This window comes from Leucobacter aridicollis, assembly GCF_024399335.1.
Classification (GTDB): Bacteria; Actinomycetota; Actinomycetes; order Actinomycetales; family Microbacteriaceae; genus Leucobacter; species Leucobacter aridicollis_A.
Genome location: NZ_CP075339.1, coordinates 1,314,887 through 1,372,557 on the forward strand (window position 1 = coordinate 1,314,887; position 57,671 = coordinate 1,372,557).

Here is a 57,671-nt window from a genome sequence, read left to right on the forward strand (position 1 = left end):
CTGGCGCGGCTGCAGATACGCGCGCCGCGCTCGGGCTTCCGGCCGATGCCGGAGCGGCCTGCGCCGAACGCTAGGCGCCTACTGGGTCCCTGGCGGGAACACTGGTTTTTAGGGCTCGCGGGCACTGCGATGGGGTGCGATGCTCTGAGATACCAACTGTTCGCCCGCATTTGAGTCTCTGTGGGTGTGTTCGGTGGCCGCAACGGGCGTAGAATATCCCTCCTATGCCAACTTCAGACGACGCTTCAGAATTCACCGAACCTCACGACCCCGCAGAGCGTGCATTCGGTCCACGCGAGCGCCTTGCAATCTGGCTTCTCCTCGGATCGGCGTTCGTCGTGATCCTCAACGAGACGATCATGGGCGTTGCGCTCCCAGAACTCATGCATACCCTCGGCATCTCCGCGTCAGAAGGACAGTGGCTGACGACCGCGTTCTTGCTCACCATGAGTGTCGTGATCCCGATCACGGGCATGCTTATTCAGCGAGTACCAACGCGGGCGCTCTTTATTGCCGCAATGTCGCTCTTCAGCGTCGGCACACTCGTCGCCGCGCTCGCGCCCGGCCTCGCGATGCTTCTTGTCGGCCGCGTCGTCCAGGCCTGTGGCACGGCGATCATGATGCCGCTGCTGATGACCACGGTCGTGACGCTCGTTCCCGCAGGCCAGCGCGGGCGAATCATGGGCCGAATCTCCATTGTGATGTCTGTCGCGCCAGCGCTCGGCCCGACAGTTTCGGGCATGATCCTCGAGGTGCTGAGCTGGCGTTGGCTCTTCCTCATCGTGCTTCCAATTGCTGTCGTCGCGCTCGTGTTGGGCGGGGCGAGGATGCCAAACGTTGGCGTGCGAAAGCGCACCACGATTGACGTGCTCTCCGTAGCGTTGTCGGTGCTGGGCTTTGGTGGGCTCGTATTCGGGCTGAGCGAGATCGGCAGTGCTGCGAACGGAAACGCGCTTGTTCCGCCAGCGATCCCAGCAGGGGTCGGTGCGGTCGCGCTCGCGCTCTTCATCTGGCGCCAGCTCGCACTGCAGCGCGCTGACAGGGCGCTACTCGACCTGCGGACCTTCAAGAGCCGCCCGTACGCGCTCTCCGTGATCCTGATCGCCTGTGCGGCGATGGCGCTGTTCGGTTCGCTCATCCTCGTGCCGATCTACGCGCAGAATGTGCTGGGACTTACGCCGCTGCAGACAGGCTTGCTCTTGCTGCCAGGCGGCCTACTCATGGGCCTGCTTGGCCCGGTCGTCGGGCGAATCATTGACGCCAAGGGCATCAGGCCGATGCTCATCCCAGGCACGATCATCACGGCCCTCGCACTGCTCAGCATGGGACTGTTCACTGAAACAACGACAGTCTGGCAAGTACTTGCAACCCACCTCGTGCTCAGCGTCGGACTCGCTGGAGTGTTTACGCCGCTGTTCTCTGTCTCGCTCGGATCGCTACCAGTCGAGCTCGCCTCCCACGGTAGTGCGATGCTCTCGACGGTGCAGCAGGTCGCCGGTGCTGCAGGCACGGCGCTCTTCGTCACCGTGATGACCCTCATCTCGGTGTCCTGGGCAGGGGGCGATCCGGCCGCGGTTGACGCTGAGGCGCTCGCTCACGGCACGCGTGTCGCGTTCATCATCGGCGGTGTCATCGCCTCGCTCGGCGCGATTGTGGCCCTGTTCGTGCGTGAGGCAGAAGCGGAGCAGCGGTCGGTCTAGGCGACGTCGTGGGGCTGCGTCCGGCTGCGCTTGGCCCGAGTATCGCGGGCCGAGCGCAGCTACGCCGTCCGGCCGCCAGGCTTCCTGCTCGAAGGGCGGGGAGGACACCTGGAGCTAGGCGCCAGACAGGTCGACCTCATGACCACGAACGGTGGCTCGGCAATGGTCGCACACAAGCACGCCACGGAACTCGTCGCCACACGTTTTGTGAGTGCGCTTCAATACCGCGTCGTCTGCTGGGCTGCGCCACCGCTCGGACCAGTCAACTACCACAGCAAGCACGGGGAACAGGTCGCTACCCTTTCGTGTGAGACGGTACTCCGACCAGTCCGGCCTATCCGTCAGCTGTACCTGTTCGAGGATCTCGCGGTCGCAAAGTGCTGCAAGCCGCTCGCTCAGCACAATCGGTGGTGGCCCGAGGAACGCCTCGAAGTCGCGGAACCTGCGCACGCCTGCGAACGCTGCGGCAACGATGACCGCTGACCACCGATTGCCAAAGACAGTCATTGTGTCGGGGTAGAACGCTGACGACTCGGTCCGCCCTCCGCGAGTGGCGCGCCGACGAGTCTGTGCGCCTGGAGTTGACCGGGCCCAGCCTCCGGCGGGGCCCCATGACAGGGAAACGTTCTCGGGGCAGGCTTCTTCGCCGCATGAACGGCAGCAGTAGATAGGTGACATTTCCTTGCCGCACGTCAAGTGGCGGATCGGGGGAGTCGCATAGCTGTGTGAAGTCACCCACCTGCGCTCCCACGTCCAGATTGCGAGTAGAAGCTGCCAAATCGAGGAACCCTTGGGGGTGAGAAGGTACTCCGACCGCGCTGGCCGGGCTTGATAGATGTGGCGCTCGAGGAGGCCCTCGTCGACGAGCCGTTCAAGCCTTCCACTGAGCACCGCGTGAGATATTGGCATGCGATCGCGAAAATCTGAATATCGCGTCGCGCCTGAGAGCGCCACACGGAGCAGAAGCAAAGTCCATTCGTCGCCGAGCAGACCGAAAGTGACACCCAGGCTGTTTGGCTCGAGCGTTCCCGATTTCGAAGCACTACTGCTGGCCGTGTGGGTCATGGCTTTAGGTTACCGCCAGGGGTGCGGCGCGTACTAGAGGGATGGACCTGCGCGGTGATTGACGCAAACCCTTGCCTCACTCTGTTAACTGCAGTAACCTCTCGTTCAAGGGTTCGCGGACATCGGCGTCTTCGCGCCCCGTACGAGCGCTACCGGACCGGCAAGGAGGCCACCGATGAACACACTCGCAGGCGGACTGCATGAACAATCACGCGTCGACGATTTTGTATCGAGAGGATGGTGGACAAGCGAAACGATTGACGGACTCTTCTGGCGGCAGGTCGAAGAACGCTCGGCGGAACTCGCCGTTGTCGACCCGCTCAATCGGGTGTCCCTCGACGGTGAGGCGCCGCGTCGGCTCACCTGGGGCGAGGTCGGTGCCGAGGTTGCCTGGCTCGCGGCGCGGTTTCTCGAACATGGAGTGCAGTCGGGTGATGTGATCGGCATGCAGCTTCCGAACAGTATCGAACAGCTTGAGGTCTATCTCGCCGCGTGGACCATCGGCGCAATCGTCTCGCCCCTCGCGATGCAGTACCGGGAATTTGAGATCACTAACGCCGCCAACGACGCGGCGTTTGATGCATACGTGTGTGGGGACAGTTTTGGGGACCGGCGTATGGCCGAGGAGATCTCTCAACTGCGTGAAGGCGTACCGTCTCTACGTGTTGTGTTCAGTATCGGTCGCGCTGAAGTTCCGGCGATCCCCGGAGTCATACGTCTCGCTCCGCAGCCGGCGGATGCGGACGAAGCGGTAGCAATCGAGGGTTTCCGAGCATCGCGCCCGAACGATCCGAATGAGTGCGTGACGATCTGTTGGACCTCGGGTACCGAAGGGCAGCCCAAGGGGGTGATGCGTGCGCACTACGACTGGTTGAGCTTTAGCTGGGCCGTGATCGACGCCCTGAAAGCGGCTGGCTCCCGCGATCAGGGAGGTGCCGGCGAGCTGCAGGAGCTCGGTGCTGACGACGTGCTCTTGAACCCGTTTCCGCTGATCAATATGGCGGGGGTCTGTGGATTCCTGTTGCCGTGGCTGAGGACCGGCTGCGTGCTCGTGCAGCACCACCCTTTTGACGGGCCCACGTTCTTCGCGCAGGTCGCCACTGAGCGAGTGACCTGCACGATTCTGCCACCTGCGTTGCTCTGGATGCTGCTGAACAACGATGAGCTCCTCGCCAAAGTTGATCTATCGAGCCTCACCCGCATCGGGTCAGGGTCTGCGCCACTGCAGCCGGCGATGGTGCGTGGGTGGCAGGAACGGTTTGGATTGCGAGTTATCAACTTCTTCGGCTCGAACGAGGGAGTGTCGTTGCTGTCGAGTGGTGAGGATTTTCCCGACCCCGACGAGCGGGCGAACTACTTCCCGAGGTACGGTGCCGAGGGCACAACGTGGGCGTCGCGCGTGTCAACGTGGGTGCACCACAAGCTTGTCGACCTCGAGACCGGGCAAGTAATCACTGAGAGCGGGCGCCCAGGTGAGCTGCACATCAGCGGCCCGCAGCTCTTCGGGCGCTATGTGAAGGCTGACAGCCTCGCGAACCCCTTTGATGAGGAGGGGTACCTGAAGACCGGCGATGTCTTTGAAATTGCGGGCGAGCGAAACCAGTTTCTGCGATACGTGGATCGAGCGAAAGACCTCATTATTCGCGGCGGCATGAACATCGCTCCGGCTTCCCTTGAACAGCTGATCACCGAGCATCCGGCAGTTCTTGAGGTTGCTGTCGTCGGTGACCCCGACGAGATGCTTGGTGAGCGCGTGGCTGCGATTGTCGTGCTCCGACCGGGAGCCGAGCTCTCACTCGACGAACTGGTCGAGTTTCTTCGTGCGCGCAAGATTGCGTCGTTCAAGCTCCCCGAGCGACTTGCGGTAATCGATGCGCTCCCGCGCAACCCAGTAGGAAAGGTGTTGAAGCGAGAGCTTCGACTTGCGGCCGTATAGCGGAGGCGTGAGCGATAGGAGGTGACTGTGGTTCGGGATGCTCTGATCTTCGACGCGGTGCGAACCCCGCGTGGACGTGTGCGTCGCGAGGGTGGAACGCTCTCGGACGTTCCTTCCTATGAGCTGCTTGCCGGCCTGCTCACAGAGCTGTCGCGCCGAGGGCTACCCGCCGAGCTTGTCGACGACGTCATTGTCGGTGTCAGCACCCCCGTGGGGGAACAGGGGGCTGACCTTGCGCGTGTCGCAATCTCAGCGGCTGACTGGCCTGACTCAGTCAGTGGCGGGGTGGTGTCTCGAATGTGCTGTTCGGGCCTTGACGCGATTGCGTCTGGCGCTGCGCAGGTGTTGAGCGGAGGCGGTGAGCTTGTTGTGGCTGGCGGAGCCGAATCGATGTCGCGAACGCCGATGTTTGCCGACAACCCGGCGTTTGCGCTCGACGAGAATCTCGCAGACGCGACCGGATTTGTGACGATTGGTGTGGCCGCCGATTTTATGGCCGCGCGATTCGGTATTTCACGCGCTGAACTCGACGATTGGGCCGTCCGCTCGCACGCGCTGTCGCTCACCGCGAGCGTCCCAGCATCGGTTGTCGCCGTCGAGCGCGATGGCGAGACCTTGCTTGGGCGCGACGAAGGTGCGCGACCCGGACTGAGCGCGGCGGCACTAGCTGAGCTTCCCGCGCTCTGTGAATCAGACCCGACCTGGGAACGCGCCCTCTCGCGGTTCGCGTTTGAAGGTCTCGAAAGCGCACCCGCCGGTCGCCACACGGTTGCGACGGCGCCGCAGCTCGCTGACGCGGCCTCTGCAGTGCTGCTCGGAACCGCTGCGGGGGGCCATGCCGCAGGGTTGAAACCGCGGGGGCGGATCGTCTCTTGGGCGCATGCTGCGGTGCGTTCGCCGGGCCTGTGGGCCGGTGAACACGCAGCCAGGAAAGCTCTCGCCCGCGCAGAACTGGGCGTCGGTGACATTGCAGTGGCCGAACTCAACGAGTCGTTCGCAGTTACTCCAGTGTTGCTGGGGCGTCAGCTCGGCATAGCCCCCGACCTCGTCAACGCGTATGGTGGGGCGCTAGCGCTTGGTCACCCCCTTGGGGCGAGCGGTGGGATCCTGCTCGCGACGGCGATTGAGCGGCTCGGAGCGGTCGGGGGTGGCTACGGACTCCTCGTGATCCCAGCCGCGCTTGGTCTCGCGACCGCGGTTGTCGTGGAGGCGTTCGGGTAGCGCACGGAGTGGGGCGGCACATTGAGGCATATGTATGCAGTAGTCGAAAGCTCTGTTAATTGAAGTTATTGAGTCCTGATTTGAAAGGAGCGTCGAATGCCAGGGAACAACGTGTGGGTACTTGGCGGGTACCAGAGCGACTTTGCCCGAAACCTGAGTCGCGAGGGTCGCGGCCTTGCCGAGCTCACCGCGGAGGTGATCGACGGAGCGCTCGAAGGCGCCAAAGTTGACGCTGAAGAAGTCGGCGTAGTGCACGTCGGCAACGCGTTCGGGGAGCTTTTCGCCGACCAAGCGCAGCTCGGCGCAATGCCAGCGACAGTGCGAGAGTCACTCTGGGGTGTGCCGGCATCGCGCCACGAGGCTGCGTGTGCCTCGGGAAGCGTCGCCGCGCTCGCCGCGATTGCTGACCTTCGTGCGGGAAACTATGACGTCGCCCTCGTTGTGGGGGTGGAAGTCGAGAAAACAGTCTTAGGTGCGCAAGGCGCCGCGTTCATGGGAACCGCGGCATGGACGGGGCATGAGGGCGAAAAAGCCACATTCATGTGGCCATTTATGTTCGCGGCTGTGGCTGACGAATACGATCGGAGGTTCGGGCTCGACGACGCACACCTGCGCGCCCTCTCGCAGCTCAACCTTGGCAATGCAAAACGCAACCCACTTGCGCAAACACGCGGCTGGGACGTGCCAGACCTTCTAGCTCACGGTACCGACGACGAGCTCAATCCACCAGTCGAAGGGCGTCTGCGGCGCTACGACTGCAGTCAGATGACAGACGGCGGAGCCGGAGTCGTGCTCGTGAGCGACGCCTACTTGCGCGATCACCCAAGGGCGCGGCCCCTCGCGCGGATCGCCGGCTGGGGCCACCGCACGGCTGGGCTCGGACTGAAGCAAAAGTTCGAGAAGAGCGCGGGGGAGCACTATGTGTTTCCGCATCTCAAACGCGCCGTTGACGAGGCGTTTGGCCGGGCCGGTGTCGACCTCACGATGTTGCACGGCCTCGAAACCCATGACTGTTTTTCAGCAAGCGAATACGTCGCAATTGATCACATTGGACTCACCGCCCCCGGTGAGTCCTGGCGCGCGATTGAGGATGGCTCGATTGAGCTCGGCGGGCGGTTTCCAATCAACCCAAGCGGCGGTCTCATCGGCGGGGGACATCCCGTTGGAGCAACGGGAATTCGGATGCTATTCGATGCCGGAAAACAAGTGGCAGGTGCCGCTGGCGAGACGCAAGTAGAGGGAGCCGAGCGCTTCGCGACTCTGAATTTTGGCGGCTCAACATCGACAACCGTTTCGTTCGTTGTCGAAGCTGCTCCCGGCCGCTAGATCAACTGCTTGTACACCCCAGGTCAAGAAAGAGGAAACACCATGGACGTTGAAATTGTTGGACGACTGCTCTCGACGCTTCCGGAGGAGGATGACCACCCCTACCGAACCGGCCCGTGGCGGCCGCAAACAACCGAGTGGAAAACAGACGACTTGGAGGTCGTCTCAGGTGAGATTCCACACGACCTCGACGGGGTGTACCTGCGCAACACTGAGAACCCTGTCCACCCGTCGCTGAAGAACTATCACCCGTTCGATGGTGACGGCATGATCCACGTTGTCGGGTTTAGAGACGGCACGGCGTTCTATCGCAACCGTATGATCCGTACCGACGGCTACCTCGCAGAGCAGGAGGCGGGACAGGCGCTCTGGGCTGGGATCGCCGAGAACCCGAAGCTCGCGTTGCGTGAGGACGGCTGGGGTGCCCGCGGCAGGATGAAGGACGCGTCGAGTACTGACGTCGTGGTCCATCGTGGGATGGCGCTCACAAGCTTCTACCAGTGCGGTGACATGTACAGGCTCGACCCGTTCTCGGCGGAAACCCGCGGCAAAGAAGACTTCAACGGCGCCTTCCCGTTCAAGTGGGGAGTCTCCGCGCACCCCAAGGTCGATGACAGGACAGGGGAGATGCTGTTCTTCAACTACAGCAAGGAAGCGCCCTACATGCACTACGGCGTGGTGGATCAGCAGAATGACCTCGTGCACTACGTTGACGTGCCGCTGCCGGGAGCGAGGCTGCCGCACGACATGGCGTTTACCGAGAACTACGCGATCCTGAACGATTTTCCGCTGTTCTGGGACGAGGAGGCGCTCAAGCACGGTCACCATGCGGCCCGGTTTCACCGGGACATGCCGAGCCGATTTGGCGTCATCCCGCGGCGCGGACAAACGAGCGACATCCGGTGGTTTGAGGCCGAGGCAACCTACGTGCTGCACTTTGTCAATGCCTACGAAGAAGGCGATGAGATTGTCATTGACGGGTTCTTTCAGGGGGACCCAGAACCGAAGGACACGGGTCAGGGGAGCAAGTGGGAACGCGCATTTAGGTTCCTCGCCCTTGATCGGATGCAGGCGCGGCTCCACCGTTGGCGACTCAACCTCGTCACTGGCAAGGTGCGTGAGCAGCAGCTGAGTGACACGATCACTGAGTTTGGCATGATGAACGGAGACTTCCAGACCGATGACTATCGTTACGCCTATGCGGCGACAGGGAAGCCAGGGTGGTTTCTGTTCGACGGTCTCGTGCGGCACGACCTCAAGACCGGCAGCGAGGAGAGATACAGCTTTGGAGATGGTGTCTTTGGGAGCGAGACTGCTGTCGCTCCGAAGGTGGGTGGCACAGCCGAAGATGACGCATATCTTGTCACGATTATCAGTGACATGGCTGCGGACGCCTCGTACTGCGTCGTGTTCGATGCTGCTCGCGTGAGCGATGGGCCGGTGTGCAAGCTCAAATTGCCCGAGCGAGTCTCGAGCGGCACCCACTCGACCTGGGCTGCCGGTGCGGAACTGCGCCGCTGGCGAGAGGACGATAACGCTGCGTCTGCGGTCGGTCTGTAGCCTTCGGTCTACCTGCCATCGCACGGAAGGGCGCTGCGGGGTGAAGGGGGCCTTCTCGTGGGCCGGCCCCCTTCCGGCTACCGCGACTGTGCGCCTGCGGTTCTCGCGAACAGGCGTTCGGACGCGGCTCGGTACTCGGCGCTCAGCGTTTCGACAACAGCGGCAGTGGGTGTGACAGCGTCAATGATCTCAATGCCCTGACCCGCTGCCCAGATGTCACGCCACCTCCCCTGGACGTTGCCTGCCGCGTTGTAGTTTGGTGCGTGACCAGCTGGGTGAGCGTTGGAAATGTCGATTCCGTTGGCTTCAAGGCTCGGCCGCAACCACGAGGCGTTCGCACCAGTGATGGCTGCCGTCACGACGAGATCGTCGGCCCCGTGCTCGACGACCATCTCCTTGTATGCGCGAGGTGCCATGCTCTCTTCGGTGGCGAGAAACCGCGTGCCAACATAGACAAGGTCCGCTCCGGCAGCGATCGCGCCGGCGACGCCCCAGCCGTCGCCGATACCTCCGCCAATGATCACTAGGCCGCTGAAGAATTCACGGACGCCCGAGACAAAAGCAAAAGGTGAGAGGTGGCCGGTGTGGCCGCCCGCCCCTGCGCTCACACAGGCCAGTCCGTCGGCGCCGGCAGCGACTGCCTTGCGTGCGAGGGCGATGCTGACGACGTCAGCGACGACTATCCCGCCGTAGGCGTGGACCGCCGCGATGACTGGGGCGGGCGAGCCAAGGGCGGTAATCACGATCGGGGGCTTGTGCTTCGCGAGGATTTCGATGTCAGCTGAGAGGCGCTCGTTGCTGCTGTGGGTAATGAGGTTCAGCGCCCACGGGGCGGGGGACTCGCCCTGGGCCCGCGCCTCGTCAAGACGGGTGCGAATCTCCGTCAACCACTGGTCGAGTTGCCCTGGGGTTCTGCAGTTGGGGGCTGGGAACGCTCCGATCGCTCCCGCCCGGCAAGTCGCGACGACGAGGTCGGGGCCCGAGATGAGAAACATCGGAGCCGCGATCACGGGTGTCACGAGCTTCTGCACGACGTCCCGGTGGAATGAGTCTCTGTTGAACATGCGCCTCCTTGCGCTCATTGCTTCAGTTCACAGAGTAAGCCTATCGCGTTGACGGCTCTGTCGACAGTGGTCACGAAGCGCTTGGGCGAGGCGGCTCGTCAGTGACGAGCGGGGCCCGGCTCGCCAGCCGCGACGAGCCCAGCAATGAGAGCCCTGAGGCCAAACTCGAAGGTCTCGACTGTCACAGTTGTTTGAAGCTCTGCGGCGTGCGCGCTCGCACTCTCTTCAGCGCTCGTGAGGTTTGGAGCAAGCTCGGGGTTGTTGACCGGGCGGAGGTTGTCGGCCGGCGCCAATGAGTCGAGCGCTGAGCCAATGACGAACGATTCGATCGCAACGATGGCGGGCACAATCCGCTTCTCGGGGTAGCTGTCGCGGCGCATTGCTGCGGCGATTCGCTCATAATCAATGATTGATTCTGGCTCATCGTCGACGGGCATAGTCGCAAGAGCGGCGATGATTCCCGGGTGCGCCCCGAAGGTGTCACGGTATGCCCGAGCCCAGTCTGCGATCGCGACGTGCCAGGGGCGCGATTCAAAGCCATGGTCGCCGACGCGGCGGGTGAGTTGACCGCGCATGCCAGCGATGAGCTCGTCCTTGCCCGCGAAGTAGTGGTGCAGGGCCGACGGGCGGACCTCGAGATTTCGGGCAAGTGCAGCGAGAGTGAAGTCGCCACCTTTCACGTCCGCGAGTTCAAAAGCGGCGGCGAGAATTCGCTCTCGCGAGAGGATCGCCTGGCGCGGTCGGCCCGCTGGCCTGTGGGCTTCTGGCGCCGTTGTCATTGCACATCCTTCTTCTGCGGGGTTGCAGACCTTATTGAATCTGCGTAAATTAAAGTTGCTCCGCGTCTCATTCGAGGATACGGGGTCACACGAACCGAGGGGGACCACCGTGGGAGAAGCGACTGCCGACCTGATTATTGCGGGTGCGCGCGTGCACTCACTTGTGGCCGGCGACGCCGATCTCTCGCCTCGCTCAATCGCGATCGCTGGCGGTCGCATCATCGCGGTGGGGAAGCCCGATGAGATCGCCGAGGCCTTCAGCGGGCCGAACACTCAGATCGATGACGCGAGCGGATCTACAATCACTCCCGGCCTGATCGATGCGCACCTGCACCCGATCCAAGGCGTGGAGCTGTGCCAGGGGGTTGACCTCGGAAGCGTGCGCGATCTGCGCGACCTCCGAAACGCGCTCGGTGCTGAGGCAGCGAGGGTGCGCGCGGGCTCCGCTGGGGGGTGGGTCCGCGCGTGGAACCTCGATTACGCCGTGTTTGACGGCGCACCGCTCGACTCCCGCTTCCTTGACGACGCCGTCGGCGACCTGCCGGCGATGGTGTTCTTCTTTGACTTCCATACTGCCGTCGCGAGCGCAGAGGCGCTGCGGCTTGCGGGAATCACGGGCGCCAGGGAATTCGACGACACTTCCGTGATCGTCGTCGACTCGTCGGGCGTGCCAACCGGAGAGCTCCGAGAGGACAGCGCCTACCAGCCGATCCTCGAGATTGCCCCAAAGCCGACCCGCGACGAGACACTCGAAGCGGCCCGCGCGACATTCGCGAAGATGCGGCGCTCGGGCCTTACCGGCGGCACCATCATGGACGGCAACTCCGAGACGCTCGACCTGCTCCAGGCTCTCGACACCACTGGCATGGGGCTTCCAGTTCGCATCGTGAGCGCAATGGACATCAAGCCGAGCTACTCGGCGGAGACACGAGCTGCAATCAAGGCGCAGGTCGACCGGGGCGGGAACCGGTGGCGCGGCGGCGTCATCAAACTCTACGCCGACGGTGTCATTGACACGGGGGCTGGCTGGCTCTACGAGGCCGACGCCGATGGGGCAGGGCTCACCGGGTTTTGGCCGAATCAGGCAGACTTCGCCGCGACAGTGAAAGAGTTTGCGGAAGCTGGGTTCCAGATCGCGACGCACGCAATCGGCGACCGTGCTGTCGGCGAGACGATCACCGCGTACGAGGCCGCCGGGCCCATCGCCCGTACCGGAGTGCCGCACCGCATCGAGCACCTCGAGACGCTCACCCCTGACGACGTCGAGCGCCTGGCGGCGAACGGCATCACTGCGTCGATGCAGCTTCCACACATGCAATGGCGCATCGCCGACGGCAGTGACGAGTGGGCGAGACGGCTCGGACCCGAGCGCGCAGCCCGCGGCTGGGCAGCTGGCTCCGTCACGCGAGCGGGCGCGCCACTCGCCCTTGGCTCCGACTGGCCGATCGCAGACCTCGATGCGCGCATCGGCCTCGCCTGGGCTATGCTTCGGCGTGCCCCCGGCGACACGGACGGGTTCGTCTACGAGCCTGAAGAACGACTTTCCGCCGCCCAAGCGCTACACGGATACACCCGCGGTGCAGCGCTCGCGCAGGGCGACGACGACCTCGGCATCATCCGTGCCGGTGCTCGTGCAGACCTCGCCGTGTGGTCTGCGGATCCCCTCGGGGTGTCAGGCGACGATCTCGCCACACTCCCCGTCCGGGCAACATACCTTGACGGGCTACGCACGTCGCACGTCGAATAGTCTCACCCCACACCACCCAACCGAGCGGCACCGTCGCTCCCTCGAAAGGCCACCGTGGTCCAAAACACTGCTCTGGCGCTGCTGCCAGTCCTTACCGTCCTTGTCGTGTCGGTGCTCACCAAGCGAGCACTGCTCGGCCTCTTCTCGGGCGCCATCGTTGGCGCAATCCTCATCGGTGGATGGGGGTTCTTCGACTCGCTCGTCGGGCTCGTTGGCTCCTCCCTGTCGAACGAGACCGTGCACTGGCTCGTGCTGGTCGTCGTATTGTTCGGCATCCTCATCGCCTACTTCAACGTGTCGGGGGCCGTCAGCGACTTCGCCAAGTGGACGGAGCGGTTCGTAAACTCACGCCGCAAGTCGCTGCTGCTCACCTGGCTGCTCACGATCGCGCTGTTCATCGACGACTACCTGAACGCGCTCACTGTGGGCACCTCGATGAAGCGTGTCACCGACCGCTACAACGTGCCACGCACCATGCTCGGCTCTGTCGTGAAGCTCACGTCAGCCCCGATCGCGATTGTCATCCCGTTCTCAACCTGGGCGATCTTCTTCTCGGCGCTGCTTGAGCAGGATGGCGTGACCGTGAACGGTTCGGGCTTCGGCGCATACATCGCTGGTCTGCCGTATGTCTTCTTCGGCTGGATCGCGCTGATCGTCGGCCTGCTTCTCGCCCTCGGCGTGCTGCCCCTGGTTGGGCCGCTGAAGCGTGAGCAGGCGCGCGTCGATCTGACGGGCGACACGCTTCCCGAGGGGCTGACCCCCGAGGAGCGCGCCTTCGAACTCGCTGAAGACGGCTCCGAGGGCAAGCGCCCGCTGCCGTTCAACTTCCTCATTCCGATTATCACCCTCGTTGTCGTGACGATCCTCACCGAGGTCGACATCGTGAAGGGCGCCGCAGCTGCCGTCGTCGTCGCAATCATCCTCTATCTCGTGCAGCGCCGGATGACATTCAAGGACGTCGTTGAGCAGGCGTTCGAGGGCATCATGAGCATGGCGTACGTCATGGTGCTGTTCGTGCTCGCCTTCATGGTGCAGCAGATCAACATGGATCTCCAGCTCGCTGACTGGGTCATTGGCGCGACCGAGCCAATCATGAACGGCGCCCTGCTGCCCGCGATCGTGTTCCTCGTCTGTGGCCTCTACGCGTACGCGACAGGCGCGTTCTGGGACCTCGCCGCTGTCATCACACCCGTCGTGCTGCCACTTGCAATCGCTGTTGGTGTCGACCCGGTGCTCGCAGGCGCAGCGGTCTTCTCGGGTGCCGCACTCGGCTCCACGACATGCCTGTACGGCGACGGCATGATCCTCGCGTCGAAGTCGGTTGGCGTGAAGCCTTTGAACTTGATGCTCTCGATCCTGCCGTACGCAGGGTTTGCCGCAGCGCTGTCGTTCATCGCCTACCTCATCGCAGGGTACGTCTCCTTCGGCGGCTAAACGCGCGCCTCGCCAGCGTGGACAGAGTGCCCCGGCCGCCCAGGCGGCCGGGGCACTCTGTCGCCTGGCGCCAAATTTCGGGCATTGATAGGTTGGAAGGAGACCCCAGTCATCCACCATCGGAGGCCCCGCATGCCCGCGCCCGCACTCTCGTCGTCGACTCTCGCGCAACATCTGAATGCCCGCGCCCAGCGACGCCGGTTCGGGGTGGCAGTCGCCGCAGTCGCGGTCGCAGTCGGGCTGCTGACGGGGTGCACATCGCCTTCGTCTGCCCCTGAGCCCAGCGATCCGGCCGGTGTTGTTGCGATCCCCGACACCGCCGCGGCCGGCCAGATCGAGTGGGCGCTCGGGCTGTTGAACGCCGACACCGACATCACCGTCGATCAGCTTGAAGGCCGGTTCACGAAGGAGTTCCTCGCTCAAATGCCGGCAGAAGACCTCGCGGCCCAGCTGAACGAGGGCGTACGGCCGCTTAAGCCGTTCAAGACGACTGACTACGCCGACGTGAGCGAGGTCGTCGGCGCGGCGCGCATCACTGCGGCGAACGCGGAATCGTTCTCGCTCGAGGTGCGGGTCGAACCAGATGGCACGATCTCCGAGATGCTGATCCGCCCCGCAGGCAAGTAGTGGCAGGTAAGTAGCGGTCGCTAGGCGCCTGGCGGCGGAACCAACCGGTACAGCACCTCGGGCCGGCCGCGCTTGCCATACCGGTGGGACAGATCGATCGATCCAATGTCAACAAGGTAATCGAGGTAGCGTCTCGCAGTCGCCGACGACACTGCGCACGCTGCGGCGAGTTCGGCGGACGTGAGTGGAATTATCGGATCCAACGCATCGATGATCTCGGTCAGCGTGACGTGCGAGATCCCCTTGGGCAGGCGTGCGCCAGGCGCCTGGGAGGTCAGCCCGGCCCGCTCGGCCCGCCCGGCCTGACCGGCGCCGCCCTGCACAGCGTCGACCTGCCCACCCGCGATGCGCTGCGCTCCCTGGTGTTCCCGCCGCGCCTGGACGCTGCCGGTAGACAGCAGTCTGTCGATCTCGCCCTGCGCGAGCGGAAGCTCCCGGGCGTCGTGAGGGCGCGCTTGGCCTCGCGCGAGGTCGCTGCGGTAGACCCGTAACCTGCCGAGAAGCGCCGATTCTGTGAACGGCTTGACGAGGTAGCCGACAACCTGGCCTGCGAGAGCCTGGCGCACCGTGACGCGATCCTGGGAGGCGCTGATGACAAGCACGTCGGGCGACGCTGGTCCGAGCGTGCGCACACGGTTCAGTACTTCCACCCCGCTAATGTCTGGGAGCCGCATGTCGAGCAGCACCAGATCGACCTCGCCGTGCACGATCTGCTCGACCGCGGCCAGCCCGGTGCCGACAGCGGCGACGACGGCAAAGCCCGGAGCGTTCGCGATGAAGCGGCTGTGCAGTTGCCGCGCGCCAGTGTCGTCGTCGACGATGAGCACCCGGGTGTCTGGCCCGGTGCGGGGAGTGGTCATCTCGCCTCCATGGTGAACCTGAACCGGGCGCCGCCAGAGGCAGACCGACTGACCTCGACAGTCCCGCCGCGGCCGGCGACCGTGCGTCGCACGAGGTCGAGGCCGATGCCACGGCCGGTGCCCGTGCGATCCGACTTTGTCGAGACACCACGTGTGAAGAGCCGCTCGATGTCGGCGGCCGGGATCCCGTCACCGTCATCAGAGATGTCGCCGTGAAAGACCCCGTCGACCTCGGTCAGCGCGCAGAGCACGACCGTCGCGTGTGCCTCTCCGGCATTCCTGCAAAGATTGGCGACAACGAGGACCACCTCCTCATCAACCTCGCTCGTGACCGCGAATTCGGCTTCCAGCCTGGCCCCGTGCGCTCCAAGCTCGGCGCGCAGCGCATCCACTGTCGCTCGGAGAAGTGGTTGGGTGCTCAGACTCGCGCCGTGGGCCGTCGTGGTGACGGGGGAGACCCCCTCGATGTAATGCAGCGCCTCGCTTGTGTCGCCGTGAGTGACGAGCCCGTGGATGACGTGCAGCCTGGTCACGAACTCGTGCGACTGTTCCTGCAGCGCGGCAGCGGTGCGCCGCAGCCCCTCGTGCTCACGCGCCTCCGCATCCAACCGGCGGAAGCGGCGCTCGAGCAGTGCTGCCACCGTCGAGCTCAGTAGCGTTCCCACCACGAGCGCGCCGAGCGCCCATGGGAGGAGCCGTCGGAGCGCTTCCGACGCGTCGTCGGCGATGCGGCTCTCAAGGATGCCGACCGAGAGCGCTCCGATGATCTCTCCGTCAGTGGCTCGAACGGGCACCTTCGCGCGCAGCGTGCGCCCAATAGTGCCCGTCTCCGTGCCAAGAAACGTCTCGCCGGCGAGCACCGACGAGTTGTCTGTCGAGACGCGCTTGCCGCGCTCGGCCGGGGTCGGGTGGGTGACGCGGATGCCGCGCTCATCAGAGATAACGACATAGTCGACGCCGGCGGCCCGCTCGATCACGTCGGCGAGCGGCTGGAGCTCGGCGGCGGCCGCGGAGACATCCGAGTGGACGAGCGCGAGCGCCGAGCGCACCTGGGTGAGCTCGGCGAGGCTCGACGCCACACTCGACACGCGTTCGCCGGTGGTCTCGCGGATACCGCGCTCTTGCACGGTGTAGGCGATGCCGGTAGTGAGCACGACGACCGCGACCACAATCACTGTCGGAGCGAACAGCATGACAAGCCGCGCCCCACGGGCAGTGAACTTCTTCGCCACCGTCGCTACCTCCTTGTCGACGCTTCAGTTTAGACCGGTCGTGCATCCCGGGGTCCGGCGCACTGTGAGCATCAAAGGTGTCAAATGCGTCCGGCCTGCCAGCAGCGAGGCCGACGTGGCACTGTTGGTGCCGAGTACGGCGCACCGGCGCCCTCACAAAGGAGTGAAAACCCGTGGAAGAACCTTCCAGCGCGGCAGAGCCGCGCGAAGACACACGGCGGGCGAGGCCCGCCACGAGGCTTATCGGTGGCGTGATCGCCGCGGCCGCGATCGGCGTCGCCGCCTTCGGTTCCATCAGCGCGGCGTCTGCTGGGCAAGATATTACGTCGTCGCTCACGATCGTGGCCCCCGCGGCCGCCGGTGGCGGCTGGGACACTGTCGCCCGCGAGATGCAGCAAGCGCAGCGTGCGAACGGCCTCACCGCGAACGTGCAGGTCGTGAATATGCCAGGCGCGGGCGGAACGATCGCGCTCGGAAACATGACTCGGTTCGAGGGTCGGGCGAACACGGTACTCGTCGGGGGTACCGGGCTGCTCGCGGCAACGATCCAGTACGACTCGACCGCGACGCTTAATGACGTCACACCGCTTGCGGTGCTGTTCGACGAGTACGACGTCATTGTCGTGCCCGCTGACTCGCCTTACGAAACGCTCGACGAACTCGTCGCCGCGTGGCAGGAAGACCCTGGGGCGGTGCCCTGGACCGGCGGCGGATCCTTCGATCAGCTCGTGGTGACCGACCTCGCCCTTGCGGCGGGTATCGATCCCGTCGACACCACGTACATTTCCTCGGACGGCGGCGGCGAGGCTGTTGCGGCGCTGCTCAACGGGACGGCTCAGGCTGCCGCCGGAGGGTACCCGGACAACATCGACCAGATCGAGTCCGGCCGTCTGCGGGCGCTCGCGCTCATCGCGGAGGAGCCCGTTACTGGCATCGACATTCCGACGGCGCGCGCGCAGGGGTACGATGTCACGCTCGCCAACTGGCGCATGCTTGCGGCGCCCGCCGCGATTACCGACGAGGAGACGGCGCAGCTCACCGAGCTCATCGAGGATTCGGTCGCCACCCCGGAGTGGTTGGCCGCGGTCGAGCGCTATCACTGGAGCGAACACTTCATGGTTGGCCCCGACGTCTCGGCATTCCTCGAAAACGAACGCGGGCGCATCACGCGACTCTACGAGGAGATGGGGCAATGAGTTACTCACACAATCCGACGGCGATGTCCGCCGTCATCGGCGAAGAGATTTCGCTGACGGCGGGGAAGGATCGAGGCCGGGCGCTGCTCGTGCAGCTCATCATGCCGGCTGTGCTGCTCGCGTTCGCAGGGTACCTCGCGGTCGGCATGATCACCATGCGGGTGCCCGAAGGTACCGCGTTCCCAGGCCCGAGGTTCTTTCCAGCGCTCATCGCCGGTGGGCTCACACTCTTCGCGGTCCTGCTCGCGGTCGCTGCGCTACGTGAGCATCAGCGCGCGGCGACGCAGGCGGATGCTGGAGATCCCGCGATTCTCACCGGTGAAGGCGCCGATGTCGAGGAAGGCGACGCCGAGGAAGGCAGTGCCGAGCATGCCCGCGCGGTCAGGATCGACTGGGCGTCCCTCACGTGGGTCATTGGATCCTTCCTCGCGTTCACCATCGTGCTGCCATACCTCGGCTGGATCATCGCCGCGGCGCTGCTGTTCTGGGGCGTCGCGCGCGGTTTCGGCGCACGCAGGCCGCTCGCGATCCTCATCGTTGGCCTCACGCTGAGCTCGATCGTTTACATCGCATTCGACATGGCGCTCGGGATGTCGCTCCCGTCTGGCGTTCTGGGCTGGGAGTTCTGACATGGAAACACTACAACTTCTGCTAGACGGCTTCGCTGGAGCCCTGAGCCTGCAAAACCTGCTCTGGGTGCTCATCGGCTGTGTCCTCGGGACCGCGGTCGGCGTATTGCCTGGCCTCGGGTCATCGATGGCAGTCGCGCTGCTGCTGCCGGTCACGTTCTCGCTCGAGCCGACAGCAGCGTTCATCATGTTCGCCGGCGTGTACTTCGGTGGCCTGTTCGGTGACTCGACAATGGGTATCCTGATGAACACGCCGGGCCAGGCGTCGGCGATTGCTTCGACGTTCGAAGGGCACAAGATGGCGCTCAACGGGCGCGCCGCGCAGGCCCTCGCGACCGCGGCAATCGGCGCATTTATCGGCGGTATCGTGGCATCGGTCGTCGTCGTCTTCCTCGCGCCGGTGCTCGCCGACTTCTCAACAAGGTTCGGCCCAGCAGAGTTCTTTGCGCTCGCAGTGTTCGCCTTCGCGGCGACATCATCCGTGGTGACCGACAGCGCGATCAGGGGTCTCGCGTCGCTCTTCATCGGGCTGGGGATCGCGGTCATTGGCATCGACGGCGTCTCCGGGGCGCCCCGCTTCACGATGGACTCGCCGAACCTGTTCGACGGCATTTCGCTCGTCACCGTCACCGTCGCCGTCCTTGCGCTCGGCGAGGTGATTTACGTTGCCTGTCTCGAACGGCACGTCTCGGGTGGCAAGATCATTCGGCCCAAGGGGCGGCCGTGGCTGTCACGCGCCGAGCTTCGCGAGGCAGCTCCGGCCTGGGCGCGCGGCACCGCGATCGGGCTGCCCTTCGGAGTGATCCCTGCCGGCGGCTCCGAGATTCCCACATTCCTCGCATACGGGCTCGAGAAGCGGCTCGACGCTCGGCGCGCGCAACCGAAGTTTGGCACCGGCGCGATCCGCGGCCTTGCGGCCCCGGAGGCGGCCGGGAACTCGACAACTGGCATGGCGATGGGCGCGCTGCTCGCGCTCGGCCTGCCGATCTCGGCGACCGCCGCCATCATGCTTGCTGCGTTCAGACAGTACGGGCTGCAGCCTGGTCCGCTACTGTTCGAGCGCGCCCCCGATCTGGTGTGGGCGTTGCTCGCTAGCTTCTTCATTGCGATGATCGTGCTGCTGATCCTGAACCTGCCGTTCGCGATGCTGTGGGCGCGACTACTGCTCATCCCGCGACCCTACTTGTACGCGGGGATCACAGTGTTCTGCGCGTTCGGCATCTACGCTACGTCGGGCTCTACATTTGATCTGCTCGTGCTGCTCGGCGTCGGTATCGTCGGATTCTTGATGCGGGCGCTCGACTTCCCGATCGCACCGCTCATCATTGGCATGGTGCTCGGCCCGCTCGCAGAGACGAGTCTGCGCGATGCCGCGATGAGCGCAAACGGTGACTTCTCCGTGCTCGTACAAGGTCCAATCGTGCTCACGCTCTACGGGCTGCTCGTGCTCGTGCTCGGCTTCGCGGTGAGCGGGCGTATCCGGGCGCGCAGGGCCAGGGCGCGTGCTGAGCGTCCACCAGAGGAGGCGGCACTCCGCTAGTACCCGGCGTCTCGCCAAATCAAAGATGCTGCAGGATTCGTGCGCTCGGACCGGGTCCGAGCGCACGAATCCTGCAGAAGCTTGTGTCGTTTGGGTGCGTGTAGACGATCGTGGGATTGGAGCCGCGCCAGCGACCACTCGGCGCAGCTCACCGCAGTTGCTCTGAGATTCTCCCCAGCACGTCGTCGGGGGAGGCGCCCACGTCGAACGCCGCGACGACGACCCGTGAGGCGCCGCGCTCGCCCCCAAACCAGGGCGCGAACCTGCCGATCAGGTCGGTGAGTTCACGCTCGAGCTCCTCGAACGCATGATTGTCGCCGAACTTCATCCAGCGGCGTAGCGCTGCGTTGTGGACCGCGACGACGGCCGCGGCAACCGCGATCGAACCCCAGTCGGGGGTGCCGGGTGCTGCGACGCGCGCCAGGTAGCGCTGAAACATTCGCTCGTAGCGATGGGTGATGACGAGCTCGCGCTCACGCAAGAGTGGCGTGCTGCGGAGCAGCTGGGAGCGCATCCTGGCTGTCACAGGATCGCGCGTCAGCACCCGCGACACCTCCAGCGTGCCCTGCGCGATCGTCGCAGACGCGCTGAGATCGGACGCGTCAAGCTGCTCCTGCAGCTGGCTCAGCGCGAAGTCATGATCGGCGAACACGACGTCTTCCTTGCTGCCGAACCGTCTGAAGAACGTACTGCGGCTCATGCCGATCGCGTCTGCGAGGCTGCTCGTTGTGGTCTGCTCGTAGCCGTGCTCGGTGAGGTAGCGCACTGCCGTCGCCTGCGGCGAGTCAGGTGCAGTGTGAGTATTCGCTGTGTTGAGGGCGCCCATGGGGGAAAGTTAGCACAGCGGTGAAACCCGGTGCCGCATACGTTTCGCTTTCGTGGTGCGGAAGTTGTCGTGTGGTCGAATCGAGTGGCCTTGATTTGAGACTCAGTCTCAGGCATACTTCTGAAGACGCGCCGCGACCACTGGCGCCCAGGACGACAAACGATGGAGTGTCGAGTATGGCAATCGCAAATTTCGCCCAGCAGACTGTTCCCGATGCTGAAACCTACGTGCCGCCTGTCGCGGACTACGCGTTTCTGCTCGGTGAAGCGTTCGGCACTGATGTTGTGGCCAGGGCCACTGGCAACGCACTGAGCGCGGCTGACGCCGGCGACGCACTTGAAGCCGCGGGTGAGTTCGCGGCCGAGGTGTTCGCGCCGCTGAATCGCTCCGGTGACCAGCAGGGCGCGCAGCTTGTCGACGGCAACGTGCGCACGCCCGAGGGGTTCCGGGATGCCTATAAGTCGTTCGCTGAGGCCGGCTGGGTGTCGGCATCGGTCGCCGAAGAGGCGGGGGGAGATGGCCTCCCCGGATCAGTCACCGCTGCGCTCTCAGAGTTCTGGAATGCCTCAAACGCCGCGTTTGCGCTCTGCCCCGCGCTCAGCCACGGCGCGATCCGCGCGATCCAGGCGAATGCATCAGACGAGCTCCGCGCCGCCTACCTCCCGAAGCTCGTGAGTGGCGAGTGGACGGGCACGATGAACCTCACCGAGCCGCAGGCCGGTAGTGACCTGGGCGCCGTGCGCACGATGGCGCGCGACAACGGTGACGGGAGCTGGGCCGTGAGCGGCCAGAAGATCTTCATCACCTGGGGCGATCACGACGTGGCAGACAACATCGTGCACCTCGTGCTCGCGCGCACGGAGGGGGCACCTGAGGGGCACCGCGGTCTGTCGCTCTTCGTCGTGCCAAAGTTCGTGCTCGATGCCTCGGGCGCGCCCGGTGAACGAAACTCGGTCGTCACCGTCGGTCTCGAGCACAAGCTCGGAATTCACGCGAGCCCCACCTGCGTGTTGCAGTTCGAGAACGCGACAGGCTACCTCGTTGGCGAGCTCAACCAGGGCCTCATAGGCATGTTCGTCATGATGAACGAGGCGCGCGTCGGAATTGGTGTTCAGGGCCTCGGGCTGGCCGATCGGGCGTACCAGCGTGCGTTCGCGTACGCGCACAACAGGGTGCAGGGCGCCGTCATCGGGCTTCCTGCAGGCACCCCCATCGCCGGGCACCCTGACGTTCGCCGCCTGCTCGTGTCGATGGCGAGCCGCATCTCGGCGATGCGTGCCTTCTCGGTGCTTGTCGGCGACGTCCACGACCGGGCTGAGTCCGATGGAACCGGGGCGCTTGCCGAGCTGTTCGTTCCGATCCTGAAGTCCTGGCTCACCGAGCAGGCTGTGCACATTTCCTCCGACGCCGTGCAGGTGCACGGTGGCATGGGCTTCATCGAGGAGACGGGCGCCGCCCAGCACTTCCGCGATGCGCGCATCATGCCGATCTACGAGGGCACCACGGCGATCCAGTCGAACGACCTTGTCGGGCGCAAGGTGCTCCGCGACGGGGGGCAGACCCTCGGGCAGGTGTTCGAGATGATCCGTGAGCAGATCGCGGCACTGTCCGCGACGGGCGACGCGCTTGCCGCCCGAGTTGCAGAGCGCACCGAGCGCGCCGTGGCGGCAGCGGAGCGTGCAACTCAGGCGCTGCTTGGGTTCGCCTCGAGCCCACGCGACGCCTACGCAGTGTCCGTGCCATTCCAGGAGTTGCTTGCAACGCTCATCGGTGGCTGGATGCACGCGATGACCGCGACCGCCGTCCTCGCGCACGGGGAACGCACGGCCGACGACGCGCGACGTCTCGATGAGGCGGACTTCTACAGTGCGCATCACCTCGTCCAGGTGCACGCGCTAGCGGAGACTGTCGCCGCGGGCGAGATCGGCCAGTAGCCCGCCTGTTGGGGTGTAATTGCGCCTGCCCGGCCGCTGCTTTGGTAGCGGGCGGGCAGGCGTCGCTCCGTGGTACCTGCCGCTATGCCTGGCTGACGTGCCGCGAGTCAAGAGCGCTGATTGAGCGCCTCACCGCCTCGGCGAGCTGGCGAACCGCGGCGCTTGGGCCAGCCTGGCCAGCGGGTGCCGCGAGCAGCAGCTCTCGCGTGAACCGTGCGTCGGCGATGGGTCGCAGAACCACGCCCTCGGGCACGTTCGATTTCATGAGTGTTGGCACCAAAGCGACGCCCATATTCGCTGCGATGAGACCGAGTACCACAGCGTAGTCGTCGGTCCGCACCGGAACTGTGAGCTTTACGCGAGTCTCGTCGAAGAGCTCGCGGACGAGGTCGTCGAGGGTGTCGCCGGGTGTTGAACCCATCACCCAGTTCTCGCCACCGAGCTGCAGGAGCGCCTCCGTGTCGAACTCCTCGACGTGTGCCAGCTCGTGATGAGCCGGAAGTGCGAGGAGCATCGGGTCAGTGAATACGTGGGTTGTGTGTACCTCTGAGCGCAGGGGGAGGGCATAGCTCCCAGCGGCGTAGACGAGCGCTGCGTCGAGCGTGTGCTGGTTGACGCCGCCGACGAGGGGCATGACCTCTGCGAGGGTGGCATCGAGTTCGATGCCAAGCTCCGAAAGCCTGGAGGCGATGCCAGGCAGGATCCGCGCGGCGGCGGTCGGGAAGATCCCGAACCGTAGTCTGACGTGTCCGAGCTGTGCGAGGTCGCGCACGTCGGTCAGCGTGCGGTCGGCGAGTCCGAGGATCTCTTCGCCGCGCTCGAGCATGAGTAGGCCCGCGTTGGTGAGGCGGGAACCGCGGCTGCTGCGCGACGTGAGTTCGGTGCCAACGAGCCTGTCGAGGTTCTTGAGGTGATAGTCGACTGTGGGCTGACTCCACCCGAGCCTGGAGGCGGCGCGCGCGACGGAGCCCTCTGCCGCGACGGCGCTGAGCGCTTGGAGTTGGCGAAGGTCGATCACATGTGCTCCCGGAATAGCTGAGGCCAAGGCGAGGAAATTAGCGCCCTGATACATACAGTATATGTCACTAGGGAGTTGAATCGGGGGTTCTCCAGGCACCGGCGCAGGGCCACTATGAAAGGTATGCCTATTGAGAATCATGTGACCCAGCAGGACGCCCCCTACGCGTCCGCCCTCGAGCGCTTCGCGGACGCGGGGCCGCAGAGTTTGATGGTGCCTGGGCACGGCTGTGCGCCAGAGGCCGGAGGCGAGCATCTCTCGCGCCTGTTTGGCGAGCGTGCAGTGCAGCTCGATGTGCCGCTCATGCTCGACGGCATCGACCTCGGACCTGGCTCGCCGCTCGCACAGGCACTCGAACTTGCTGCTGACGCCTGGGGCGCTCGTCGCACGTGGTTCCTGACGAACGGGGCGTCGCAGGGCAACCGCACCGCGGCCTTCGCGGTTCGGGGCCTCGGAGAGCGGGTACTCATGCAGCGCAGCTCGCACTCGAGCTTCACCGACGGCGTGCTGCTCGCAGGCCTCATCCCAGCGTTTGTCGCCCCGAACGTCGACCACGACCACGGAATCGCGCACGGTCTCACCCCCGAGGTGCTCGACGAGGCGCTCACGACCGAGGCCGAAGCTGGCCGTGGAGTGCAGAGCGTCTATGTTGTCTCGCCGAGCTACTTCGGCTCGACGGCCGATGTGGCAGGCCTCGCGCGCGTTGCGCACGCGCACGGAGCTGCCCTCATCGTCGACGGCGCGTGGGGCGCGCACTTCGGGTTCCATGAGGATCTCCCTGACTCGCCCGTCCGCCTCGGCGCCGACCTCGTGATCTCCAGCACCCACAAGCTCGCGGGCTCGTTCACCCAGTCGGCGATGCTGCACATGGGCGACACTGAGTTCGCAGATCGGCTTGAGCCGCTCGTGAACCGCTCCTACACGATGACCGCATCGACCTCCGCGAGCGCGCTGCTCATGGGCTCGCTCGATTCTGCACGTCACGCGCTAATGAACGGCAAGGAGCAGATCGGCCGCTCGATCGAGCTCTCCGAGGAGTTCCGTGAACGTCTGCGGGCGAGCGAACACTTCACGGTCATCAGTGATGACTTCGGGGATTTCCCCGATATCGTGAGCGTCGATCCGCTGCGGATTCCGATCGATGTGAGCCGTCTAGGCCGCAGCGGTCACTGGGTACGCGACCGCATGATCTCTGAGCACGGCGTGTACTTCGAGATGTCGACAGCCACGACAATCGTGGCCGTCATCGGCGCCCTCGCCACCCCAGACCTTGACAGGGTCATGGCCGGTCTCGAAGCTGTCGCTGAGGAGGCAGTCGCGGGCAATGGCGGGCCAAGCGAACTTGGCGCGTTCCCCGAGCTGCCTGAGGCTGGCACGCTCCGAATGCTGCCGCGCGCGGCGTTCTTCGCCGAGAGCATCCTCGTGACGGCTCATCAGGCGATCGGTCAGATCTCGGCCGACACACTCGCGGCGTACCCTCCCGGTATTCCGAACCTGGTGCCTGGCGAGGAGATCACCGAGGAGACAGTGACGTTCTTGCAGGCGGTAGCCGCCTCGCCGACAGGCTACGTTCGCGGCGCTGCAGACCCGCTCGTTGCGACGTTCCGCGTCGTCCGTGACCCGCTAACGGCAAGCGCCAACTAGTACTACGACCCGGTCAGGCCGGCTTGCGCGCTGGGAAGCCTCGCAAGCCGGCAGGCCTGATGTCTGCCGGCCCGGTGGACTAGGCCGTGCACAGACGCCGCCCACCACCGGTGGCCGAGGCCCGCAGACGCCGCCCACCACCGGTGGCCGAGGCCCGCAGCCGCCGCTTCCGGGTACAACAAAGGGCGGGCCCGGCAATTGCCAGCACCCGCCCCGTGCGCGAAAGCGTTAGGCCTTCTTCTTGTTCTTCTCGAAGAGGTTGCCGATCAGCGTCGAACCGACGAGCACGACGCCGAGCAGTACGATGCCGACGATCGAGATCGCAACGACGTCGACGGGCTGGCCAGCTGCCGAGAACGGTGCGTGCGTGTCGACCTTCTCGACGCCCTCCGACGCGAACGCGGGCGCGCTGACCAGAACGGTAGCGAGCGCGACAGAAGCGGCGGTTGCAATGCGTGTGCGGATCTTCACTGTGTCTCCTCAGAAATCTGTGAGCGCACGGCATCCTGCCGCGCACCCTCCTATTCTGCCCTATTTTTCGACGGCGCGTGGATAAGCTCTATTCATGAGTCTCGAACGCGAAACTACAGCCATTGACAAGATCGCCGAGGATTGGGTCGATGCGCTGACTGAACACGATCCGATCACTGGCAGCTACATTGGGCGCGAGAGCGCACACGCCCGTCTGAACGACTTCTCGCCCGCGGGCAGCGACGCTATCGCAGGAGTCATGCGCGACACCCTCGCGACGCTCCGCGAGGCGACCCCAGCCGACGACGTCGACAGGGTGACGAAGATCGACCTCACGGCAGAACTCGAGCTGTCGCTCGCGCGCCACGACGCTGGCGAGGAGCTGCGAAATCTGAACGTCATCGAGTCGCCGAGCCAGCAGGTTCGCGACATCTTCGACATCATGCCGAGCGACACCGAGGGCGACTGGGCGAACATCGCTGCCCGCATGGCGGCGGTGCCCGAGGCGATGCGTTCCTACCGCGAGTCGCTCGACGCAGGGGTGGCGCGTGGGCTGGTTCCGGCGCTGCGCCAGGTGAGAGAGGTTGCCGCCCAGCTGCGCCGCACCGCCGGGATGTCGCCGCTCATTCAACCACGCGGCTCCGTGCCAGACGGTGCGGCACCGGCCGCGGGGCCGAGGGGGTTCTTTGCGGAGCTCGCCGAGCGCGCGGGGGAGTCCGTCCCGGAGTCGCTCCGTCAGGATCTCGCGAAGGCCGCCGACGCAGCCTCTGAGGCGTACGCTGGTCTCGCCAACTTCCTGGATACGCACCTCTCGGCGCACGCTCCCGAAACCGATGCGTTTGGACGCGAGCGCTACGAGCTCGCCTCGGAGGTCTTCCTTGGCGCGAAGGTCGATCTCGACGAGACCTACGAGTGGGGCGTAGAAGAGCTTCGCCGCATGGTCGACGAGCAGGAGCGCATCGCGGGGGAGATCCTCGGGGAGAAGCCGCGCCCGGGAATTGTTGCCGACGCGATCGCGCACCTTGACGGCGACACCTCGCGCAAGCTACACGGCACCGATGCGCTGCAGAAGTGGATGCAGGAGACGAGCGACCGTGCGGTCTCCGAGCTTGGAGCGACCCAGTTCGACATTCCCGAGGAGATCCGCACCCTCGAGTGCATGATCGCTCCGACGCAGGAGGGCGGGATCTACTACACGGGGCCGTCGAGCGACTTCTCACGCCCCGGGCGCATATGGTGGTCGGTACCCGAGGGGGTCACAGAGTTCGACACGTGGCGGGAGCTCACCACTGTGTATCACGAGGGTGTTCCTGGCCACCACTTGCAGATCGGCCAAGCTGTTGTGAACAGCGGAACGCTGAACGAGTGGCGCCGTCAGCTCGCGGGCAGCTCGGGCAACGCCGAGGGCTGGGCGCTCTACGCCGAGCGCCTCATGGAGCAGCTCGGCTACCTCGATGACCCCGCGGACCGCCTCGGCATGCTCGATGGCCAGCGCATGCGCGCTGCCCGCGTCGTGCTCGACATCGGCGTGCACCTGGGCAAGCAGCGCCCAGACGGCGGTGGCGTCTGGGACGGCGAGTACGCCTTCGAGTTCATGGCCGAAAACGTGAACATGAATGATAGCTTCGTTCGCTTTGAAGTGCTCCGCTACCTTGGGTGGGCGGGCCAGGCGCCGTCGTACAAGATCGGGCAGCGCATCTGGGAGGACCTGCGCGACGAGGCGAAGGCTCGTGCGGAGCAGAGCGGCGGCAAGTTCGACATTCGTGACTTCCACCGCGAGGCGCTCAAGCTTGGCGTCACGAGACTCGACACGCTGCAGGCAGCTATGCGCGGCGAACTCGCGGGCTAGCGGCTGCGGCTGCCGTCACAGCGCGGCCCGTCATCCACCCCACATGGGCGGTGGTTGGCGGGCCGCGTTTTATGTCTGCCGAGATCGGCGCAGGTCTGCAAAGATTGTCGCGAAGGGTGCTCCACGGGGGAGCGCTCACCGTGTCACGGAGGCAATCGTGTCCAACGAAGAACCAACGCCCTCGCTCATCGAGCGCACGGGTATCGAGATCGTGCCCGAGGGCGCACGCACCGCCAAACCGAGGGACCTGTTTTGGCCGTGGTTCGCGGCAAACGTCTCGGTCTTTGGCATGTCGTATGGCTCGTTCGTGCTTGGCTTTGGCATCTCGTTTTGGCAGGCGACGGCAGTATCGATTATTGGCATCGTCGTATCGTTCTTTCTGTGCGGCCTCATCGCCATCGCGGGCAAACGAGGATCGGCACCGACAATGGTGTTGTCGCGCGCGGCGTTCGGCGTGCACGGCCAGAAAGTACCCGGCATTATTTCGTGGCTGACGTCAATCGGTTGGGAGACGTTTCTTGCGATCATGGCTGTCCTGGCGACCGCCACGGTGATCACGCAGCTTGGGGGTGACGGCGGCGTCGCAGTGAAACTCATCGCAGCGATTGTGGTTGCCGCGCTCATCGTCGTCGCGTCGGTGCTCGGGTACCACACGATCATGAAGTTGCAGTCGATCCTGACATGGATCACCGGTGCTGTGACGGTCCTCTACATCCTCCTCGCGGCCCCGCACATCGATCTTGCCGCGGTACTGGCGATTCCCGCTGGGAGCACCGGTAACGTGATTGGCGCGCTCGTCATGGTGATGACCGGCTTCGGCCTCGGCTGGATCAACATTGCTGCCGACTGGTCGCGCTACCAGCGCCGTGATGCCTCCGACGGGTCGATCATCCTGTGGAACACTATTGGCGGCGCGCTTGCGCCCGTGATCCTTGTCGTCTTCGGTCTGTTGCTCGCCGGGTCAGACCCGGCGCTCATGGACGCCGTCGGAAACGACCCGATCGGCGCCCTCGCGACGCTGCTGCCTGTGTGGGTGCTGATCCCGTTCCTGCTCACGGCGGTGCTCGCGCTCGTCTCGGGCGCCGTGCTCGGGATCTACTCGTCGGGGCTCACGCTCCTGAGTCTCGGGATCAGGATCCCACGCCCCGCGGCCGCCGGATTCGACGGGCTGATCCTCACAGCGGGGACGATTTGGGTGGTGTTCTTCGCCGAGGGGTTCCTTGGTCCGTTCCAGAGCTTCCTCATCACGCTCGGAGTGCCGCTCGCGTCGTGGGCAGGGATCCTGATCGCCGATATTCTTCGCCGCAAGCGCGACTACGACGAGGTCGCCTTGTTCGACGCCCGCGGCCGCTATGGCTCGTGGGACTGGATCTCGGTGGCAATCTTCGTTGCCGCCTCGGCGATCGGCTGGGGCTTCGTGACGAACGGCTTCGCCGCCGACGCCCCCTGGAACAACTGGCAGGGCTACCTGCTCGGATTCATCGGTGGCAAGGACGGCGAGTGGGCCTACGCGAACCTCGGCGTGTTCTTCGCGCTCGTGCTCTCGTTCGTCGTCGCCTGGTTCGCGCGTGCGGGGAAGATTCATCGGCAGGAGATGATCGGGCGGTAGCTGCCTGGCTCAGCGCCAGCCTCGCTGAGGCGGTGGCTTCCGCTGCTCAGCCGGTGCGGTCTCATTGCGGTTGGCAGTTGTGGTCGCCTCAAAACATCTGAGGCGACCACAACTGCCAACTCGGGAGGCGCGTCTGGGGTTAGGCGCTGCGCTGGCCGCCACCCTGGCGGCGCTGGCCTCCCTGACCGCCCTGGCCGCCTGGCCGAGCGCCGCCGGGGCGCCCGCCCTGGCCGCCCGAGCGCTGCCCCTGGCCGCCCCGCTGCCCCTGGCCGCCCCGCTGGCCGCCCGAGCGCTGTCCGCCCTGGCCGGCAGCTGCCGAGCCCTGGCCTCCCTGGCCTCCGCCGCCACGGCGGGACCGCTTGCGCTTTGCGTTGGCTCCCGTTGAGGATCCTGACCCTGCAGGATTGTGGCCCGCAGCGCGCTGCTGTGCGGCCTGCGCCTCAGCACGGCGCTGCTCGGTGAGCTTCGGGTCGACGCGCGGAGCAACCTCGCCGATGAGCTCGAGGACCTCGCGGTTGACGCTCTTCGCCATCGGGTCGACCTGCAGCGGCGTGACGTGGATCTTCGCCGCGCGCATGAGCTGGCGCATCTCGCCACGCTGCTCGGGGAGCACGATCGTGACGACGTCGCCCTCATTGCCAGCGCGAGCGGTACGGCCTGAGCGGTGCAGGTACGCCTTGTGCTCGACAGGTGGATCGATGTGGACGACGAGGTCAACACCGTCAACGTGCACACCGCGAGCCGCGACGTCGGTCGCGACGAGCACCTTCGTCTCGCCCGAGACGAACTCGGCAAGGTTGCGGTCACGGGCGTTCTGCGACAGGTTGCCCTGGAGCTCGACCGCTGGAATGCCGGCGGCCGTAAGCTGCTTCGCGAGCTTCTTCGCCTGGTGCTTCATTCGGGTGAAGAGGATGCGCCGGGTGGTCCCACTCGCGAGCGCCTCGATGAGGGCGTCCTTCTGGCCCTTGCCCGACACCTCGAAGATATGGTGCGTCAGCTGCGGCACGGGGGACTCGGCCGAATCGACAGAGTGCATGACGGGGTCGTGCAGATACTTCTTCACGATGTTGTCGACACCGTTGTCAAGGGTCGCGCTGAAGAGGAGGCGCTGGCCCTGCTTCGGGGTCTTGTTCATGATGCGCGTGACGACAGGGAGGAAGCCCATGTCTGCCATGTGGTCTGCCTCGTCGAGCACGGTGATCTCGACGCCGTCGAGCGTCAGTACTCCCTGCTTGAGCAGGTCGTCGAGACGGCCAGGGGCAGCAACGACGATGTCAACACCGGCCTCGAGCGCGACCTCCTGGCGGCGCTGCGGCACGCCTCCGAAGATTGTCGTGACCTTAAGCCCGACGGGATCGGACAGCATCTTGAGCGTCTCGGCGATCTGCGTGACGAGTTCGCGGGTCGGTGCGAGGACGATCGCGCGGGGCCGCGACGGGCGGCGCTTCTTCGCTGCCTCGCCCGCGGCGATACCAGCTTCCCCGCCTGCGAGGTTCGCCGCGATCGGGATGCCGAACGCGATTGTCTTGCCTGAGCCAGTGCGGCCACGGCCGAGAACGTCGCGCCCCTTCAACGTATCTGGGAGGGTGTCGCGCTGGATCGGGAACGGAGCTGTCTTGCCGTTCTTGTCGAGTGCATGGGCGATGGGAACGGGCACGCCGAGGTCGGCGAAAGTCTGAGTGGTCACGCGGTGTTTGGTACTTCCTGCGTTGGTGTGGGTCATGGAGGATTTCCCCCGGTAGTGTCAGTCTACTTGGCTCCCCTGTGGAGAGGCGGAAGCGAGCGGCCAGGGCTCACCGACGGCGACTGTCGGCGGCGCACGGTACCGTCAATATGTACAGCAGGAGCTGCGACGGAAAAGAGGTGCAATGTTCGTTCGCGAGACCGAGTCAGGGCCGCTCATTGTGACGAGCGCGAGCGACCTCACCGCGGCGAGCATGTGCGAGTTCGCGTTCCTGCGACGGGTCGACGTGAAGCTCGGCAGGGCAGTCGTCGTGCCACCAGACGACGACGTGATGCTTGCCAGAGCCGGGGCGCTTGGCGACGAACATGAAGAGCGTGTGCTGTCAGAGCTTCGCGAAGCCTACGGCGAAGGCCGTGCAGGCGAGCCTGGCGGTGTCGTTGAGATTCCGCGGCCCGCCGCGATGACCCCTGACGCGCTCGCAACTGTCGCCGCAGAGACAGTGACTGCCCTTGTCGGAGGTGCTAAAGTCGTGTTCCAAGCGACATTCTTCGACCCTGAGCAGCGGCAGGCGGCCCCCGGGCACGGCGAACCAGCAATTGCGTTTCTTGGATTCGCAGACTTCCTTGAGCTGCACGATGACGGGAGCTACGAGGTCCAAGACACGAAGCTCGCTCGCCGAGCTAAGGTCACCGCACTGATGCAGCTTGCCGCGTACGCCGAGCAGCTCGATCGCATCGGGGTTCCTGTGGCGAGCGAGGCGACGCTGATTCTCGGCTCAGGAGAGCGCACCTCCCACAAGATCGGAGACATCGCTCCCGTGTTTCGTCGCCGCCGGGCTCGCTTGCACAGGCTGCTGCTCGAAAGCTTCGCCTCGGTGGGGCCAGACGGTCGGTGGGCGAGCGCCCCTGGCGTTGCCTGGGGTGCTGACGGGATCAGCGCGTGCGGTCGCTGCGAGGTGTGCGAACCCGAGATTCAAAGATCCCGTGACCCGCTCCTCATCGCCGGACTGTACCCCCGTCAGCGGGAGGCCCTCGTCTCGGCTGGCCTCACGACGATTGACGCCGTCGCCGAGGCGCTTCCCGCGATCGAGACTGGGGCGCTCGCGGTGCCCGGGCTCACTGATGCGGCCCTCGAACGCATCGCGCTGCAGGCCGCCGTGCAGATCGAGACAGAACAGACGGGGTCGGGTGCTGGAGTTTCAGCCCCGCCGAGTTTCAGAGTTGTTTCCCCGACGTCACTCGCGGCGCTTCCCGCGCCGAACCCTGGTGACCTGTTCTTCGATTTCGAGGGCGACCCGTTCTACAGGGAAACCCGCGACGGGACCGCTCACTGGAACCTCGACTACCTGTTTGGCATGGTCGACGAACGTGAGGAATTCACTGCGATCTGGGCGCACACGCTGAGTGAAGAACGTGCAGCGCTCGAACGCTTCATCGCGTTCGTACGTGAGCGGCGCGAACAGTACCCCGGTATGCGGATCTACCACTACGCGAGTTACGAGCGCACCCACCTGCTGTCGATTGCGGCGCGCCACGGTGTGTGCGAGGCAGAGGTTGACAAGCTGCTGCGCGAGCACGTGCTCGTCGACCTGTATCCGATCGTGCGGCAGGCGCTCAGGGTCGGATCGCGTTCGTATTCGATAAAGAAGCTCGAGCCGCTGTACATGGGCGCAGAGGTGCGTGCGGAAGACGGGGTGGTGAACGGCGCGCAGTCAGTTGTTGAGTACGCAGAGGCCGCCGCACAGCTCACCTCCAGCGATGCCGTTGAACGCGCTGCCGGGCAGCGCCGGCTTGACGACATCGCTGACTACAACAGGTACGACTGCGTGTCCACGCTCAGGCTGCGAGACTGGCTCCTCGGGATCGCGCGCGAGCATGGGGTTGCGCCGACGAGCCCAGACCTGTTGGCGGGGAGCGGCGAACCACCAGTCGAACTCAGCCTGCTCGGTGAACAGCTACGTGAGCTCGCTGAGGCAGAGTCAGACGCCGCGGCCCGCACCGCGCTGAAACTCGCAGCCAGCGCTATCGACTATCACCAGCGTGAGCAGAAATCGTTCTGGTGGGCTCACTTCGCGAGGCTCGTTGATCCCGTCGAAGACTGGGCAGACACGCGTGACGTTGTCGTCGCAGACGCCGAGGCGAGTGAGGTGCCAGAGGAGTGGCACAGGGCGCCCCGAGCGCGGGTCGAGCGGCGGCGCGTGCGGCTGCGCGGCGATGTCGCTCCGGGGAGCACGCTGAAGCCCGGAACGCAGATGTTCGCACTGTACGAACACCCCGCGCCGTTCCCGCAGTGGGGCGGGGCGCCCGGGGCGCGCGCCGCGCGCCAGGTCGAGGTGATCGAACGGCACGAAGACGGCGTCACGATTGAAGAGAGACTCCCGAACGATGCTGCCCCATTTGCGACGCTGCCGATCGCGGTGACGCCAGGGCCGCCGCCGCCCGCAGGGCGACAGAAAGGCGCGATCGAGGAGTGGGGCAGTTCGCTCGTCGCCGCGAAACTGCTCGGGGAGACGCCCCGCGACCCCGTCTACGCCCTGCTCACCCGATCACGACCGACGCTTCAGGACGGCACCGGGCTCGTCTCGCCGAGCTCTCCTGAGGCGCTCTCTGCCGGCGGCAGCGAAGATGCGAGGACGATCGGCGCCGTGCTCGCGAGTCTCCGTGGACTCGACGAGGCAGCCCTCGCCGTCCAGGGGCCACCTGGAACAGGGAAAACGTACCTTGCAGCTCGGGTCATCCGACGGCTCGTCGAACGAGACGGCTGGCGTATCGGCGTTGTCGCGCAGTCTCACAAGGTCGTCGAGAACGTGCTCGAGGGCGTGGTTTCGGCTGGGCTTGATGCGAGGCTTGTCGCAAAGGTGCCGCAGGGCGGCAAGCTCGCGCCAGGGACTGAGCAGCCCGGCTACACCGTGCTTCGCCGCGACGGCTATGCCTCGTTCATCGACGGGCTCGGGGGCCGCGGGGCCGTCATCGGCGGTACGGCATGGGATTTTTCAAACGAGGATCGCTTCCCGAGGCGCAGCCTCGACCTGCTTGTCATCGACGAGGCGGGGCAGTTCTCCCTCGCGCCGACAATCGCAGCGTCTGTGTCAGCACAGCGGATTCTCCTGCTTGGTGACCAGCAGCAGTTGCCGCAGGTGTCGCAGGGCTCACACCCCGAACCTGTCGACCAGGCGGCCCTGTCGTGGCTGCTGGACGGCGGCGAGACGATGCCGGAGCAGCTCGGATACTTCCTCGCGGAGACCCGCAGGATGCGCCCGGAGCTCACCGAGGTTGTCTCTGAACTCTCATACGCAGGCAGGCTGCACGCGCACCCGAGTACACTGGATCGATCGGTGTCAGGCGCGGACGGGCCCGGTCTGCACTGGCGGCCAGTCGAACATCGCGGAAACTCGACGAGCTCGGTCGAGGAAGCCGCCGCAGTGGTCGCGACAATTGAGCGGCTCCTCGGCATGCGCAACACCCCGGCTGCAGTGCTGCGGGAGGCAGACCGTCGCGCGGGCACCAAGGAAGCCGGAGCCGGCAGTGCGGGTCTCGACTGTGGCGGCCCTGTCGCGGGGCGCCCGCTCACCGAGTCCGACGTGATCGTCGTCGCCGCCTACAACGCCCAGGTCGAGTGCGTGTCTGAAGCCCTCGCCGGTGTTGGGCTCTCAGGTGTCCGGGTGGGAACTGTCGACCGGTTCCAGGGGCAAGAGGCTGTGATTTCGCTCGTGACGCTCGCCGCCTCGAGCCCCGAAGACGTGCCGCGCGGGCTCGAGTTCTTGCTCATGCGCAACCGCCTCAACGTGGCGATCAGTCGGGCGCAGTGGGCGAGCTATTTGTTCTCGGCGCCGAGCCTCGGCGACGGACTTCCGACCTCTGCTGAGGGGGTCGCGGCGCTTTCTGGTTACCTCAGACTCACCGAGCGCGGGTAACGTGGAGCCATGGTAAAGGTTCCTGGCCCCTTCAAGACGCCGCCGTCGATCACGCTTGACCCGAAGCCGCTCGCAGACGTGCCCGGCGCGCCGCTCGCGTCACCTTCCGAGTCTGCTCGGACGCCGCGGAGCGCCTCTCGCCGCTCAGAGATCCCGGTATTTGAGGTCATGCAGATCACCGACGAGGTGGCACGTCGGCGGCACGCGGGACACGACGTTGTCTCGCTGTGCGCGGGGGAGCCGAGTGCCCGGCCAGCCCCAGGCACGCTGCAGCCCGCTGGGTATACGGGCCCGCTCGGCACCACCCCTCTCCGGGAGGCAATCGCCGGCCACTACCGAGACTGGTATGGCGTCGAGATTGACCCCGGGCGCGTGGCAGTGACGACAGGCTCCTCGGGCGCGTTCCAGCTCGTGTTTCTTACCGCCTTCGACCCTGGCGACAGGGTCGCCCTCGTGAGCCCCGGGTACCCCGCGTACCGGAATATCCTCACAGCGCTCGGAGTGCACGTTGTCGAAATCGCGACGGGGCCCGAGACGCGGTATCAGCCGACGCCCGAGCTTCTCAGTGAGGCGGTGCGCGAACACGGTGAACTTGCCGGCTTGATCGTGGCCTCGCCCGCCAATCCGACAGGAACCATGCTCGCCCGGGCAGAGCTCCAGGCACTGACCGAGTGGTGCGCGGCGAACAGAACGCGGTTCATCAGCGACGAGATCTATCACGGGATCACGTTCGTCGATGCTGGCCCAGACTCACGCGGCGTGAGCGCAGTCCAGCTCGACAGCGAGGCCATCGTCATCAACTCGTTCTCGAAATATTGGGGCATGACGGGCTGGCGACTCGGCTGGGCGCTCCTCCCCGAAGACCTCGTCGCCCCATTCGAGGCGCTCGCGTCGAACTTTGCACTCTCACCCCCTGCTCCTGCACAGGAGCTCGCGATGCGGGCGTTCTCGCCAGAGACCTACGCTGAGCGGGACGGCATTGTCCGAGGGTTTGCGAAGGCACGGGCGCTGATCCTTGAAGCTGAATCAGCGCTGAACTGGGGCACGGCAGCGCCGTCAGACGGCGCGTTCTATTACTACTCCGAGCTCGGGCCGCAGCTGGAACGCTTCGAGAACTCATCGTCGTACGCTCGGGCACTGCTTGAAGGTGCCGACGTCGCGGTCGTTCCAGGCGGCGACTTCGACCCCGTCGCCGGGCATCGCGCCGTGCGGCTCTCGTATGCTGCAGGCGAAGCGGCGGTCGCGGAGGCACTCGACCGCATCATTCGCTTCCAGGGGTAGAGCGGGGGCGGCTCAGTTGCCGTTCTTTGGGCCGTAGGTATGTGAAAGACGCAAGATATGCCGGGGGCCTCAGGGGCCTGGCATATCTTGCGTCGATCGCAGGTGGTGCGTGTGGTGGCGCAGCGCGGTGAACTGCAGCAGCGCAGCCTACTTCAAGCGGATCGGCGTTCCAACCGAGATCCCGAAGCGGGCCTGCAACGCATCGGTGATGGTTCCCGCAGTCTTCGGATCGTTCATCGGGGCGGGGGCTGCGCCGAGCGCCGCCACAACTGCGGCTCCGCCGGGAAGGTCGAGTTCGATCGCGGTGATGGCCGAGGCGAGGGGCCCCTCGAGGCCAGCAACCGCGCGCGAGATCGCTGAACGGACTGCCCGCGTCAGCGCCTCGATGTCTGCCGGGTCGAGGTGCTCTGCCGAGTCAACTGGTAGGGGCCCGCCAACGGCGCGTGGCCGACCAAGCTCAACCTCGCTCCGCGTATAGGTGACCCCGTCACCTGTGACGACCTCGGCGATCGCGGTCGACCCTTCCGGCGAGGTGACGAGCCGCACGAGCACGTCGAGCTCGTTCGAAGTCGAAACGGGGCTCGACGAGGCGCCGGCAAATGGCAGCGGAATGCCCGAAGGGGCGCCACCGTGATCGTGCTGATCTGGTGACGCCCCTCCGAAGGTGAACTTAAGATCCATAGGATCCAGAGTACTCCTTAGTGATTACGCGTTTGCTGCGAGAACCTCGTCGACTGCCTTGAAGGGCAGCTCGGGGAACGCGTCAACGACGCCCTTGAAGGTGATGACACCGTCGTGAGCGTTCAGGCCCTTTGCGAGTGCCTCATCGGCCTGCAGTGCCTTGACCCAGCCCTTGTCGGCGAGTGCGACGACGTAGGGGAGGGTTGCGTTGGTGAGCGCAGCGGTCGAGGTCTCGGGAACCGCGCCAGGCATGTTCGCGACGCAGTAGTAGATCGAGTTGTGCACCGGGAAGGTGGGATCGTCGTGCGTGGTCGGGCGCGAGTTCTCGAAGCAGCCGCCCTGGTCGATCGCGATGTCGACGAGTACCGAGCCGGCCTTCATCTGAGCAACCATCTCGTCGGTGACGAGCTTCGGTGCCTTCTCACCCGGGATGAGGACCGAGCCGATGACGAGGTCAGCGTCCTTCAGTGCCTCGGTGATGTTGTGAGCGTTCGAGGTGCGGGTCTGGATACGACCGTTGAACTCGTCCTCGAGCTGCTTGAGGCGGGGGATCGCGATGTCGATTACGGTGACCTCTGCGCCCATACCGTACGCGATGCGTGCAGCCTGCTCGCCTGCAGCGCCGCCGCCGATGACGACGACCTTGCCACGGCGGGTAGCGGTGACGCCACCGAGGAGGATGCCGCGGCCGCCGTTTGCCTTCATGAGCGAGTATGCGCCGACCTGCACCGAGAGACGACCAGCGACCTCAGACATGGGGGCGAGGAGCGGAAGGCCGCGGTTCGCGAGCTGCACGGTCTCGTACGCGATGGCGGTGGTGCCCGACTTCACGACTGCCTCGGAGAGGGTCTTGTCTGCCGCGAGGTGCAGGTAGGTGAAGAGCACCTGGTCCTTGCGCATCTTGTCGTACTCGGAAGCGATGGGCTCCTTGACCTTGAGGATCATGTCGCTGTCAGCCCACACCTGGTCGGCCGAGGGGACGATCGTCGCGCCTGCGGCTACGTACTCATCGTCAGTGATGGCCGAGCCGAGGCCGGCGCCAGCCTGCACGAGTACTTCGTGGCCGCGGCGCTTGAGTTCGAACACGCCCGCCTGCGTGATGGCGACGCGGTTCTCGTTGTTCTTGATTTCGGTGGGAATACCGACGCGCATGATCTTCTCCAAATAAATGCGTAACGGGTGTGTAGTTTGCATCGCGGTATCCGTTGAAGTTCGTCTACAAAAGGGTCGAAACAGCGGATGTGGCGCGATAGACTTGAAGTATATTCGATATCCGCAGAGGTTTGGTGAATTCTCTTCGGAATCAGTTGTTGAGCCCGCCGCACATGAAGTGGAAGAGGAAATTCACGCATGGAATCGAAGAATCTTCGCCTCGAGAACGATCTAGACGCGGTTGACCGCAAGATTATGGAAGAGCTGCAGGCGAACGGTCGGATGACGAACGCTGAGCTCGCCGAGCGTGTCGGCGTGGCTGCATCGACGTGCATCGCTCGCGTTCGCAGTCTTGTCTCCCGCCGCGTCATCACTGGGTTTACCGCCGCAGTCGACCCGCGAGCAATGGGACTCGACCTGCAGGTGCTTGTCAGTGTCACAGTGCGGTCAGGCGCGCGGCAGCGCATCGCCGAGATGAGTGACGAGCTGCGGGCGCTGCCAGAAGTTATGCAGCTCTTCTTCCTGGGTGGCGTTGAGGACTTCATCATTCACCTCGCCGCCCGCGACTCGGACCACGTGCGCGACTTCGTGATGGAGAATCTGTCCGCGCACCCAGCGGTGTCTTCCACTCGCACAAGCATCGTCTTCAGCCACCACCAGAACCCCGTTCGCCAGCCATAGGTGACGCCCGCAGCTCGGCCGGAGGCGGGTACGCCACCGCTGTGGCGCGCTCGCCCAGACCCGGCGTAGGCTGGAGAACGGTCGCCGCAGATCCGCGGCCGACCGCTGAATCACCAGCCGCCGGGCAGCCGGCGGGAAATGAGGGGTGGATCGCCGTGTCTCGTGCGCTACTGATCGTCGACGTCCAGAACGACTTTACGGAGGGCGGGGCGCTCGGAGTCGATGGCGGTGCGGCCGTCGCGGCGGGCGTGACCGAGCTGCTTCGAAACGCTCGCGAGGCCGAGCAGTACTCCCTCGTCGTCGCGTCGCGAGATTGGCACGACGCCGACAACGACAACGGCGGGCACTTTGCGGCGCCGGGAACTGATCCTGACTTTGCCGGGACCTGGCCTACTCACTGCGTCGGTGGGACCCCGGGCGCCCAGTATCACCCGGCGCTCGACATTGATCGCATCGACGTGCATGTTCGAAAGGGGATGGGCGAGCCCGCGTACTCTGCGTTCGAAGGGGTCGCGGGCGACGGCCGGACGCTCGCGGTCACGCTGCGTGAGGCCGGCGTCGACGAGCTCGACGTTGTCGGTATCGCGACCGACTACTGTGTGCGCGCCTCGGCGCTCGACGCGCAGGAGCTCGGCATGCGCGTTCGCGTTCGGGGTGACCTCATCGCTGGAGTTGCGCCTGAGACATCTGTCGCCGCCATTCGCGAGCTTGCCACTGCAGGCATCGAGATCCTGTAGGGAGCGGTCGCCGCGCCGCGCCCACCCGGTGAGCGGCCGCCGCGAGGACGTGTCTGCGAAGGATCGCAGCTAGTCAGTCACCTGCTCCGGAACGTCGACTGTTGCAGTGAGTGGCTCGCCGTTGCGCACGAGGCGGCGCTTGGTGATCTGCCAGGCGACCGCGAGCGCGACGAACCAGACTGGCGTGAACGCGAGCGGCAGCCGAGTGTCGGCAGCGAGCGACAGCGTCACGAGGATGAACGCGAAGAAGGCGAGCACGATCCACGGGGTGACGCGGGCGAGCGGGGTGCGGAACTTGGAAGTTGCATGCCGCTCCGGGTGCTTGCGCAGGTAACAAATGAAGCTGATCGCGATCATGCTCCACACGAAGATGATGAATGTGGAAGCGACAGATGTGACGAACGTGAACGCCTCGATGACGCTCTCTCCGAGCAGCAGGATCGGCACGACCGAGAGCACGAACACTGTCGAGAAGAACACCGCACGACGTGGAACCCCGCGGGCATCGGTGAGAGCGAAACCCCGGGGAGCGTGGCCGTCGCGAGCGAGCGAATGCATCATGCGAGTGCCCGAGTAGAAGCCCGAGTTCGCGCTCGAAGCAGCTGACGTGAGTACGACGAGGTTGATGGCGAACGCCGCAGCTGCGAACCCTGCGTACGCGAACGTCGTGACGAACGGACTCTGATCGGGGTCAAGCTTGTTCCAGGGAGTGATCGCCATAATCACGGTGAGCGCGCCAATGTAGAAGATGAGCACGCGAACCACGATCGAGTTGATCGCGCGCGGGAGGTTGTGTGTGGGATCCTTCGTCTCTGCAGCGGCGGTGCCAACGAGTTCGACGCCGATGAATGAGAAGATTCCGAGCTGGAAACCGAGAAGGAAGCCGCTCGCGCCGAACGGGAACAGTCCGCCATGCTCCCACAGGTGCGTGAGTGACGCTGAAGTTCCAGTGTCGGGGTTCTTGAATCCGCTCACGAGCAGGAAGACCCCCGTCGCAATGAGCGCGAGGATCGCGACGATCTTGATGAGCGAGAACCAGAACTCGAACTCGCCAAAGAACTTCACGGGCTGCAGGTTTAACAGGACAAGCACGGCAGCGGTGATGAGGGCTGGTACCCAGTTCGGGATGTCGGCGTTGATGTATGAAACGTAGCTCGTGATCGCGATGATGTCTGCGATGCAGATCACGATCCATGTCACCCAGTAGGTCCAAGAGACGAAGAACCCCGCCCACGGCCCGATGAGGTCTTTCGCGATGTCGCCGAACGTCTTGTAGTTCAGGTTCGAGAGCAGCAGCTCACCAAGCGCCCGCATGAGCAGGAACATCATGCAGCCGATGCCCGCGTAAATGAACAGCACGGAGGGGCCCGTCAGGCTGATGACCTTTCCAGAACCGAGGAACAGGCCGGTACCGATCGCCCCGCCGATGGCGATGAGCTGCAAATGTCTGTTCGTGAGTCCGCGTTCGAGGCCGTCGTGAGCGTCTGCGGGGGCCTGTCGGGCCATTGGGCGTGTTCCGTTTCTCTGAGCTGCGTCGGGGTTCGCCGGGAGCGCGTCTCATCGTCACACGGCCACACCGACATATCACTGCGCGGTCACACGCAGCGGCATAAGAGGCCGGACGTGTGGGCACGCGCGTCACACACGCTAGCAATCGGCATGTACGCGGCGCTCGCCGCTTGAGCAAACCTTGAGACTTGAGTGGCCTTTCGGGCGCCTGTCGAAGTTGCCGGCGGGGATACCGCTGGGCCGAGTCGCGGGGCTCCGGCTACTCTTCGGCCATGGGCGAGAGCCGCGCCTCCTGGGCGTCGAGTGCGAGCCCCGCCGCGCGAAGCGCCTGCGAGCTGTAGCGGCCGATCGCGCGCTCCTCGATGAGTGTTGCGCGCTGCGCTTCGAGTGCGATTCTCGTCAGCCGCAGGTATGCCTCGGCGGGGGTTTCCGCGGCTTGTACCGGGATCGCCCCTGTCTCGTGGAAGCGCAGGGCGAGCGGCCCGAGAGCCGCTTTCGTTGAGATCTTCGCGCGCTGCACGACGGTATCTGGCGTCATCTGCCGGTTCGGGTCTTCGCTCTCGACGGTGAGCTCGTCGTCGATCGCTTCGAGCCCCGCGTCAACGAGGTCGTGACTGAGTGCCCGAACCTCAGTGTCGTCAGCTCCCGACTTCACACCGCGCGGCCACAACCACCGAATGACAGCCGGCAGCGTGAGGCCGTGGAGGAGGAGCGTCGCGACCGCGACGAGGAATGCGATGAGAATGATCTGCGGGCGGTACGGGACATCAGTCGAGATCGACTGCGCGGCGGCGAGCGTCACGACGCCCCGCATGGCACTCCAGGTGAGCACTACGCCGTCACGCCATCCAAGTTGCTGCTCGAGCTCGTGCTCGAGGTCGGCCTTCGCTCGGTCCTGCATGAGTTTCAGGCGGCGTTTGGCCCGCTCGTCGTCAGCGCGGCCGTTCTTCGCGAGGCGCGCCTCCATCCGCGCCAGCTCATCGCCCTTTGCTTTCCTGCGCCTCGGTTCGCCGCGCATGAGGAACACGAGCGGCACGACGAAGAGTGCGCGGGTGACGATAAGCAGCAGCACGAGCGCACCGGCGATCAGAGCGACGTGACCCAGGTGGAACGTCGAATCGGTGACCTCATTCACGAGCACGTGCAGCTGCAATCCCATGATGAGAAAGACGCCGTTCTCCAAGATGAACTGCACGGTCCGCCAGTTCAGCCGCTCGTTCGTTCGGGCGATCGCGCTGAACCGCCGTACCGAGTGATAGCCGGTGTACAAGCCCGTTACGACGACCGAGAGCACGCCGGAGGCGCCGATGACTTCGGCGGGGATGAACGCAACGAATGGGACGACAAACGACACGAGCGTGTCGTGAACTGGGTTGTTGAGCCTGGCGCGGATCCATACGGTGAGGAAGCCCATCAGGAGTCCGACAGCGATCGCTGCGACGACCGAGAACACGAATGCGCCAGCCGCCTCCCAGAACACGAAGCTGCCTGAGACAGCCGCGAGCGCGGTGCGCAGCAGCACGAGCGACGTCGCGTCGTTCACGAGGCTCTCACCCTCGAGGATAGCTACGATGCGCTCGGGCAGCCCGAGTCGCTTGCCGATCGAGGTTGCGGCGACGGCGTCGGGTGGGCTGATGACTGCGCCGAGCGCGACGGCAGCGGGGAAGGGGAGAGCAGGCACTACGAGGTGGAGGAGCCACCCGACGAGCAACGCGGAAATGATGACGAGCAGCACCGACAGGCCGGCCACCGGTCGAAGATTTCGACGGAAGTCCACGAAGGGCACGTTCATTGCGGCCGAGTACAGCAGCGGCGGCAGCACGCCGAGCAGGATGATCTCTGGATTGATCTCGATGAGCGGAACGCCTGGCAGATAGCCGATCCCGATGCCGACGACAACGAGCACGAGCGGTGCCGCGATTCCGATACGGCCGCTGACCAGGGAGACCCCCACAAGCACGACGACGGCTGCTACTGCGACAAGTGCAAGCTCCATCGCCCTAGTTTCTCATGCGCGGCATGGCTCGGGAAAGTCCACGGTGTCGGCTGCGGCGGGCGCGAACGGGGGTGCCCAGCTATCTGGGTGCGAGTGCGATCTCCGGATCGGCCTCGCCGTAGAACGCAGCCCACGGCCTCGATGCAGAGCCGAGCGCGCCAACGTCGAGGCGTTCGCCGTCGAACGGCGTGCACGCGATGACTCGCGTCTTCGGGTCGCGCCGCCACGTACCGACTGCGCGGCCCCCGTGCACGATGGTCGCGAGAAACATGCCGTTCTTCCCAGGGATCAGATGGCCGAGGTGTCGCGCGTCAAACTGGGGCGACCGCTCCGAGAAGCCGAGGATGTGTTCGTCGAACGCTGGGAGCAGCTGCCAGTGATCGTGATCGGCGCCCGGTGACTGGGTCTCCACCGCCTCGAGCGCTTCTGGCGCGGCCCACAGTGCGCCCGCGGCACCGGTCACCCCGTCGCGCCGAGCCTCGACGATTGCCCCCTGCTCGGCCGCAAGGGCGAGCCCGTGCGCAGCGCTCGCCGCTGGGAGCATTGCCCACGACGCGAGGTCCTTGCGGCTCACCGCTCCTCGCCCGCGCACGTAGCGGGCGGCGAATTCGGCGAGCGCTTCATCGCCCGTGAGGTCACGCGGCCGCCGAATCCACTCGTCGGCGAGTACGAGGCGCGGTTCAGGATCGGCCTGCGTGCCCGCATCTTGGCGCACTGGGCCAAACGTTGTGAGGCCGTTCTGGCACAGCCACCAAATGAGGTGGTAGCGCCAGCTCGGCTGCCAGTCGATCCCTGCGTCGGTCCATGCCTGGGCGAGTTCGGTGCGGTTGAGGCTCGTGCCAGCGAGTGCGGCGAGCGAAACCTCGGTCGCGCGATCAAGCACGGCATCGCTCATGCCGAGAAACGCACGCCGCTTTGCAGCACCGGCGACAACTCGGGGGTTCGTCAGCCGCTGCATCCACCCGATGTCCTCTGCAGGCACGAGATGGACGGTGCCGCGCATCGGCCAGGACCTCACGATTGCGCCAGCGTTCATCGCAGCGACGACGTCGGCTGAGGTGGTGCCCGATGCACGGACGCCGACGGCCCAGCGCGACGACCGCCAGTCCTGTCCCTGCAACGCGAAAAGGTGAGATACAACGGCACGTACGCGCCCTGTGGCCGCAGTGGCGCCCGCTGCTGAGCTGGCGGCGGCCACCGCTGGGTGTGCCGCCGAGTCGGCTGGGTGCGCCGCCTGGGCGGCAGGGCGTGCCTCCAGGTCTGCTGCGTTCGCCGAGTCGAGCCCGAGCGCGTACATTCGCGCTCGGAGGAGCGCATCGTCGGTCAGCGTGAGCGCCACGGTTTAGAACCGTGCCCGGTGGTACTGGGGCGGAACGAGATCCGCCGCGTCTTCCGCGCGCAGCTCGGAGGCCCACTGCAGCGGCAGGTGGGGGTTCGTGAGGAGCGGCCTGCCAAGAAAGACGACGTCGGCCTGGCCCGTCACGAGGATGCTCTCGGCCTGCTGCGCCGACGTGATGAGCCCAACCGCGCCAACTGGCAGCGGCCCGCGACCTACGCGTTCGGCTAGCGGCACCTGGTAGGAGGGGCCGACCCTCGGCGGGGCGACCGGGAGGTTGCCTGCAGATGAAACGTCGACGAGGTCTGCGCCGTCCTCGGCAAGCCACTCAGCGACACTGGCGGCCTCCTCGACCTCGAAGCCATCAGCCGTCCATTCGCTCGCCGAGATTCGCACAAGCATCGGGAGCTCAGGGTGTGCGGCCCGGACCCCGCGGACAACTTCACGCAGCAGCCGAGCTCGGTTCTCGAGTGGGCCGCCGTACTCGTCGGTGCGGTCGTTTGACAGCGGCGACAGAAACTCGTGCAACAAGTAGCCGTGAGCTGCGTGCACCTCGACGGCGTCGAAGCCCGCGCGGACCGCGCGCCCGGCGGCGGCGACAAACGCATCGACGAGGGCGGGAAGCTCGGCGGTGTCAAGTGCCCGCGGTACCGCGTGCGCTTCGCTGAAACGAATCGCTGATGGCGCGACGGGCTCCCAGCCACCTGACTCCACGGGCTCTGTTCCCGTCGGAAGGCCTGGCCACGCCTTGTAAGTGGACGCCTTGCGGCCGGCGTGTGCGAGCTGGACAGCAATGCGGGCGCCGTGTGAGTGCGCGATATCGACGACACGGCCGAACGCCCGCTCGTGCTCCTCGCCCCAGATGCCGAGATCTTCGGGGGAAATGCGCCCTTCGGGAACGACGGCGGTTGCTTCGACAACGACGAGCCCGGCGCCACCGCGTGCAAGCCCGCCGATGTGCTGCAGGTGCCAATCTCGGGGGATTCCGTCGCGCTCTGCCACTGAGTATTGGCACATCGGAGCAACCCAAAGTCGGTTTCGGACCTGGAGCCCGCGGAGCGTGAACGGCTGGAAGAGGAGCGGATTTGCCATGGCCCCAGGGTAACGACTCCCACCGACAACCGCATTGCCGACTGGGCCGCGTCGCGCACGCCGTGTCGGTCGTGCATGAGAAGCTTGGTGCAGTGTTCGAAGAGCTGCCGAGGAGATGAGATGCGCGAGATCAAATGCCCACACTGTGGCGAGGCGTTCACCGTCGACGAGGCAGGCTATGCAGACATTCTGAAGCAGGTCAGAGACGCAGAGTTCGAGCAGCAGCTGCACGACAGGCTGGAACTCGCAGAGCGCGAGAAGCTCAGCGCCCTCGAGCTTGCGCGAACGGCAGCCGAAAGCAAACTCCGTGAAGCGGCAGCAGAGAAGGATGCCGCCATTCAGGATCTGCGGGCGAAGCTCGAAGCGGGGGAGACCGCCAAGCGCCTCGCCGTCGCGGAGGCGCTCGGCGATGTCGAGAAGCAGCGCGACGCTCTCAAAACGCAGCTTGAGCAGTCGAAGCGCGACGCGGAGGCTGCCGTTGACCTCGCTACCGCGAAGCTCGAGGCGGCGCAGCAGCGCGCCGCGGCCGAGAAGGAGGCGGAGATCCAGGCTTTGCGCGCGAAGCTCGAGTCGGTCGAGGTCGCGCAGCGGCTCGCGATCACCGAGGCGGTGAGCGTTGTCGAGCGCGAGCGCGACGAGCTCAAGAACGGGCTCGAGCGCGCCGAGCTTTCGCAGCAGCTGTCGGAGCAGGCACTGAAAGATCGCTACGAGACTCAGCTGAAAGATCGCGACGAGGCGATCGAGCGGCTCCGCGACATGAAGGCTCGGCTGTCGACAAAGATGGTGGGTGAGACACTCGAGCAGCACTGCGAGACGACGTTTAACCAGATTCGCGCGACCGCATTTCCGAACGCCTACTTCGAAAAAGACAACGACGCGTCTGGCGGCACCAAGGGCGACTACATCTTCCGTGACCTCGATGACGGGGTTGAGATCGTCTCAATCATGTTTGAGATGAAGAACGAGAACGACACGACGCAGACCAAGCAGCGAAATGAAGACTTCCTGAAGAAGCTCGATGAAGACCGGCGTGCCAAAGGGTGCGAGTACGCCGTGCTTGTGTCGCTGCTTGAACCCGAGAGTGAACTGTACAACAGCGGCATCGTTGACGTGTCGCACAGGTTTGAGAAGATGTACGTCATCCGGCCACAGTTCTTCATTCCGATGATCACGCTGCTGCGGAACGCCTCCCTGGGTGCGCTGCAGTACAAGTCTGAGCTCGAGCTCGTGCGGTCTCAGAACATCGACATCACAAACTTCGAGAGCGAGCTTGAAACGTTCAAGGGTGCGTTCGCCAAGAACTTCGAGCTCGCCGAGCGCCAGTTCGGTGACGCGATCGATCGGATCGACAAGTCAATTGCCGAGATGCAGAAAGTGAAAGACTTGCTCATGCGCTCGGGAAACAACCTTCGGCTCGCGAACAACAAGGCGCAAGACGTGTCAATCAAAAAGCTCACCCGCGGCAACCCGACGATGCAACACAAGTTCGCTGAGCTTGATCCCGGTGAGTAGCCGAGCGGTCAGGCATCGTCAACGGCAGCGGGAGACGCCGCGCCCCCATCACAACCCGTCAGAGTTAGGACACCATGCACCTCGGAGAGATCCTCGACACCGAGCGCTTCGCTGAACCGGACGAGGTCTTCGCGATGTTCGAAGAGTGGGCATGGGAGGTGCGCGGGCTGCGCCTGTACCCGGCGCAGGAGGAAGCCATCCTCGGGATGACTCTCGGCTCGAACGTCGTCCTTGCCACGCCCACGGGAACAGGGAAGTCGCTCGTGGCGCTCGGCGCACACTTTGCTGCCCTCGCCGAGGGGCGGCGCACTGTCTACACCGCACCCATCAAGGCGCTCGTGAGCGAAAAGTTCTTCGAGCTCGTCGCCGTGTTTGGTGCCGACAGGGTCGGCATGATCACAGGCGACACTGCAATCAACTCAGATGCGCCGATCATCTGCTGCACGGCTGAGATCCTCGCGAACCTCGCGTTGCGTGACAAGACAGCGAATGGGATCACCCAGGTCGTCATGGACGAGTTCCATTTCTACGCTGAGCCTGATCGAGGCTGGGCGTGGCAGGTGCCGCTGCTGCTGATGGCGGACGCGCAGTTCCTCCTCATGTCGGCGACACTCGGTGACGTTACTGAACTCGCCGACGACCTGAGCCGGAGGACGGGCCGTGACACGGAACTCGTGACTGGCGTCGAACGGCCGGTACCGCTCGATTTCAGCTACGCCGTCGCCCCGACGCACGAGGTCATCGAGCAGCTCGTTGAGGATCGCCAGACACCCGCATACCTCGTGCATTTCAATCAGTCGCACGCAGTCGAGCAGGCGCAGGCTCTCGCAAGCATCAAACTCGTGGACCGCGCCGGGCGCGACGAGATCGCCGAGGCGATCGGGGCGTTCAGATTCTCGGCTGGCTTTGGTCAGTCACTCTCGCGGCTGGTTCGCTCGGGAATCGGCGTACACCACGCAGGTATGCTTCCGAAGTACCGCCGCCTCGTTGAGCAACTCGCGCAGCGCGGGCTCCTCAAAGTCATCTGCGGCACGGACACCCTCGGCGTAGGGATCAATGTGCCGATCCGCACCGTCGTCATTACCGCGCTCACGAAGTACGACGGCGAGAAGATGCGCCGCCTCTCGGCGCGGGAATTCCACCAGATCGCAGGTCGCGCGGGCCGTGCCGGCTTCGACACCGAGGGTGACGTCATTGCGCTCGCCCCGGAGTTTGAGGTCGAGAACGCCCGCGCTGCCGCGAAGGCGGCTGCCAAAGCAAGCGGCGGCAAGAAGGCAAAACCGGCGAAGAAGAAGTCGCCGCCGCAGGGGTTCGTTGCCTGGAACGAACAGACGCTTGACAAGCTCGTGGCGGCGTCGCCAGAGCCGCTCGTGAGCCGCATGCGGATCACTCACTCGATGGTGCTCGGCGTCATTGGCCGCGGTGAGGATTTCGAGGGCGATGCGCTCGCGACGCTCCGCACCCTAGTGTTCGACAGCCACGAGCCGCGTGCCGCGCAGTTCGCCCACGCGCGAACCGCGATCGAGATCTTCCGTACGCTTGTGCGCGGTGGGATCGTCGAGACCTACGTCGACGGTTCAGGGCAGAAGCTTTTGCGTCTCACCGTCGAGCTCCAGTCGAACTTTGCGCTGAACCAGCCGCTGTCGCCATTCGCACTTGCCGCGCTAGAGCTGCTCGACCCCGAATCGGAAAGCTACGCGCTCGATGCGATCTCAGTCATCGAAGCGACGCTCGAAGATCCGCGCGCGATCGTCCGCGCCCAGGAGCATCGCGCACGCGGCGAGGCGATCGGGGCGATGAAAGCCGAGGGCATCGAGTACGAGGAGCGCATGGAGCTGCTCGAGGAGATCACCCACCCGCAGCCGCTCGCCGACCTCCTCAGCGAAGCATTCGAAGCGTATCTGAAGGAAGTGCCCTGGGCGCGCGACTACGAATTGCGGCCGAAATCGGTCGTGCGAGACATGATCGAGCGCGCCTTCGGGTTCCGCGACCTCGTGAACTACTACGGTCTGGGCCGGGCCGAGGGCGGTGTGCTCCGCTACCTGAGCGATGCGTACCGTGCGCTCGAGCGGACCGTGCCCGAGGCGGCAAAGACGGAGGAGCTCGACGAGATCATCGAGTGGCTCGGGGAGCTCGTCCGGCAAGTTGACTCGAGCTTGATCGACGAGTGGACCGAGCTGTCGAATCCGGATGTGGCTGCCGCGCTCGCCGCGGAGCGCGATTCGAACGAGACAGCACTCGTCGGGCCGCCACCGGCGCGCTCGCTCCTCGCGAACGAGCGGGCGTTCATGGTGATGGTGCGTAATGCCCTGTTTCGGCGAGTGCAGGCGGCGGCGTTCGAACAGTATGACGAGCTCGAGGCGCTCGACGCTTCCAATGGTTTCGCCGTGCAGAAATGGCGCGACGCCCTTGACGGATACTTCACCGAGTACGACGAGATCAGGGTCGACAGTGATGCCCGCGCCGCTGGCCTGCTCACGCTCGACAAGTCCCGGGCGGGTGCAGGGGCGTGGGAGTTCAGACAGGTGCTTCTCGATCCCGCGGGCGACCGAGACTGGGGTATTGAGGGCGAGATCGACCTCGCTGCTTCCGAGCTTGAGGGCGAACCTGTTGTGCACGTCACCCGCGTTGGGCCGACGGTCTGACGACGGCGGGGGAGAAGCTGGTGCCGCAGCTGCTGGGCGCAAGCTCCCCGGCGGAGAGCAGGGCCATCTGACGCTCTAGTCAGCCCTCCCCTCGACTGTCTCCTCGTCGAAGATCTCCTCGGTGTCCTGGCCAAGGAGCCGCGGCGGGGCAGCGACGCTGCCTGGGGTTCGCGACAGCTTGATCGGAATTCCGAGCGTCTTGCGTCCAGCAAGCTCAAGCACCATTGACCGCGCGCGAGCCTGTTCGTCGGTGAGCGCCTCGCTCACCGACTGCACGACCCCTGCCGGTATGCCACGCGCCCGGAGCTCTTCGTCCAACGCTCCGCGCGTGAGCGCAGCGATCAGCGGGGAGAGCACGGCCTTCAGATCCAGCCGGTTGCGGACCCGATCGCCGTTTGTGCGGAACCTCGGGTCAGTCGCAAGTGCTGGGACGCCAAGGAACTCGCAGAACCGATCGAACTGATCGTCGTTGCCGACTGCGATGAAGATCTGGCCGTCCAGCGCGTCGAAGCTGTCATACGGCTGAATAGTCGGGTGCGCCGAGCCACTACGTTTGGCCTCTGTGCCGTCTGCAAGCCACGAGGCTGAATGCGGGTGCAACAATGACAACGACGTGTCGAACAACGACAAGTCCACAAGCTGGCCAAGCCCGCTGTGACCACGCTCGTGCAGAGCAAACATGATGCCGTTTACCGCGTAGAAGCCCGTCACCATGTCTACCACAGGCACACCGACCTTGAGCGGTGGGCCGTCCGCCTCGCCGTTGACGCTCATCAGGCCGCCCAACGCTTGCGCAACGGCGTCGTATCCCGGCAGTCCTCCACGAGGACCCTCGGAGCCAAAGCCCGTAATCCTGCAGTGCACAAGTCGCGGCCAGCGGGTGCGAATCGTCTCATCCGAGAGCCCCCAGGACTCCAGCGTTCCGTGTCGAAAGTTCTCAACAAGCACGTCAGCGCTATCAAGGAGTGTGTGCAGGCGGCTCCTGCCTGAATCGCTTTTGAGATCGAGGCAGACATTTCGCTTGTTGCGGTTCAGGCCCTCGTAGTAGGCGCTTGATCCCTCACCAACGAACGGCGGACCCCAGCGGCGTGTATCGTCACCGGACCGGGCTTCGACTTTGATCACGTCCGCCCCATGATCACCGAGGATCTGGGTGCACAGCGGCCCCGCGAGAACACGCGATAGATCGATCACACGAAGGCCTGCGAGCGACCCGAACTGATAGCCCATTGGGTGCCCCTCAGTACGACTTTGGAAGTCCGAGAACGTGAACTGCGACGTAGTTGAGCACCATCTCTTGGCTCACGGGGGCGAGACGGAGGATGCGCGATTCGCGGAAGTAGCGTTCGACGTTGTACTCCTTTGCATACCCCATCCCACCCAGGGTCTGCATTGCCGTGTCCGCGGCGGCGAAGCCGGCCTCCGCGCACAGCCATTTGGCCATGTTTGCCTGGCTGCCAACTGGCATTCCTGCGTCGTAGCGCCATGCGGCCTCCCGTGCCATCAGCCCGGCCGCATCCAGGTGTGTTTGGCACTTCGCGAGTGGGAAGGCAATGCCTTGATTCTTGCCAATCGGCCTGTCGAACACGACGCGTTCTTTCGCGTACTTCACGGCTATCTCCATCGCGGCGCGTCCTATACCAAGGGCCTCATGTGCCAGGAGAATGCGCTCCGGGTTGAGCCCGTCGAGCAGATATTGAAACCCGAGCCCCTCCTCTCCGATGCGAGTTGCATCCGGAACGAAATAGTCGTCCAAGACGACCTCGTAGCTTGCTACCGCGTTTCGTCCAAGCTTCGGGATCGGGGTCAAGTCAATCTTTGTGGCGTCGATGTCGATCAAGAACAGTGTCATGCCGTCGGTCGGACGCGAGACATCCGTTCGCCGCTGAGTCCTTGTGATCAGCAACAGCTTCTCGGACTCGCCGGCCTTGGTGATCCACACTTTGCGACCCGTAATGCGGTAGCCGCCGGGGACCCTGGTTGCAAACGTGGAAATCTGAGTCGTGTCAGTGCCGGCTTCGGGCTCGGTCACCCCGAAGGCAACGTGGAGATCACCGCCAGCTGCACGCGGAAGAATGGTCTCTCGCTGCTCCTGTGAGCCGTGCTTGACTATGGTGTTGAGCCCGAAGATGGTGAGGTGCATGCTTGAGGCGCCGTTCATTCCTGCACCGGACGCAGCTACCTCTTCGAGGAGGAGCGCGGCTTCGGTGATCCCCATGCCTCCGCCGCCGTACTCCTCAGGGATTGCGATACCGAGCCAGCCCCCTTCTGCAAAGGCCGAGTAGAACTCCCGCGGAAACTCCTGGGCCTCGTCCCTGTCTCGCCAATACTCGTGTGAGAAGCTGCGGGCTAACGTGCGGGCCCCGGACCTGATGTCTTCTTGGCTGCCGGAAAGGGAAAAGTCCATATGCAATACACCGCCTCGTGTTGCGATCCGCTCATTCTCCGCATGCGAACCTAGTGCAGTTGTTATTCTGACCTACTCGTATCAAGATGTGCGGCAAATGTTACTTATGGCCAGGCGGACTGGGCTGGTTGGCCAGCCCGTGCCTGCTGCGAGATCGCCGGGTCAACTCGCGCCTGCGGCAGCCACTATCTAGACTCAAACTATGACTCACCAGGCTCTCACCCCTGAACACTTTCTCGCGAACGCTGACCACACGCTCCTCGCGCCCCCGACGACCGCAGCCGAGCTCGAGGTTTTCCTCGACGACGCAGCGGCGCTTGGCGTAAAGCGCGTCTGTGTCAGCCCCTCCTTGCTGCCAGTTGATAAGCGCGGCCTCGAGATCGTGACGGTTGTCGGGTTCCCGTCGGGAGTCCACAAGGCCGAGGTGAAAGCATTTGAGGCGGCCCAGGCAATCACTGACGGTGCAGACGAGGTCGACATGGTTGTGAACCCGGGGCTCGTGCACGCCGCCGACTGGGACGGCGTCGAAGCAGAGATTCGCGCGGTGCGCGAGGCGAGCGTCGGCAAGATCCTGAAGGTCATCATCGAGAGCGCATCGCTTACAGACGATCAGATCGTTGGCTGCTGCAAGGCATCCGAGGCTGCGGGCGCCGACTTCGTGAAGACCTCTACCGGATTCAACGCGGCTGGCGGGGCGAGCGTTCACGCTGTGAAGCTCATGGCCGACACTGTCGACGGTCGGCTCGGGGTGAAGGCTTCGGGCGGAATCCGTGACGCTGAGACCGCGCGCGAGCTGTGGGCTGCCGGGGCGACGCGTTTCGGCGTCTCGGCGACAGGCGCAGTCGTTGCTGGCTGGAACTCGTCTGAGACGGCGACCGGGGCGGGCTACTAGCCACGCGACGGGGCGCGAGAAGTGACGGTAGAGATCCGTGAGCGTCGCGGGCCTGCAGTGGAGGCGCACGCCGAAATCGAGCATGCAGCCGACGATCTATTCCGCGCGCACTTCGGCCTGCTCCCGTGGAACGAGGATGCGCCCGAGCATGCGCCGCACGGCTACGTCGAGCGCGTGTTCGACGCCGTTGACGGTGCGACGCTCGTCGGCTTCGCCAAGGTAATCGTCGCGGGAGAGTACCTCCACCTCGAACAGCTGTCAGTCTCGCCCGACCACTCCAGGCGCGGCATCGGCGGCAGGCTCGTCGATACTGTGCTGTCGGCTGCGTGGGCCGAGGGCTTTCAAGCGGTTTCGCTCCGCACGTTCGCGGAGGTCCCCTGGAATGCCCCGTTCTACGAGCGGCACGGGTTCCATGTCGTCGACGCCGTCGATACCGAGTTTCATGCGGGGCTCGCCGGCACCGAAGAGAGTCTCGGGCTCATGGAGCACGGCGCACGCGTGCATATGCTCGCGCAGCGGGCGTAGTAGGGCTGCTCCCAGAGGTCGGCTGGCTGTGGGCCGGCGCTGAGTCGTTGGTTGGGGTGCGCCCGCACCCGCCGCGAGGCTAGCGTCGCGCCCCGAGCAACTCCGAGATGTCGGCAGCAGCCGCGATGGCGCTCGGGCCGAATCGTTCGATCGAGTCGTCGGGGTGCGTGACGACGAGAGATGATATCGACAGGCTGTAGGCCGGTTCGCCGCGGTGGTTGAAGATTGGGGCCGAAACGCAGACTGTGCCGACCTCGTGCTCCTCAAGGTCGAGCGCGTAGCCGCGCTCAGCAATCTGTTCGAGGTCCTGCAGAAGCGCGTCGACCTCTGTCAGCGTTGAGTCGGTCTGTGCCGGCAGCCCGGTGCGCTCGGCGTAGCTCTGCACCTCTTCTTCTGTGCGGTGCGCGAGCAGCGCCTTGCCGAGTCCTGTGCTGTGCAGCCAGGCCGACCTGCCCGCACGTGAGTGCACTCGGTATGGGCGTTGGGACTCAGCGCCGAACAGGTATGACACCTCCTCGGATGCGGCTTCGCCGATGTGTACTGTGCACTGGGTCGATGCGACGAGGTCGGCGACAATGGGTTCGGCGAGCGCGATGATGTCGAGCTCGGCGAGGGTACGCCCTGCGAGGAACGTGAAGCGTCTTCCCGCGCGGTAACCGTGCTCTGCATCGCCTGAGATGAAGCCCGAACCGATGAGCATTGCGAGGATGCGGTGCACCGTGGACTTGGGGAGCTCGGCAGCGTCGACGATGTCGGTAAACCTGGTGTTGAGTAAGGCTGCTTCGAGTACTGCGAGCGTTTTCTGGCTCGCCGTTTGCGGCCGCAGTAGGTACCCGTCATCGTGCTGGCTAGTGCCGTGCATCAACTCCCTTTCGCCAATCTTTCTAGCGTAGTACTCCCGGCTGACCGAATGGGAAGACAGGCTGAAAACGGAAATATTGACGCACCAAATGTCGGGCGATGGACTCGGCCAGCCGCTGCCTGGCCGAGGCGCCGGCCCGGGTTAGGCGGCCGAGACGCCTGCGCCGGCGAGTGATTGGTGCTGCGGTGGCGAGCGGTGACCGCTGTGAGGCTCGCTACACCGCGTCGAATGCGTCGCCGATGAGGGCGAGCGCTTGGGCCCGATCCACACCCAGTGCGGAGAGCTCCTGTGCGGCGCGGATGGCAATCTGGCGCGCGCTCGCCTCGATGGGGTCGTCGCCAAGGGCCACGAATGTGCCTGCCCGTCCACGGCCCTCGACGATTCCTGCCTCCTCGAGCGCCCTGTATGCGGAGGCGACTGTGTTCGCGGCGAGCCCGAGTTCGGCGGCGAGCCCGCGCACTGTCGGCAGCCGTGACCCCGGCGCGAGCTGGCCGTGTGTGACTGCGCTGACAACCGCGTCGTGCAGCTGTCTGAACGGGGGAGTCGCAGACGCCGGGTCAACCTCAAAGGCAAAGCTCGTCATGCTGGCAAGCATAGGGCCCCTGTCGCGCCGAAGTGCGACAGGGGCCCGTGGCTGCAAGCAGCGGCGTGGTTAGCCGATGCCTGCCATCTCCTCGACGTGGGTCTTGCCGACGCGCTCGAGCACCGCGGGGCGCTTGGCCTTGATCCACCAGTAGCGCGAGAACGCGGCGAGCATCGTGATCACAAAGAGGTATGGAATCACGTTGAGCGGGAACGCCGGCACGGGGTAGACGTTCGCCACGAAGACGTAGGCCATTGCGAGCACCGCGACGGTCGCGGTGACCCAAATCATGCCGTTCTTCATGCCCTCGCGGGTCGTGTAGACGACGCCTGCGATCGCGACGAGCGAGTACGCGACCATGTAGCCGTAGGTGCCGTAGGTGTCGACCCAGACGGTGATATCCATGGGGTGCGTTCCGGCGAGCAGCAGGATGATGTCGAGCACGATCGCGGCGGGGCCTGCGATGAGCAGCACGCGGTGCGGGGTGAGGTGGGTCTCGTGGGTGCGGCCGAAGCGCTCGGGCACCATGCCCTCCTTGCCCATCACGTAGATGATGCGACCAACGACGTTGAGCGGCGCGACGACGACGGCGAAGAACGACGCGGCAACGCCGAACACAAGGATCGGGGTGAACCAGCCAGGCATGTTGACCTTCTCTGCGACCGCCTGGAGCGGGCTCGCGACCTCGCCAAGCTCATCGCCGAGCACTGCGATCTGCGTGTAGGCGGAGAACACGTAGAGCACGCCAACTGCGACCGCGCTCCACATGATTGCGCGGGGGATAGCCTTCTTGGGGTCCTTCGCCTCACGCCCGAGAGCGTCAGCGGAGGAGAATCCGACGAAGCCGAGGATACCGAGCACCATGCCTGCAGCGACGCCCTGGAACGGTACGCCCTCGAACGAGAACTGGGTCGGGTCCCACGCGGCGTCGCCGAGCACGATGAGTGCGGTCACGAGCAGTACGAGGATGATCGCAACCGACAGCAGCTCGAGCACGAGCGAAATGCGCGCCGAGATGCGGATGCCGCGGATCGTGAAGAAGGTCGCGCCGCCGCCGATGACGACGGCGAGGGCGATGAGCCACGGCGTCGAGCCTGCTGACTCGAAGCCGAAGATCACAAGCAGGTCGGACATGTACGAGACGGCGCCGCCGAGCGAGCCTGCCGCGATACCCCATGAGCCGATGAGGAGCGCGACGCCAGCGGCGAAGGCGCCGGCCGGGCCGAGGCCCTGCGCGACATAGGTGTAGAGCGAGCCCGCCGAAGCGTGACGCTTTGCGAACATGCTGATGATGTAGCCGACACACAGGATGACGATCGTGGCGAGCACGAAGGCGAACATGGTGCCGCTGCCAGCGCCGAGGAAGATTGACGCTGCGGTGAACGCGATGACCGCGCTCGGCGCGATGCTCGCGATGGCCTGGGCCGCGAGTTCGGGGCCAGACATGACCCCTTCGCGAAGGCCTGCGTCGGCCTTCTGGGTGGTGGACTGAGACATTCAACTCTCCTTTGAGAAGTCTTTTTGGGTTACGGGATGAGGAGCGTGCGGAGCACGCCGCCTGAAGCGAGGTCGTCGAGCGCGTCAGCAGCCTCGTCGAGCGAGCGGCGGCCCGAGATGAGCGGATCGAGCTTCAGCTGTCCGTCCATGTAGCGGTCCACAAGCGCGGGGATGTCGATTGACGGGCGCACCGAGCCGTAGTTCGATCCGAGGATGCGCTGGTCTGCTTCCGCGAGCACGAGCGGCTCGAACGAAGCCTTGGCGCCGGTGGGCGGCAGGCCAACGATCACAGCAGCACCGCCGAGGCCGAGCATCTGAATCGCCTGCTCGGTCGTGACAGTGCGGCCGATCGCGTCGAACGCGTAGTCGACGCCGTCGGGGAGGAGCTCGAAGAGCTGCTCCACTGCGTTGCCCTCTGACGCGTCGATCCGGTCGGTCGCGCCGAACTGCATGGCCATGGCTGTCTTGTCTGCGACGACGTCGATCGCGATGATGCGTTCTGCGCCGGCGAGCTTGGCGCCCTGCACGACGTTGAGCCCGACGCCGCCGCAGCCGATCACGGCTACTGTCGATCCGGGCTCTACTGCAGCGGTGTTCATGACTGCGCCGACGCCGGTTGCGACCGCGCAGCCGACCACTGCGATCACGTCGAGGGGAGCGTCGTCGCGAACCTTGATTGCGCCGGAGGCTGGCACAACGACTTCCTCAGCGAACGACGAGACGCCGAGGTAGTGGTGCAGCGGCTCTGCCTCTCCCGCTTCGCCCTCGATGCTCAGGCGCGAGGTGCCGTCGAACAGTGATCCCTTCGCGTTGATGACCTGGGCGACCTTCTGGCAGCGCGCTTCGTGTCCCTGGAGGCAGTAGCGGCACTCGCCGCACGGCGGAACCCAGCTGAGCACGACGTGGTCGCCCACAGCGAGCGAGGTGACGCCCTCGCCGAGCTCGACGACGATGCCAGAGCCTTCGTGACCCATGACCATGGGCGCGGGGGCTTCCCACTCGCCGCGCTTCACGTGCAGGTCGGAGTGGCAGACTCCCGCCGCCGCAATCTTCACGCGGACCTCGCCTGCTTTCGGCGGCGCGAGTGTGACGTCGGCGACGGCGACGCGGGTGTTTGGCTCGCGAAAGACGACTGCTTTCATGTTGTTCCTCCTCCATTGGGGTGCGCGCTGAGACCGCGCAAAAGTTCGTCGAAGAGATCGTAAGTAGCCGATGCGCGCCATGTCACTGCGCCAAAAGTCGTTTTTGGACGGTTAGGATCGGCATTTGGTACATTCAGCGCATGAGTTTTGACCTGCGAACTGTCACCCGGGTCGTCGGCGGCACATATGTCGACAATGGGATGAGCGACTACACGCCATGCGAGGGTCTCGCGCGGGTCGGCGAGTACGTTGTTGTGGCGAGTGCCGAACTCGCGAC

46 protein-coding genes and 1 pseudogene (2 of these 47 running past the window's edge) are annotated in these 57,671 nt (G+C 65.1%); 25 read left to right on the top strand and 22 right to left on the bottom strand.

The genetic code is table 11. The features are described 5' to 3' along the window. Window positions 1–74, top strand: the 3' portion of a protein-coding gene (locus KI794_RS05885) for a hypothetical protein (protein ID WP_255809457.1). 433 nt of this gene lie to the left of the window's left edge; the window shows 74 of its 507 coding nt (coding positions 434–507); its start codon lies beyond the left edge, outside the window; its stop codon occupies window positions 72–74. A 150-nt stretch (window positions 75–224) separates the two neighbouring features. After that, window positions 225–1,700 carry an MDR family MFS transporter gene (locus tag KI794_RS05890; protein ID WP_255809458.1) on the top strand — a complete coding sequence of 492 codons (1,476 nt, stop codon included), beginning with the start codon at window positions 225–227 and terminating at the stop codon, window positions 1,698–1,700. A 114-nt stretch (window positions 1,701–1,814) separates the two neighbouring features. On the opposite strand, the gene KI794_RS05895 is transcribed toward KI794_RS05890, so the two are convergent. Beyond that, on the bottom strand, window positions 1,815–2,207 hold the full coding sequence (locus tag KI794_RS05895) for a winged helix-turn-helix transcriptional regulator (protein ID WP_255809459.1): 393 nt from the start codon (window positions 2,205–2,207) through the stop codon (window positions 1,815–1,817). A gap of 231 nt (window positions 2,208–2,438) precedes the next feature. Next, a pseudogene (locus KI794_RS16285) lies at window positions 2,439–2,765 on the bottom strand (winged helix-turn-helix transcriptional regulator); the annotation flags it as partial. A gap of 175 nt (window positions 2,766–2,940) precedes the next feature. Here KI794_RS16285 and KI794_RS05900 point away from each other — a divergent pair. The 4 genes from KI794_RS05900 to KI794_RS05915 all read left to right on the top strand — a co-directional run bounded on the left by KI794_RS05900 (window position 2,941) and on the right by KI794_RS05915 (window position 8,808). Further along, complete coding sequence (locus tag KI794_RS05900; RefSeq protein WP_255809460.1) at window positions 2,941–4,701, top strand: class I adenylate-forming enzyme family protein; 1,761 nt, start codon at window positions 2,941–2,943, stop codon at window positions 4,699–4,701. A 27-nt stretch (window positions 4,702–4,728) separates the two neighbouring features. Next, entirely contained in the window at window positions 4,729–5,922 is a 1,194-nt protein-coding gene (locus KI794_RS05905) for a thiolase family protein (protein ID WP_255809461.1), read from the top strand. A gap of 96 nt (window positions 5,923–6,018) precedes the next feature. Further along, complete coding sequence (locus tag KI794_RS05910; protein WP_255809462.1) at window positions 6,019–7,248, top strand: acetyl-CoA acetyltransferase; 1,230 nt, start codon at window positions 6,019–6,021, stop codon at window positions 7,246–7,248. 42 nt (window positions 7,249–7,290) lie between these two features. Then, on the top strand, window positions 7,291–8,808 hold the full coding sequence (locus tag KI794_RS05915) for a carotenoid oxygenase family protein (RefSeq protein ID WP_119282935.1): 1,518 nt from the start codon (window positions 7,291–7,293) through the stop codon (window positions 8,806–8,808). Window positions 8,809–8,885: 77 nt separating this feature from the next. On the opposite strand, the gene KI794_RS05920 is transcribed toward KI794_RS05915, so the two are convergent. Continuing rightward, window positions 8,886–9,872 (bottom strand): NAD(P)H-dependent flavin oxidoreductase, encoded by a 987-nt coding sequence (locus KI794_RS05920; RefSeq protein WP_255809463.1) that lies wholly within the window; start codon window positions 9,870–9,872, stop codon window positions 8,886–8,888. A gap of 98 nt (window positions 9,873–9,970) precedes the next feature. Further along, entirely contained in the window at window positions 9,971–10,651 is a 681-nt protein-coding gene (locus KI794_RS05925; RefSeq protein ID WP_162921156.1) for a TetR/AcrR family transcriptional regulator, read from the bottom strand. Between the two features lie 109 nt (window positions 10,652–10,760). Between KI794_RS05925 and KI794_RS05930 the strand changes: the two genes are divergently transcribed. The 3 genes from KI794_RS05930 to KI794_RS05940 all read left to right on the top strand — a co-directional run bounded on the left by KI794_RS05930 (window position 10,761) and on the right by KI794_RS05940 (window position 14,459). Beyond that, window positions 10,761–12,398 carry an amidohydrolase gene (locus KI794_RS05930; RefSeq protein WP_255809464.1) on the top strand — a complete coding sequence of 546 codons (1,638 nt, stop codon included), beginning with the start codon at window positions 10,761–10,763 and terminating at the stop codon, window positions 12,396–12,398. 54 nt (window positions 12,399–12,452) lie between these two features. Further along, complete coding sequence (locus KI794_RS05935) at window positions 12,453–13,832, top strand: Na+/H+ antiporter NhaC family protein (RefSeq protein WP_119282939.1); 1,380 nt, start codon at window positions 12,453–12,455, stop codon at window positions 13,830–13,832. Between the two features lie 132 nt (window positions 13,833–13,964). Continuing rightward, window positions 13,965–14,459 carry a Cpe/LpqF family protein gene (locus KI794_RS05940; protein ID WP_255809465.1) on the top strand — a complete coding sequence of 165 codons (495 nt, stop codon included), beginning with the start codon at window positions 13,965–13,967 and terminating at the stop codon, window positions 14,457–14,459. Window positions 14,460–14,479: 20 nt separating this feature from the next. On the opposite strand, the gene KI794_RS05945 is transcribed toward KI794_RS05940, so the two are convergent. Further along, on the bottom strand, window positions 14,480–15,319 hold the full coding sequence (locus tag KI794_RS05945; protein WP_255809466.1) for a response regulator: 840 nt from the start codon (window positions 15,317–15,319) through the stop codon (window positions 14,480–14,482). After that, complete coding sequence (locus KI794_RS05950) at window positions 15,316–16,551, bottom strand: ATP-binding protein (RefSeq protein ID WP_255809467.1); 1,236 nt, start codon at window positions 16,549–16,551, stop codon at window positions 15,316–15,318. Before KI794_RS05950 ends, KI794_RS05945 begins: the two co-directional genes overlap by 4 nt. Before the next feature lie 173 nt (window positions 16,552–16,724). Here KI794_RS05950 and KI794_RS05955 point away from each other — a divergent pair, with 173 nt between their 5' ends. The 3 genes from KI794_RS05955 to KI794_RS05965 are packed head-to-tail and all read left to right on the top strand — an operon-like array spanning window position 16,725 to window position 19,916. Next, window positions 16,725–17,747, top strand: coding sequence for a tripartite tricarboxylate transporter substrate binding protein (locus KI794_RS05955; protein ID WP_370647866.1), 1,023 nt, complete (start codon window positions 16,725–16,727; stop codon window positions 17,745–17,747). After that, window positions 17,744–18,376 carry a tripartite tricarboxylate transporter TctB family protein gene (locus tag KI794_RS05960; RefSeq protein ID WP_119282943.1) on the top strand — a complete coding sequence of 211 codons (633 nt, stop codon included), beginning with the start codon at window positions 17,744–17,746 and terminating at the stop codon, window positions 18,374–18,376. The genes KI794_RS05955 and KI794_RS05960 overlap by 4 nt, the downstream gene beginning before the upstream one ends. 1 nt (window position 18,377) lies before the next feature. Beyond that, window positions 18,378–19,916: a tripartite tricarboxylate transporter permease gene (locus tag KI794_RS05965; protein WP_255809469.1), complete on the top strand. Its 1,539-nt coding sequence runs from the start codon at window positions 18,378–18,380 to the stop codon at window positions 19,914–19,916. Between the two features lie 148 nt (window positions 19,917–20,064). Here the strand turns inward: KI794_RS05965 and KI794_RS05970 are convergent, their stop codons facing one another. Next, complete coding sequence (locus KI794_RS05970; RefSeq protein WP_119282945.1) at window positions 20,065–20,742, bottom strand: TetR/AcrR family transcriptional regulator; 678 nt, start codon at window positions 20,740–20,742, stop codon at window positions 20,065–20,067. A gap of 176 nt (window positions 20,743–20,918) precedes the next feature. Between KI794_RS05970 and KI794_RS05975 the strand changes: the two genes are divergently transcribed. Continuing rightward, window positions 20,919–22,676, top strand: coding sequence for an acyl-CoA dehydrogenase (locus KI794_RS05975; RefSeq protein ID WP_119282946.1), 1,758 nt, complete (start codon window positions 20,919–20,921; stop codon window positions 22,674–22,676). An 82-nt stretch (window positions 22,677–22,758) separates the two neighbouring features. Here KI794_RS05975 and KI794_RS05980 read toward each other — a convergent pair whose 3' ends face one another. Continuing rightward, window positions 22,759–23,694, bottom strand: coding sequence for a LysR family transcriptional regulator (locus tag KI794_RS05980; RefSeq protein ID WP_255809470.1), 936 nt, complete (start codon window positions 23,692–23,694; stop codon window positions 22,759–22,761). Between the two features lie 123 nt (window positions 23,695–23,817). On the opposite strand from KI794_RS05980, the gene KI794_RS05985 reads away from it, so the two are divergent. Then, on the top strand, window positions 23,818–25,338 hold the full coding sequence (locus tag KI794_RS05985) for an aminotransferase class I/II-fold pyridoxal phosphate-dependent enzyme (RefSeq protein WP_255809471.1): 1,521 nt from the start codon (window positions 23,818–23,820) through the stop codon (window positions 25,336–25,338). A 228-nt stretch (window positions 25,339–25,566) separates the two neighbouring features. On the opposite strand, the gene KI794_RS05990 is transcribed toward KI794_RS05985, so the two are convergent. Further along, complete coding sequence (locus KI794_RS05990; protein ID WP_119282949.1) at window positions 25,567–25,809, bottom strand: hypothetical protein; 243 nt, start codon at window positions 25,807–25,809, stop codon at window positions 25,567–25,569. 94 nt (window positions 25,810–25,903) lie between these two features. On the opposite strand from KI794_RS05990, the gene KI794_RS05995 reads away from it, so the two are divergent. Together KI794_RS05995 and KI794_RS06000 are read left to right on the top strand one after the other, a co-directional pair. Then, window positions 25,904–27,658: a DUF885 domain-containing protein gene (locus KI794_RS05995; protein ID WP_255809472.1), complete on the top strand. Its 1,755-nt coding sequence runs from the start codon at window positions 25,904–25,906 to the stop codon at window positions 27,656–27,658. A 157-nt stretch (window positions 27,659–27,815) separates the two neighbouring features. Then, entirely contained in the window at window positions 27,816–29,267 is a 1,452-nt protein-coding gene (locus KI794_RS06000) for a purine-cytosine permease family protein (RefSeq protein WP_255809474.1), read from the top strand. A 139-nt stretch (window positions 29,268–29,406) separates the two neighbouring features. On the opposite strand, the gene KI794_RS06005 is transcribed toward KI794_RS06000, so the two are convergent. After that, window positions 29,407–30,990: a DEAD/DEAH box helicase gene (locus tag KI794_RS06005; protein WP_370647867.1), complete on the bottom strand. Its 1,584-nt coding sequence runs from the start codon at window positions 30,988–30,990 to the stop codon at window positions 29,407–29,409. Between the two features lie 145 nt (window positions 30,991–31,135). Here KI794_RS06005 and KI794_RS06010 point away from each other — a divergent pair, with 145 nt between their 5' ends. Next, entirely contained in the window at window positions 31,136–34,864 is a 3,729-nt protein-coding gene (locus KI794_RS06010) for a TM0106 family RecB-like putative nuclease (protein WP_255809478.1), read from the top strand. A gap of 9 nt (window positions 34,865–34,873) precedes the next feature. After that, the gene (locus KI794_RS06015) at window positions 34,874–36,145 is read left to right on the top strand and encodes a pyridoxal phosphate-dependent aminotransferase (protein ID WP_255809479.1); all 1,272 of its coding nucleotides are present in this window, start codon (window positions 34,874–34,876) and stop codon (window positions 36,143–36,145) included. Window positions 36,146–36,292: 147 nt separating this feature from the next. Here KI794_RS06015 and KI794_RS06020 read toward each other — a convergent pair whose 3' ends face one another. Together KI794_RS06020 and ald are read right to left on the bottom strand one after the other, a co-directional pair. Further along, entirely contained in the window at window positions 36,293–36,826 is a 534-nt protein-coding gene (locus KI794_RS06020) for a hypothetical protein (RefSeq protein WP_255809481.1), read from the bottom strand. Between the two features lie 24 nt (window positions 36,827–36,850). After that, window positions 36,851–37,978, bottom strand: a complete 1,128-nt coding sequence (gene ald / locus KI794_RS06025; protein ID WP_119282956.1) for an alanine dehydrogenase — start codon at window positions 37,976–37,978, stop codon at window positions 36,851–36,853. Between the two features lie 198 nt (window positions 37,979–38,176). On the opposite strand from ald, the gene KI794_RS06030 reads away from it, so the two are divergent. Both KI794_RS06030 and KI794_RS06035 read left to right on the top strand, forming a co-directional pair. Beyond that, the gene (locus tag KI794_RS06030) at window positions 38,177–38,659 is read left to right on the top strand and encodes an Lrp/AsnC family transcriptional regulator (RefSeq protein ID WP_119282957.1); all 483 of its coding nucleotides are present in this window, start codon (window positions 38,177–38,179) and stop codon (window positions 38,657–38,659) included. Between the two features lie 155 nt (window positions 38,660–38,814). Beyond that, a complete protein-coding gene (locus tag KI794_RS06035; RefSeq protein WP_119282958.1) occupies window positions 38,815–39,396 on the top strand; it encodes an isochorismatase family protein in 582 nt (193 codons plus the stop codon). Window positions 39,397–39,465: 69 nt separating this feature from the next. Here KI794_RS06035 and KI794_RS06040 read toward each other — a convergent pair whose 3' ends face one another. The 4 genes from KI794_RS06040 to KI794_RS06055 form a co-directional block, all read right to left on the bottom strand. After that, window positions 39,466–40,902 (bottom strand): amino acid permease, encoded by a 1,437-nt coding sequence (locus tag KI794_RS06040; RefSeq protein WP_255809484.1) that lies wholly within the window; start codon window positions 40,900–40,902, stop codon window positions 39,466–39,468. A gap of 262 nt (window positions 40,903–41,164) precedes the next feature. After that, window positions 41,165–42,901 carry a cation:proton antiporter gene (locus tag KI794_RS06045; protein ID WP_119282960.1) on the bottom strand — a complete coding sequence of 579 codons (1,737 nt, stop codon included), beginning with the start codon at window positions 42,899–42,901 and terminating at the stop codon, window positions 41,165–41,167. A gap of 79 nt (window positions 42,902–42,980) precedes the next feature. Beyond that, window positions 42,981–44,240, bottom strand: a complete 1,260-nt coding sequence (locus KI794_RS06050; protein ID WP_255809487.1) for a winged helix DNA-binding domain-containing protein — start codon at window positions 44,238–44,240, stop codon at window positions 42,981–42,983. A 3-nt stretch (window positions 44,241–44,243) separates the two neighbouring features. After that, a complete protein-coding gene (locus tag KI794_RS06055) occupies window positions 44,244–45,329 on the bottom strand; it encodes an NADH:flavin oxidoreductase/NADH oxidase (RefSeq protein ID WP_255809489.1) in 1,086 nt (361 codons plus the stop codon). Between the two features lie 120 nt (window positions 45,330–45,449). Here KI794_RS06055 and KI794_RS06060 point away from each other — a divergent pair, with 120 nt between their 5' ends. Both KI794_RS06060 and KI794_RS06065 read left to right on the top strand, forming a co-directional pair. Beyond that, window positions 45,450–46,841 (top strand): DUF2130 domain-containing protein, encoded by a 1,392-nt coding sequence (locus tag KI794_RS06060; protein ID WP_255809491.1) that lies wholly within the window; start codon window positions 45,450–45,452, stop codon window positions 46,839–46,841. Window positions 46,842–46,915: 74 nt separating this feature from the next. Beyond that, entirely contained in the window at window positions 46,916–49,486 is a 2,571-nt protein-coding gene (locus KI794_RS06065) for a DEAD/DEAH box helicase (RefSeq protein WP_255809493.1), read from the top strand. Window positions 49,487–49,561: 75 nt separating this feature from the next. Here KI794_RS06065 and KI794_RS06070 read toward each other — a convergent pair whose 3' ends face one another. Beyond that, a complete protein-coding gene (locus tag KI794_RS06070) occupies window positions 49,562–50,716 on the bottom strand; it encodes a CaiB/BaiF CoA transferase family protein (protein ID WP_119282965.1) in 1,155 nt (384 codons plus the stop codon). A 10-nt stretch (window positions 50,717–50,726) separates the two neighbouring features. Continuing rightward, complete coding sequence (locus KI794_RS06075; protein ID WP_255809494.1) at window positions 50,727–51,893, bottom strand: acyl-CoA dehydrogenase family protein; 1,167 nt, start codon at window positions 51,891–51,893, stop codon at window positions 50,727–50,729. Between the two features lie 202 nt (window positions 51,894–52,095). Here KI794_RS06075 and deoC point away from each other — a divergent pair, with 202 nt between their 5' ends. Both deoC and KI794_RS06085 read left to right on the top strand, forming a co-directional pair. Continuing rightward, complete coding sequence (gene deoC, locus KI794_RS06080; RefSeq protein WP_255809495.1) at window positions 52,096–52,785, top strand: deoxyribose-phosphate aldolase; 690 nt, start codon at window positions 52,096–52,098, stop codon at window positions 52,783–52,785. Between the two features lie 21 nt (window positions 52,786–52,806). Beyond that, window positions 52,807–53,310, top strand: a complete 504-nt coding sequence (locus KI794_RS06085) for a GNAT family N-acetyltransferase (RefSeq protein WP_255809496.1) — start codon at window positions 52,807–52,809, stop codon at window positions 53,308–53,310. A gap of 79 nt (window positions 53,311–53,389) precedes the next feature. Here KI794_RS06085 and KI794_RS06090 read toward each other — a convergent pair whose 3' ends face one another. The 4 genes from KI794_RS06090 to KI794_RS06105 form a co-directional block, all read right to left on the bottom strand. Then, window positions 53,390–54,172: an IclR family transcriptional regulator gene (locus tag KI794_RS06090; protein ID WP_119282969.1), complete on the bottom strand. Its 783-nt coding sequence runs from the start codon at window positions 54,170–54,172 to the stop codon at window positions 53,390–53,392. Between the two features lie 214 nt (window positions 54,173–54,386). After that, window positions 54,387–54,755, bottom strand: coding sequence for a GntR family transcriptional regulator (locus KI794_RS06095; protein WP_255809497.1), 369 nt, complete (start codon window positions 54,753–54,755; stop codon window positions 54,387–54,389). A gap of 69 nt (window positions 54,756–54,824) precedes the next feature. Continuing rightward, complete coding sequence (locus tag KI794_RS06100; RefSeq protein ID WP_162921157.1) at window positions 54,825–56,252, bottom strand: APC family permease; 1,428 nt, start codon at window positions 56,250–56,252, stop codon at window positions 54,825–54,827. A 29-nt stretch (window positions 56,253–56,281) separates the two neighbouring features. Then, window positions 56,282–57,394 (bottom strand): alcohol dehydrogenase catalytic domain-containing protein, encoded by a 1,113-nt coding sequence (locus KI794_RS06105; protein ID WP_255809498.1) that lies wholly within the window; start codon window positions 57,392–57,394, stop codon window positions 56,282–56,284. A 140-nt stretch (window positions 57,395–57,534) separates the two neighbouring features. Between KI794_RS06105 and KI794_RS06110 the strand changes: the two genes are divergently transcribed. Continuing rightward, window positions 57,535–57,671: the 5' portion of a PucR family transcriptional regulator gene (locus tag KI794_RS06110; protein WP_119282972.1), read on the top strand. It continues 1,315 nt past the right edge of the window; the window shows 137 of its 1,452 coding nt (coding positions 1–137); its start codon is at window positions 57,535–57,537; its stop codon lies beyond the right edge, outside the window.

Excerpts from the sequence above, each read along its gene's own strand:
- KI794_RS06095 (WP_255809497.1), bottom strand. The coding sequence starts at position 54,755 with ATGACGAGCTTTGCCTTTGAGGTTGACCCGGCGTCTGCGACTCCCCCG.
- KI794_RS05915 (WP_119282935.1), top strand. The coding sequence starts at position 7,291 with ATGGACGTTGAAATTGTTGGACGACTGCTCTCGACGCTTCCGGAGGAG.
- KI794_RS05960 (WP_119282943.1), top strand. The coding sequence starts at position 17,744 with ATGAGTTACTCACACAATCCGACGGCGATGTCCGCCGTCATCGGCGAA.
- KI794_RS05920 (WP_255809463.1), bottom strand. The coding sequence starts at position 9,872 with ATGTTCAACAGAGACTCATTCCACCGGGACGTCGTGCAGAAGCTCGTG.
- KI794_RS06020 (WP_255809481.1), bottom strand. The coding sequence starts at position 36,826 with ATGGATCTTAAGTTCACCTTCGGAGGGGCGTCACCAGATCAGCACGAT.
- deoC (WP_255809495.1), top strand. The coding sequence starts at position 52,096 with ATGACTCACCAGGCTCTCACCCCTGAACACTTTCTCGCGAACGCTGAC.
- KI794_RS06070 (WP_119282965.1), bottom strand. The coding sequence starts at position 50,716 with ATGGGCTATCAGTTCGGGTCGCTCGCAGGCCTTCGTGTGATCGATCTA.
- KI794_RS05965 (WP_255809469.1), top strand. The coding sequence starts at position 18,378 with ATGGAAACACTACAACTTCTGCTAGACGGCTTCGCTGGAGCCCTGAGC.
- KI794_RS06040 (WP_255809484.1), bottom strand. The coding sequence starts at position 40,902 with ATGGCCCGACAGGCCCCCGCAGACGCTCACGACGGCCTCGAACGCGGA.
- KI794_RS05945 (WP_255809466.1), bottom strand. The coding sequence starts at position 15,319 with ATGACCACTCCCCGCACCGGGCCAGACACCCGGGTGCTCATCGTCGAC.
- KI794_RS05970 (WP_119282945.1), bottom strand. The coding sequence starts at position 20,742 with ATGGGCGCCCTCAACACAGCGAATACTCACACTGCACCTGACTCGCCG.
- KI794_RS05995 (WP_255809472.1), top strand. The coding sequence starts at position 25,904 with ATGAGTCTCGAACGCGAAACTACAGCCATTGACAAGATCGCCGAGGAT.
- KI794_RS06005 (WP_370647867.1), bottom strand. The coding sequence starts at position 30,990 with ATGACCCACACCAACGCAGGAAGTACCAAACACCGCGTGACCACTCAG.
- KI794_RS06090 (WP_119282969.1), bottom strand. The coding sequence starts at position 54,172 with ATGCACGGCACTAGCCAGCACGATGACGGGTACCTACTGCGGCCGCAA.
- KI794_RS06055 (WP_255809489.1), bottom strand. The coding sequence starts at position 45,329 with ATGGCAAATCCGCTCCTCTTCCAGCCGTTCACGCTCCGCGGGCTCCAG.
- KI794_RS05975 (WP_119282946.1), top strand. The coding sequence starts at position 20,919 with ATGGCAATCGCAAATTTCGCCCAGCAGACTGTTCCCGATGCTGAAACC.
- KI794_RS05895 (WP_255809459.1), bottom strand. The coding sequence starts at position 2,207 with ATGACTGTCTTTGGCAATCGGTGGTCAGCGGTCATCGTTGCCGCAGCG.
- KI794_RS06065 (WP_255809493.1), top strand. The coding sequence starts at position 46,916 with ATGCACCTCGGAGAGATCCTCGACACCGAGCGCTTCGCTGAACCGGAC.
- KI794_RS06100 (WP_162921157.1), bottom strand. The coding sequence starts at position 56,252 with ATGTCTCAGTCCACCACCCAGAAGGCCGACGCAGGCCTTCGCGAAGGG.
- KI794_RS06010 (WP_255809478.1), top strand. The coding sequence starts at position 31,136 with ATGTTCGTTCGCGAGACCGAGTCAGGGCCGCTCATTGTGACGAGCGCG.
- KI794_RS05925 (WP_162921156.1), bottom strand. The coding sequence starts at position 10,651 with ATGACAACGGCGCCAGAAGCCCACAGGCCAGCGGGCCGACCGCGCCAG.
- KI794_RS06060 (WP_255809491.1), top strand. The coding sequence starts at position 45,450 with ATGCGCGAGATCAAATGCCCACACTGTGGCGAGGCGTTCACCGTCGAC.
- KI794_RS05910 (WP_255809462.1), top strand. The coding sequence starts at position 6,019 with ATGCCAGGGAACAACGTGTGGGTACTTGGCGGGTACCAGAGCGACTTT.
- KI794_RS05900 (WP_255809460.1), top strand. The coding sequence starts at position 2,941 with ATGAACACACTCGCAGGCGGACTGCATGAACAATCACGCGTCGACGAT.
- KI794_RS06015 (WP_255809479.1), top strand. The coding sequence starts at position 34,874 with ATGGTAAAGGTTCCTGGCCCCTTCAAGACGCCGCCGTCGATCACGCTT.
- KI794_RS06045 (WP_119282960.1), bottom strand. The coding sequence starts at position 42,901 with ATGGAGCTTGCACTTGTCGCAGTAGCAGCCGTCGTCGTGCTTGTGGGG.
- KI794_RS06075 (WP_255809494.1), bottom strand. The coding sequence starts at position 51,893 with ATGGACTTTTCCCTTTCCGGCAGCCAAGAAGACATCAGGTCCGGGGCC.
- KI794_RS05940 (WP_255809465.1), top strand. The coding sequence starts at position 13,965 with ATGCCCGCGCCCGCACTCTCGTCGTCGACTCTCGCGCAACATCTGAAT.
- KI794_RS05985 (WP_255809471.1), top strand. The coding sequence starts at position 23,818 with ATGCCTATTGAGAATCATGTGACCCAGCAGGACGCCCCCTACGCGTCC.
- KI794_RS05890 (WP_255809458.1), top strand. The coding sequence starts at position 225 with ATGCCAACTTCAGACGACGCTTCAGAATTCACCGAACCTCACGACCCC.
- KI794_RS06105 (WP_255809498.1), bottom strand. The coding sequence starts at position 57,394 with ATGAAAGCAGTCGTCTTTCGCGAGCCAAACACCCGCGTCGCCGTCGCC.
- KI794_RS06030 (WP_119282957.1), top strand. The coding sequence starts at position 38,177 with ATGGAATCGAAGAATCTTCGCCTCGAGAACGATCTAGACGCGGTTGAC.
- ald (WP_119282956.1), bottom strand. The coding sequence starts at position 37,978 with ATGCGCGTCGGTATTCCCACCGAAATCAAGAACAACGAGAACCGCGTC.